Raw genomic sequence first — 57,671 nt, forward strand, 5'->3', positions numbered from 1 at the left:
TGCGGACAGCGTCGCCGCGACGGTGCCCAGCGTGCACAGCAACGGGACGCCCACTGCGCCCGCGATGACCCGCGGCGCCACCAGGTCCGCATACGGGTCGCCCGCGGACATCTCCAGGGCCTCCACCTGTTCGTTGACGCTCATGGTGGACAGCTCCGCCGCGTGCGCCGCGCCCGCGCGCGAGGCGGTGAGCAGCGCCGAGACGGCCGGGCCCAGCTCGCGGATGAGCAGCTCGAAGTACGCGGGGCCCAGCACCGCCACATTGCCCACGAAGCGCCGCGCCTGGCTGTTGGCGATGGTGACCAGCACCGCGCCGAAGAAGGCCATGCCCGACATGACCAGCCACACGCTGCGCCCGCCCAGCTCGTGGACCTGCGCCAGGGACTCGCGCCAGGGCACGCCGTCCCGCGCCGACGCCCGCACCGTGCGGGCCAGCAGCACCACGGGCGCGCCGAAGAAGCCGAGCACGCTCATCCCATCCACCCCGCGAGCACCGCCGTGAGCACGAAGTCGAGGATGAAGATGGCCGCGCAGCCCTGCACCACCGCGCTCGCCGCCGCCTGTCCCACGGCCTGCGCGCCGCCCCGGGCGGAGAGCCCCACCGTGGTGGACAGCAGCGAGATGGCCAGCCCGAAGGTGCCCGTCTTCACCACGCCGCCCAGGACATCCCACGGGCCCAGCAGTTGGGAGAACGTGCCGAAGAACACACGGAGGGGCAGGCCCAGCGTGAGGAGGGCGGCCACGGACTCGAAGAGGATGGCCACCAGGAAGGTGAAGGTGCTCAGCGCCAGCATGCTCACCTCCATGGCCACCACGCGGGGGGCGACGAGGATGGCGAAGGGGTCGAGCCCGATGCCGCGCAAGCCCTCGATTTGACCGCCCACCTGCATCAGCGCCAGCTCCGCCGCGTTCCGCGCGCCAATGCGGGCCGACATGATGAGCCCGAGCAGCAGCGGGCCGAACTCCCACAGGACGCCGTAACCCGCGGCCCAGCCGAGGAACGCCCGCGCGCCGAGACGCTGGACATAGATGCCCGACTGCAACACCACGATGATGCCCGCCAGCGCGGCCGTGGCCAGCGCCAGGGGCAGCGAGCCATAGCCGAACTGAACCAGCGCGCGGCCCAGCTCGCGGCGCTCCAGCTTCGGCAGCGCCAGGAATGTGCGGCCCACGACGAGCGCCAGCGCGCCCGTTCCTCGCACAGCGCCCAGGCCCTTGCGGCCCAGTGCCGTCAGCAGCGTCATGCGGGCACCTCGTCCGGTGCGTCCTCCAGCTCGGGGGCGGGTGGGCCGTCATGCACCAGGCGTCCGCCGCGAAAGAACAGCCACCGGGGCAGGGGCAGGTCGGCGGGGGCCTCCGTCGCCACGACGAGCAGCGTGCCGCCCTTGGAGACGTCCAGCAGCACCCGCGCCACCTGCCGCGCGGTGCCCGGGTCCAACCCCGCGAAAGGGTCATCCGCGAGCACCACGGACGGCCGCGCCGCCAGGGCCCGTGCGATGCCCGCGCGCTTCTTCATGCCGCCCGACAGCCGCTCGGGCAGCGTGCCCGCCGCGTCCGCCAGTCCCACCGCGCGCAGCACCTCCACGGCGCGGGCCCGGGCTTCATCCTCGGCGACGTGCCGGCGGGTGAGGGGAAGCATCACGTTCTCCAGCACCGTCATCGAGTCGAACAGGGCGTCCGTCTGGAACACCATGCCAAACGCGGCCTGACGCTCCCGGCGTTGCGCGGGGGAGAGCGCCGCCGCGTCCTGCGCATCCCACCGCACCGCGCCCGCCGTGGGCCGCACGAGCCCGGCCAGGGCCTTCACCCACGTCGTCTTCCCCGCGCCCGAGCGGCCTAGCACCAGCGCCTGGGTGCCCTCGGGCAGCGCGCACGTCACCTCGGACAGCACCTGCCGCGCTCCGTACCGCACCGTGAGGCCGTCCGTGCGCAGGTTCATGGTGTCTGTCCGAGGCCTCGTTTCGCCTCAGGGCTGCCAGCGCAAGAGCACGCCGGTGGAACCCGCGGCCCAGATGTCCGTCGGGCCGGTGGCGCCCAGCGTGTGCGTCGTGTGGCTCGGGGGGGCGCTCGAGCTCCACGTCTCTCCGTTGAAGAAGTGGATGGCGTTGCTGCCCGAGCTCACGGCGTAGATCGCCTTGCTGCCGAAGGCCACCATCGCGCGGATGTCCGCGGTGGCCATGGATTCCAAGGTGAGTCGCGGCTTCACGGTCCAGGTCGTCCCGTTCAACTCCATCAGCAGGCCGGTGTCGCCCGCGGCGACGACGCGCGTCGCGGAGAGCGCCCGGATGCTACGCAGGAAGCCCCCCGAGGGGAGGGTCCCCAGGTTTTCATGGGTCCACGTGCTCCCCCCATCCGCGGGGCCGCGCCAGACCACCGGACGGCTGGAGCCACCCACCACCTCGGTCCCCGCGGCGAACAGCGTCCCCGGCGTCGTGCCGTCAATGGCGCGCAGGTTGCTGACGACCTGCTGAAGGAGCACGGGGGCCGCCTGCGTCGGCGCACCCTCCACGTGGGTCCACCGGATGATGCGGCCCTCGCTGTCCACCGCGTAGAGCGTCACGGTGTTGCCGTTCTCGAAGCCCACGATGCCGTTGATCTGCGCGGCTCCCGGGCCGGCGACGTCGACGCACGGTGCGGTGTCGGTGGCCCGGCGGGTGGTGAAGGTGCCCGCGCTCGAGCCCAGGAACACGCGGCCGTCGTTCGTGGTCCACGCGGACCTCCAAATGCCAGGGCAACCCGTCACCAGCGTCACGGTGTTCCCGTCGACGTGGGCGAGCCGACTGGCGTCACCCGCGAGCCAACCCCTGTTCCCACTGTACGGCGCCACCGCGCGCCACTGCGTGTCGTTGGGAGAGTCGCTGTTGGACGTCCAGGCCGCCGGATCGCAGGACGCGATGTGCTCATCCACCTGGCCATCACAGTCGTTGTCCATCCGGTCGCACACCTCGGTGGCGCCGTTGAACACGTAGCGCGAGCTCTCGTCGCAATCCGTCCGCTCCGTCACCGCGTTCTCGCCCGGCGGATTCGCGCACCACAGGCCCACGGAGGTGCCGGCCCGTCCGTCACCGTCCTCGTCGATGAACCACTCCACGGGCTGCTCGGCGCTGCTGCACACCGCCGCCAACTGGTCCGGGGTGCACTGCCTGGTGCCGCCGCAGTTCTGCGCCGTCATGCACGCGGTGCCCACGTCGAACGGCGCGTTGTCCACCTGGCCGTCGCAGTTGTCATCCCTGTTATCGCACCGGAGCTCGAGGGGCTGGGGGAACACGTTCGGGTCCCGGTCGTTGCAGTCTCCGGACTCCAGGACGTAACCCTCGGGCGGGATGCAGGAGAGGCTGGGCAGGGCGAACGGGTCGCCAAAGCCGTCTCCGTCCACGTCGCGGTAGTACGTCGCGCCGCCCGGGGCGTCCGCCTCGCCATTGACGCAGTTGTTGTCCACGCCGTCGCAGAGCTCCGTCGCGCCAGGATGGATGTCGGGGTTGGTGTCGTCGCAGTCCGAGCCCGGGTACTGCCCCTCGGCGGAGACGTAGCCGTCATCGTCCAGGTCGTCGGCGCGCAGGGCCAGCATGACGTCCGTGGTGCCCACCTCCGGCACCTGGGCCGTCACTTCTTGCAGCGCGACCAGCGGGCCATTGCAGGAGCGCTCATGAGCGGAGGCGACCAACCGGAGGTTCCGGCTCCAGCCCTCGCGGCCGATGATGGCCACCGTCCGGATGTCGCTGCGGGCGTTGGGATCCACCCGGACGTCGGTGGATTCGGTGCGGGTCGGGTCGGCCACGTCGGTGATGGACAGCGTGAGGCAGGCCGGACGAAACGTCGCATACGAGACGAGTGCGCGGATCGCACCCGCTTGAGGTGGAGTCTCCTCCTTCTTGCAGCCGGAAACGGAGGCCATCACCACAAGAACCCACGCCATCAGGAATAAACGCATCGGCCGAGCATTCCCGGGCGCTTGGTGGCGCCCGCAATCTTTCTACAGTGAGCTACGGAACCCAGGAGAATCCGACGCCACCCATAGTCCGTCGCGGCGGCCAGCGTCCAGACGCCGAATCGTCATAGCCCCTTCTCTCCACCTCCGTTTATATGGCGCGCCGAACCGCCCCCCGAGGCCGAAGCCACCCTCGCCCGTACATGCCCAGACCCTGTTGTCACGCCCTCACCGTGCCCCTCTGCGCCTGGCTCGCGCTGTCCGCGTCCGAGGCCCGGAGCCAGCAGCCCGAGGTCCCCGGCGCCACCTCCGAGGCCACCCCCGCCGGCCCGCAACCCCCGCCTCCTTTGCCTGGAGGCGCCCAGCCCGGGACGGGCGGTCCGCTGACGCTGGAACAAGCGGTCTCCCTTGCCGCGAAGCGCAACGAGGTGGCCCTGGCCGCCGAGCAGCAATCCGAGGCCGCCAAGGCCCGGGTGGCTCGGGCCCGGGCCTTCTTCTTTCCTGAGCTGACGGGCACGGGGACCTACACGCGGCGCCTCAACGAGGTGACGCGCGTTGTTGGCGGCCAGACAGTGGTCATCCAGCGCAACAACGCGTTCAACGCCAACTTCGTCGCCAGCATGCCGCTGTTCGACGCCCGGGGCATCTTCCTCTATCGCGCGGCGCGTCGCGACGAAGACGCGGCGAAGTGGGAGGCCGTGGAGGCCCGCCGGCAGATCGGCTTCGAGGCCGCCAACGCCTTCCTCTCCACCCTGGCCCAGGAGCAGGTCTACCGCGCCGCCGAGCAGCGGTTGGCCTTCGCCCGGCAGTCGCTCGCGGATGCGTCCGCTCGCGCCAAGGCCGGCCTGGCGAGCAGCAATGACGTGACGCGCGCGGAGCTGGAAGCGGCCAGCGCCGAGGTGCAGATGTCGAACGCGCGCAACGCCGCGCAGACGACCCGCCTGGAGCTGGGCTTCCTGCTCGTCTCCCCGGTGGAGAACGCCCTGGCGCCGCCGGACACGCTGCTGACGGATGCCAGCCGGACGGCGGACTCGCATGACGCGCTGGCGGCGGGCGCGGTGGACCGGCGGCCGGACATCCTAGCGGCCCGGCTGCGCGTGGACGCGCTGGACGAGAGCGCACAGGAGCCCCTGGCCCGCCTGCTGCCCACCTTGGGAGCGAACGCGAACTACCGGCTCACCAACGAAGCGGGCCTCGCGGGCCGCACGGGCGACGGCTTCCTGGGCGTCAACCTCATCTGGAACTTCTTCGACGGCGGCGAGCGCTACGCCGAGCGCCGTGAGCGCGTGGCGCTGCGGAAGGCCGCCGAGCTCCAGGTCCAGGCCACCACGCGCCGCGTGGACGTGGACATCGAGCAGGCGAGGGTGGCACTGGAGAACGCGCAGGCCGCCCTGGCGCAGAGCGACCTGGCGGTCCGCACCGCGCGGCAGAACGCGGAGGAGCAGGGGATTCTGTACCGTCAGGGTTTGTCCACGGCACTGACGGTGGCGGATGCCTCGCTGCGGCAGTTCGAGGCGGAGGTGGCGTATGCCCAGAGCCGATTCGCGCTGGGCGTGGCGCTGCTGGGACTGCGTGCGGCTGTCGGACTCGACCCATTGGGGAATGAACCGTGAAGGCAATGCGACGTGCAGGGACGTTGGGACTGGCCGTGGCCGCGCTGGCCTTGGGGGCCGGCTGCAAGAAGGACTCGCAGAGCGCTCCGGCCGGCGCGGCGAAGGGCGGTCCCGCGCGGGGCCCCACCCAGTTCCCCGTCGAGGTGTCGCCCGTCGAGGCCCAGGACGTGGAGTACGTCGTTGACGCGGTGGGCTCCGTGGAGGCCTTCGAGCGGGTGCAGATCACCGCGCGCGTCCCCGGCGCCGTGGAGCGTGTGCTGTTCACGGAAGGCCAGTCGGTGAAGAAGGGGGACGTGCTCGCGGAGATCGAGCCGGCCCGGTACGCCATCGCCGTGCGCTCCGCCGAGGCCACCCTGGCGCGCGCCCGGGCCACGTTGGTGGAGGCGGAAGCCGGCTCCAAGCGCCGCACCGCCGTCAACGAGGCCAGCCCGGGCTTGCTGCCCGCCGAGCAACTGGAGACCTTCGAGGCCCGCGCGCGCACCGCGCAGGCGGACGTGGCCTCCGCGAAGGCGCTGCTCGACCAGGCGCAGCTCAACCAGCGGGATGCCTACGTGCGCGCGCCCATGGACGGCGTGCTCCAGACGCGCACGGTGCAGACGGGGCAGTACGTGCAGCCGGGCATCGTGCTGGCCACGCTGCTGCGGCGCGAGCCGTTGCTCCTGCGCTTCACCGTCCCCGCGTCGGACGTGGGGCGCATCCAGCCGGGGATGCCGGCGCGCTTCTCCGTGCGCGCGGTGGGCGGCGCGTTCACCGCGAAGATCACCCACGTCGCCGCCGCCGCGGACGACGCCAGCCGCATGGTGCCGGTGACGGCCGAGGTGACGGGCGAGGCCGCCGAGAAGCTGCGCCCCGGCGCGTTCGCCACGGTGGCGGTGCCGGTGGAGACGCGCGGCGGCAGCCCCGTGATTCCGCAGACGGCGGTGCGCGCCAGCGAGCGAGGCTTCCTGGCCTACGTGGTGGAGGGCGACAAGGCCCGCGAGCGCGTGTTGGAGCTGGGCCTTCGCACGGGAGACGGCCGGGTGGAGGTCCGCGAAGGCTTGAAGCCCGGCGAGACGCTGGTGGTGCGCGGCGGCGAGGCCCTGCGCGATGGCGTGAGCGTGCGCGTGGCCCAGGGTCCCAAGCCCACCGTCACGGGTGAGCCCCGCGCGGCTCCGGAGACGGCCAACGGCGGTGGAGGCGCTGGCAGATGAACATCACCGAGGCGTGCATCAAGAAGCCGGTGCTGGCGTGGATGATCATGGCGGCCACCATCGTCTTCGGACTGGTGGCGGCGCAGCGCATTGGCATCAGCCAGTTCCCGGACGTCGACTTCCCCACCATCAACATCTCCGTGACATGGGAAGGCGCCAACCCGGAGGCGGTGGAGAGCGACGTCCTCGAGTTCATCGAGGAGGCGGTGACGCAGGTGGAGGGCGTCACGGCCATCAACTCCACCGCGCGCCAGGGTGGCGGCAACATCACCGTCGAGCTCGACCTGTCGCGCAACGTGGACCTGGCGCTCCAGGACGTGCAGACCAAGGTGAGCCAGGTGCAGCGCCGGCTCCCGCTGGACATCGATCCGCCCATCATCTCCAAGTCGAACCCGGAGGACCAACCCATCCTCTGGGTGGGCGTGTCCGGGCCCTTCAGCCAGCAGGTGGTGAGTGACTACGCCCGCTACCGCGTGAAGGAGAAGCTGCAGACGATTCCCGGCGTGGGCGAGGTGCAGCTCGGCGGCCTCCTGGAGCGCAACGTCCGCATCTGGGTGGACGCTCAGAAGCTGGACGCGCTGGGGCTCACCGTCGCGGATGTGTCCGCCGCGCTCCAGCGCGAGCACGTGGAGCTGCCCGCGGGCCGCATCGAGACGCAGGGCCGCGAGGTCAACGTCCGCGTCATGGGCGAGGCGCTGGACCTGGAGACGCTGCGGCGCATCATCATCCGCGAGCAGAACGGCTTCCCCATCTACCTGAACGACGTGGCCCTGGTGGAGGACGGCTTCGAGGACGTGCGACGCATGGCGCGCATCAACGGCGAGCCGGCGCAGGGCCTGGGCATCAAGAAGCAGCGCGGCGCCAACGCCGTGGCCGTGGCGCAGGGCATCCGCGCCGAACTCGACAAGATGCAGAAGGACCTGCCGGAGGGGATGCAGCTTGGCATCAACTTCGACTCGACGCAGTTCATCGAGGAGAGCGTCCACGAGATTGAGTTCGAGCTGATGCTCGCGTGCATCCTCACCGCCTTCGTGTGCTGGGTGTTCCTGGGCTCGCTGTCCAGCACCATGAACGTGGTGCTCGCCATCCCCATGTCGCTGCTGGGCACGGTGGCGGTCATCTACTTCCTGGGCTTCACGCTCAACACCTTCACGCTGCTGGGGCTGGCGCTGGCGGTGGGCATCGTCGTGGACGACGCCATCATGGTGCTGGAGAACATCTTCCGGCACTCGGAGGAAGGGAAGGACCGCGTGCGCGCCGCGCGCGAGGGCACCGCGGAGATCACCTTCGCCGCGCTGGCGGCCACCTTCGCCGTGGTGGCCATCTTCCTGCCCGTCGTCTTCATGAGTGGCGTCATCGGCAAGTACTTCCTCCAGTTCGGCGTGACGCTGTGCGTGGCGGTGCTGCTGTCCTACGTGGAGGCCATCACCCTGGCGCCCGCGCGGTGCGCACAGTTGTTGAAGACGTCGCGCGAGGGCCGCAGCCGCATTGGCGTGTGGGTGGACCGGGCGTTCGAGAAGCTGGAGCGCGTCTACGCGCGCACCCTGGCCTGGGGCCTGAAGCGGCCCTGGTGGGTCTTGGCCGTGTCGGTGGCGCTGACGGCCTCCAGCGTGTTCGTCTTCCGGGCGTTGCCGGGGGAGTTCGTGCCATCGCAGGACCAGAGCCGCCTGCTGGTGCGGATGCAGACGGCGGTGGGCAGCAACATCGACGAGACGAACCGGCTGTTCCTGCGCGCCGAGGAGTTCGCCAGCAGCCGGCCGGAGGTGACGCGCGTCTTCTCCGTCGTCGGTGGTTTCGGCAGCGGCGCGGTCAACACCGGCATCATGTTCGTCAGCTTGAAGCCGCCCGACGAGCGCATGCCGCAAGCGGAGTTCCAGCAGATCCTCCGCAAGGAGTTCAACAGCTACCCGGGCCTGCGCGCGGTGGTGCAGGACCAGTCGCAAAGCGGCTTCACGGCGCAGCGCGGCTTCCCGGTGGAGTTCAGCGTGCGCGGCTCCGACTGGGAGCAGTTGGTGGAAGCCAGTCAGGACATGCGCGAGCGGCTCCAGGCCAGCGGCAAGGTGGTGGACGTGGACACGGACTACCAGCTCGGCATGCCGGAGCTGCGCATCACCCCGGACCGGGGCCGCGCGGCGGACCTGGGCGTGCCCATCCAGGCCGTGGCCACCACCATCAACGCGCTGGTGGGCGGCGTGCGCGTGGGCAAGTACAGCACCGGGGGGCGGCGCATCGACGTGCGCATGCGCCTCTTGAAGGACCAGCGCTCGCGGCCCGAGGACCTGTCGACGTTGAAGGTCCGCACGGCCAGCGGCGCCCTGGTGCCCCTGTCGTCGCTGGTGACGCAGGAGGAGCGGCCCGCGCTCCAGGCCATCACCCGCAGGGACCGGGAGCGCGCCATCAGCGTGTTCGCGAACGTGGCGCCGAGCTCGAATCAGGAAGAGGCGCTGGCCACGGTGGAGCGTCTGGCGAAGGAGCTGCCCGGCGGCGTGCGCGTGGTGGCGGGCGGCGCCAGCGTGGCCTTCCGTGACTCGATGAGTAGCCTGTTCTTCGCGCTCTTCCTCGGGATTGGCGTGGCGTACATGGTGCTGGGCGCGCAGTTCAATTCGTTCCTGCACCCGGTGACGGTGCTCACGATTCTGCCGCTGTCGGTGGCGGGGGCCGCGTTCGCGCTCTTCGCCACGGGCACCACGCTGAACATCTTCAGCATGATTGGTCTGCTGCTGCTGATGGGCATCGTGAAGAAGAACTCCATCATCCTGGTGGACTACGCGTTGCAAGAACGGGAGCGCGGCGCGGACGCGATGCAGGCCATGCTGCGCGCGGGGCCGGTGCGGTTGCGGCCCATCCTCATGACGTCCACGGCGACGATGATGGCGGCGGTGCCGGCGGCGCTGGCGCTGGGCGCGGGCTCGGAGACGCGCGCGCCCATGTCCATCGCGGTGCTCGGTGGGCTGTCGGTGTCCACGGTGCTCAGCTTGCTCGTGGTGCCCGCGTTCTACGTGGTCGCGGACCGCATCAAGGAGCGGCTGGGGGCGCGCTTCGGGAAGAAGGACGACCCGACCCAAGAGCCGCCGCAGCACCCGGGACACGGGGATGCGCCCCGGCCCGCGGCGCACGGGTGAGCGGGGCGGGGGCTCCTCCTGCCCACGCAGGAGGACGCCCGCGGCGACGACGCCGCGCTGGAGTTTGGCGCCGCGCTCCTTATTGCTCCGGCAGCCAGAACCAGCGCCCATTGGAGCGCAGCGCGCCAGTCAGAAATTCAGAGAAGGAGCGCGCGATTTGGCGGCAGTAGTCCGGGTCCGGGAACCCCTCGCGGTATCCATCGCGAATGGGGTACCGGCCAGCCTCTTGGTGGCTTACATCGAGGAGGATGTAATTGCTGTCCCTCACTTCACACGCCACGTACCAGGACGCGGGACCGGTCTTATCGGTGTCGTCCTGGCTCATGACCACCCGCGCGCGCTGAATCCGCGACAGGGGGAGAAACGAGAATGCCGGGTCCCTGAACACGGGGGTTCGGGAGTCGAAGAGGTTGGCGCCATCGCAATGGAGGTAGAAAGCGCGAAGGTCCGAATCCAGCGTCCATCCGACCCGCTTCTCGAACGCTTCGATTTGCGCGGGCGTCGCAGGAGGGTTCGGATGGTGAAGGCGCGAAACCTCGGCAAGTAGTTCGGCCATCAGCATGGGCTGCGCTCACTCTCCATAGGGGTAGTCAGGTCCTATCTGAGTCCATGGAGGGTTGTTCGCATAGCATTGGTTGTAGAGCCCGTTCAGCGTGTCGTGAATGTCCTTGGGGAAGGGAATGATGTTCTCCCAGTCTGTTGGGTTGCCACCGTGCTTCAGGTCGCGGATATGGTGGCCCGGATAGGCCGTTCCGTTCCTGTCGGTCGGCCACGCTCCGAATCGTGCCGCCCACTGTTGGCGGAACCCGTCACGGATGTTGTCCCATTGGCTGCGCGCCGACTGATTCGCACTGACGCTGAGGGTTGCGTAGTTGCAGCAACAGTGGGTCATCCCATAGCGGCTGCCCGTGTCGATAACGGCCCCCTGGTAATCCATTTTCACGTCCGCGAGCCACATGCAGCCCTGCAAAGCATGGCCGGTCCCTGCGCACTTCTCGCGGCAGTAGTTCATGAGTTGGCGGCTGCACTGCCACGGCCCATAGAAGATGACCGTTCGGAACTGCCCGCCACCGGGCACATTGACGACGGGGCCCATCCACTTCCGGGTGGGTACGTCAGGTCGCGTGATGAGGCCCTCGGCACAGGCGGTGAAGAGGAGTGCGCCCACGGCTGCGGGGACGCGAACCAGGAGTGTTTTGGATTTCAGGCTGGGCATGGGTCCTTGGAGGGGCCGGGCGGTAGTGACGCGCGGTTGGAGGAAGTGGACGGGCAGAAGTACCCCCACGAGCGTGCCCATGGAGGTGCTTCGCGACGCGCCCTGGCAATCAGTGCCACGCCTGGACGTACGTCACCCGAAACTCGGGTGGTTCGCGCTGCGAGCACCTGTTCCGAGGTACATCACATTCTTCGCGCCGGGCTCGCCTCCCGGTCCTTGGGGTTGAGCGCCATGTTCCAACGTTCCCCGCGTCGCCGTAGCACGCAGACCCACAACTCCTTTTTCGGAGCCCTGGGGGCGTGTGTCCTCGGAGCCTCGCTCCTGACAGGTGGCTGTGCCACGTCGAAGCAAGTTCCCACGGAGGTTCCTGCCTCCTCCGCTCCGGCTCCCTACGGCGTGGACGCCACACACTCGGTGGGATTCACGCGGCTGACCTTCGAGGACCCGGCGCGTCAGCGCACGTTGAAGACGGTGCTCTGGTATCCCAGCGCGCAGGGCACGCCGATGGTGGAGCACGTGGCCTCTCCCATCTTCGTCCCGTTCCATGCCGCGAAGGACGCACCCGCTGCCAGCACTCAGGCGCGCTGGCCCTTGGTCGTGCTGTCACACGGCAACGGTGGCGAGGCCATCAACATGTCGTGGTTCGGCGCGCACCTGGCGGCCCATGGCTTCATGGTCGTGTCGGTGAACCACCCGGGGAACTCGTACGGCGACACGAGCCCGGAGGGCTACGTGCGGGGCTGGGAGCGGCCTCGGGACTTCACGGCGCTCCTGGACGGCTTGCTGGCGCACCCGAGTTGGGGGCCTCGCGTGGATGTGGAGCGCATCGGTTCCGCGGGCCATTCCATGGGCGGCTACACGGCGCTGGCCCTCGTCGGAGCGCGGTTGAACCTGAAGTTCCTCGCGGACGTCTGCACGTCGCCGGCCACCCGGGCGCACCTGGGATGCGAGGAGCTGCGCGACGTGGACTACAGCCGCATCGACTTCGCGGAGGCGCGCGCGTCGTACCAGGACTCGCGAGTCCGCGCGGCCTTCGCCATGGCGCCGGGGATGGCCGGCACCTATGAGGCCCGCGACGTGGCGGACATCACCGCGCCGGTCGCCCTGGTGCTCGCGAAAGGGGACGAGCTGATGCCTCACGAGGAGAACGGCGTCCACCTCGCGAAGCTGCTGCCCGCCGCGAAGACGGTGGTCCTGGAGGACGCGGCTCACTTCACGTTCCTGCCCCAGTGCGCGGAGCTGGGGTTCAAGGTGGCGCCCATGCTGTGCCGGGACGCGAAGCCTGGAACGAGGGCGGACTCGCAGACGCGGACGAACGCCGAGGCCGTGGCGTTCTTCCGGCGGGCCTTGGACGTTCAGGCCCGGTGACGTCTTCCCGGTGCGGCACGGCGCCGACGAGGGCGGCGCCAGGAGCGCGGTCTCGCGTGCTGGGCTTCATGCGTTGGTGAACGTCCTCCGGGCGTGGTTCCATGCGCGCCGCGTCCCGGGTCCACTTGAGCGGCACCGAGACACGGGGCGCGGAAACCAGAGTCCATGCCCGTCACCTTCAACCACACCATCATCGCGGCGAAGAACCGCCAGGCGTCCGCACAGTTCTACCTGGACCTCCTCGAAGCCAACGAAGCGCCCTCCTGGGGCCCTTTCACCAACATCCAGCTCGACGCAGGCGTCCTGCTCCAATTCGCAGAGCCGCCCTTCGACATCCAGATGCAGCACTACGCCTTCCTCGTCGACGACGAGCGCTTCGACCGGGCGCTCGCTCGACTTCAGGAGCGCGGCATCACGTACTGGGCCGACCCGCATCGGCAGCGCCCTGGGGATATCAACCATGACCATGGAGGCCGGGGCCTCTATGTGATGGACCCCGCGGGGCACGGCCTCGAGCTGATCACGCGACCGTATCTGTGACAGGCGGAGGCCACCCTCCGTTGCCCCGTCCCAGGACCCTCCGGGCCGCTTCCACGTGGCCCGGAGGGACGAGCACGTCGAGCGGATGATATGGGCCAAAGATGTGGAACAAGCCCCGGACGCTGGCGCCACGTGCCATCGCCGGAATGTCCGCGGCGGTGAGTGCGCCGAGTGCCGGCTCCACGTCCAACACGCTGTGCAGTGGCCACGCCGGCGTCCAGGTGCGGTGCCGGAGGCCACGCGCCTCGTGCGAAACGTCCAAGACCCAAGCCACCGCGAGCACGAGGCCAGGCAGTGTCATCAGTGGCAGGTCGAGTTCCTTGGGAATGAGCAGTGTCGGGAGGACCACCACGAGCCCGAAGAGCACGCTCCAGGCCGTGGCAGTGGGGAGCATCGCCTTGGCTCGCACGGTCATGTGGGTTCGAACCTGTGAGGAGCAACCACCGTTCGGATCGGCGTACGCCGCCCAGCGAGAACCCACGACCCCCGGCCAGAAGAAGCACGCGGACAATACCCCCGTGGCGACGGCGAGCAGCGCGACGGCGCAGGCGGGTTGAAGCCACAGGGAGTCACTCCGCCCGAACAGGAGGGTCAGTGGGAGAAGGCCAATGAACCCGGTCGCGAGATACGCGGGGATGAGGCCACCCGTGGGAATCCGCGGCGCCACGGGAGCGTCATCGTGGGAGAAGAGTTCGCACGCGGTGCCAGTCATCATCCAGGTCACGCACACGAGTACGGCGCCCAGCACCAGGACCAGCGGCACCACCGTGCCGAGCGGAATCCCGGTTCGGGCCCAGGGCAGGCTCCACCGCATCAAGGCCTCGACGACCTCGGGAACGGCGAGGCCGAGCAGGACGGCCGCGTAGCCACTGCCCAATCCATACCGATCGACGGCGACGGTGAGCGCGTGCAGGAAGAAGGGTGCGGCGGCCAGCACGAACCAGACTTCGAGGAACGGAAAGGACCCGGGAGTCACCGGAGCCGGGTCTTCGCCGAAGTCCAGGAAGAGGGGACCATCACTCACGAACGCCACCCCGAGCGCCGCGAACACGGCGAACACCCCTCCGAGGACCCGCGCCAACGTGCGCAGGCCTCCTCGTTCGATGGGACCGCTCCTGCGGAGGATTCGCCAGGAGGGAACCAGCGCGGTAACCACCTCAACCACCACGAACGAACACAGAAACGGGACCAGCCCGAGCTTGAACAGGTTCAGCCCCTCGGGCTCGGGGAAGTGGACCGCGTCCCCCCAGAGCGCGTGAAAGAGGCCGGGCAGCGTCACCCCATGGCCGAGCACGGGTATCAGGAACACCGCCAGGGTCACTCCCAGCCGGAACGGAACCTGCGATAGCAGGGGCCTCTTGTCATCCATGGGCCGCCCGGCAGTGCAAGGCAGGTGCCTTGCGCCCATGTGCGCGCTCGACGCTGGGGCCAGGCGCTCCGCCGGGCACTTGGCCCGGGGGATGTGGCCCGAGGTACACGGCGTCCCTGGGTGAAGCGCACGGGGGGCGTGGGCACCATGACACAGGCGGTGGTTCCACACGGCCGCGCTGGCATCCTCAGGAGGCAACCCCATGGCGGAGTACACCGAACCCCCCATCAACAACGCCACGCCGGTGAAGGAGCGCGACGAGCCCTTGGACTTGCAGGGCTTCCTGGACGAGCTGGGCAACAGCCGCGAGTTCCAGGTGAACGGCGTGGAAGCCCGGCAGGGCGCGGAGGCGGTGTTCTGCACGCTCGCGCGCCGCCTGTCCGACGGCGAGGACGTGAAGCTGTTCCGCATCCTGGGCAAGGATGGCATCGGCGCCATCCTGGGCACCTGCGCCATCCACCGGGGCCCGTCCCACGCCCGGCGCATGGACCGCGCGGAGTTCATCACCGACGTGGCGGACCACCTGCGCATCCCCGGCGACCAGGCGCTGCGTGTGCTGACCACCGTCTTCACGGCGGTCCGGGACCGGCTCCCCGAGGACGAGGTGGCGGCCGTGGCCTCGCAGCTCCCCGCGGACCTCGCGGACCTGTTCCGCAGGCCCGTCTAGGCCGCGCCTACTTGCGCTTGGGCTTCTTGAGGAAGCGGCTCAAGCGCACCTTGCCAATGCCGCGCCCACCGAAGAGGTACCAGGTGATGGCCGCGCCAAAGAACGCCGCCGCCACGGCGATGCCAATGGCCCCGAGCACCGGCACGTTGCCGTACATCCACGGCTTGGGCGCGAAGGAGATGAACGCGCCCACGATGAACCCACACGCGCACAGGCCCATGAAGGCAATCACGGCGGCGCTGCGCAGGTTCTCATTCAGCTTGTCGAACTGGTCGGCGCGCACCGTGACGGTGAACTTGCCGGACTCCATGTCCAGGAGGATCTGCGAAAGCTGCGTGGGCAGGTCCTGCGCCATGGACTGGAAGCGCAGCAGCGTGCGCATCAGCCCGCCCTGGAGCTGCGTGGGATCGTAGCGCCCGGCGAGCAGCTCCTTCGCGTAGGGCAGGGCGACCTCAATGATGTTCATCTCCGGGTACAGGCTGCGCAGCATGCCCTCCGTGGACACGGAGGCGCGGCTGAGCAGCGCGTACTCCTTGGGGATGCGGATGCGGTACTTCACGGCCAGATCCAACAAGTCGCGCAGCAGCGAGCGCGTGTCCACCTGGCCCAGCGTGGTGGCCAGGTGCTGGCCGAGCAGCGCCTCGATGTCGTTGCGGAATCCCACCAGGTTGGCGCGCGCGTCCGGCACGCCCACGCGGTAGAGGATGCGCGCCACGGACTCGCTGTCCTTCAGCGCCACCGCGAGGCATAGCATGACCAGCGTCTCCTGCATGGGCCGCGACAGCCGGCCCACCACGCCGAAGTCCAGCAGCGCCAGCCGGTGGTCCTCCATCAGCAGGAGGTTGCCGGGGTGCGGGTCTCCGTGGAACAGCCCGTCCTCGAAGAGCTGGCGGAAGGACGCATCCAGGATGTTCTGGGCAATCGCCTTGCGCTCGGACTCGTTCAGCTCTGCGGGGTTGAGCTTCACGCCGCGGATGAACTCCAGCGTCAGCACCGTGCGGCTGGACAGGCTGGAGTAGACGCGCGGAATCTTGAGGTACGGCCGCTCGCGGTGGTTCTCCAGGAAGGCCCGGATGTTGGTGGCCTCGTTGATGAAGTCGAGCTCCTCGTGGATGGCGCGGTCGAACTCGTCCACGATGCCGGTGGGCGTGTACACGCCCGTCTCCTCGACCACGGCTTCCAGCAGCCGCGCCAGGCTGCGCAGCACGCCCAGGTCGGAGTCGATGCGCTCGGCGATGCCGGGGCGCTGCACCTTCACCACCACCTCTTCGCCCTCCAGCGTCACCGCGCGGTGCACCTGCGCGATGGACGCGGCGGCCAGCGGCGTGGGGTCGATGGTGGCGAACAGGCTCTCCACGCTGGCGCCCAGCGACTCTCGAATCTGCGCGTGGACGTCCTCCAGCGCGATGGGCTCCACGTGGTCCTGGAGCATGGCCAGCTCGTCGATGTACTCGGCGGGCAGCAGGTCCGCGCGGGTGGACAGCACCTGGCCCAGCTTGACGAAGGTGGGGCCCAGGTCGTTGAGCAGCATCCGGAAGCGCCGGGCCGTGGAGGCGCGCTGGGCTTCCGGAGAGACTTCCACCTTCTCCTTGCGGCCGACGATGCGCCACAGCCCCGCGCGCTCCGCCAGCTCGCCAAAGCCGTGGCGCGCCGCGATGACGGTGATTTGCCGCACGCGGTTGAGGTCCTGGAGAATCACGGGCGTTCCTGGCCGCTACGTTACGCTGTGACGGCCGGCTTGGCCACGACGCTCGAGCGTCCGCGACTCACCCGCGAGCAAAATGTCCGCTGGGCGAGGGAAGGGCGCGCCCCGTGCTGGGAGGACGCCCCCGTGGCCGCTTTGAAGCGGGGACTTCAGGGCACGGCCTGGTGGGTCTGAAAGATGCTCCCGTAGTTGTAGAGGTTGTTGTCGTACGGGGTGATGGCGTCATCGGCCTTCTTGGTACACGCCGCGGCGGTGGGGTCGAAGGCCTGGTACTTGCCCTTGTCGTCCTTGAACTCCACCCACGCGTGGTCACCCCGGCCCGTCTTTCCGAAGACGACGCGCGCGTCCACGCCGGCCTTCTCGAAGCGCTGCTCGGCCTCGATGGCCATGTCCACGCAGACGCCCGCCCGCGTCTTGTCGAAGGTGCCGGCGTTCTTCATGGCGGCGTCCCACGACTTGCCGCCCGTGTAGTCATAGGTCCACTCGGTGGCCTGCTTCGCGATGTCCTGGGCCACTGCATCCGCGCTCTTGCCCGACGGAGGGCCCTTCTCTCCCTGCGCCTGGGCGGGGGCTGGCGCCGATTGCTCCTTGGCGGGCGGCGGCGTGGGCCGCGGCTTCTGGCCCTGGGTCTTGGACGGCTCGAAGCTGTCGGTGCGCCAGTTCTGCTGGAAGCGCGACTCGGCGGGCTTCGGGCATGCGCCCTTGGTGCCCTCGGTCTTCGCGCCCTCGCCCTTCAGGAGGGCCTCCTTCGTCAAGCCCATCTTCTTCAACAGGTCGGCGAACTCCTGGGGCTGCTTCGCGGAGTCCACCGTCTTCACCGTCGTGCCATCCGGGTTGACGACCTTCACCACGACATTCTGTGACGCCTGCGCGGCATCGGGAGCGCGCTTCGCGCAAGCGCTGCTGGAGGACGTGCGCGACAGGGAGGAGATCGCCATGGGATTGGTCCTTGAAGGAAGCGTGGGATGCCTGGCCCATGAGCATGGCGTGTGCCAGCGCGGAGGTGGTCGGGCGTGAGTGCCAACCACCTGGATTGACAAGGACTCCGGGCCCGCCGTCCTGGGCGGAGGCCCGCGCGGCTGATGACCATCGTTGGCGACGTGGTGTCCGGCGTCATCACCCCGCCCGCGGTCCCCGGCGTCACACCGGGACGGCCGGCCTGGCCATGAAGCGCAAGAGCCCGTAACCCACCACCGCGGACAAGAGCGAGCCCACCAGGATGCCCAGCTTGGCCTCCGTCAGCAGCTCCGGCTGCCCGGGGAAGGCCAGGCCGGCGACGAAGAGCGCCACCGTGAATCCGATGCCCGCGACCACCGCCACGCCATGAAGCTGCGGCAGGCGCGCGCCGCCGGGCCGCTCCGCCGCGCCCAGCTTCACCGCGCCCCAGGTGAAGACGAAGATGCCCACCTGCTTGCCCACGAAGAGGCCCGCGATGATGCCCAGGGGCAGCGGGCGCAGCAAATCCCCCAAGCCCATGCCCGCCAGCGAGATGCCCGAGTTGGCCAGGGCGAAGAGCGGCACGATGCCGTACGCCACCGGGACATGCCACAGGTGGACGAAGCGGTTGAGCGGCGGCTCCAGCTCCTCCAGGCGCTCCTCGATGTAGAGAATCTGCGCGCCGCGGGCCGCCTCGTCCACGGGCGTCTGGAGCGTCCGGTCCACGTAGCGGCCCAGCTCCTCCAGCACCTGCCGGCCGGGGCGTGGGGGCCGCGCGGGGATGAACATGCCCAGCACCACGCCGGCCAGCGTGGCGTGGATGCCGCCGTGGTGCATGGCATACCAGAGCGCCACGCCCGCCAGCGCATAGGCCACACCGCTGCGCACCTGGAAGTGATTGAGGCACGCCAGCACGGCGAGCACCCCCACGGCGGCGAGCAGCCCGCTCGCATGGAGACCCGCGCCATAGAAGAGCGCGATGACCAGGATGCCGCCGATGTCGTCGAAGATGGCCAACGCGGTGAGGAACACCACGAGCCCATGGCCCACCCGCGCCTTGACCAGCGTGAGGCAGCCAATGGCGAAGGCGATGTCGGTGGCCATGGGGATGGCCCAGCCGGCCTGGGCGGGCGTGCCGTAATTGAAGGCGGAGTAGACCAGGGCGGGGACCAGCATGCCGCCCATCGCGGCGATGAGCGGCAGCACCGCGCGGGAGAAGGTGCGCAGCTCGCCCGAGCTCAGCTCGCGTTTGATCTCCATGCCGACGACGAAGAAGAACAACGTCATCAGCCCGTCGTTGATGAACTCGCGGAAGGTGAAGTGGCCCTGGGTGCCCGCCACCCCCACCACCATCCGGGCGTCGAAGAGCGCGGCGTAGGCGGCGGCCCACGGCGAGTTCGCCCACGCGAGCGCGGCCACGGCGCACAACGCCAGCAGGATGCCGCTGGCCGCCTCCAGGCGGAAGAAGGCCTGGAAGGGCGCCACGGCCACGCGGAAGAGCGCGGGGATGGGAGGCCGCGGCCGGGCCTCTGAAGTCGGGGGCGTCTGCGGCATGCGCCGCGCACGATGCACCGCGAGGATGAGGGCCGCATCCGTTTTCAGCGGCGGGTCGAACGGAATGTCGGCCGTGGGTGGTAAGGGAACTTGGCGGGTAGGAAACCGGTTCGTTGATCCGGGGGTGGGGCCATGAGAGAAGGGCAGGCAATGGCCGTGACGCAGCAGGCGAAGGCAGGCAAGACCGCAGCGGTGGAACTCCCCGGGGACATGACGCCGGAGGTGGGGACGGTGAGCGAGGGTGCGGGCACCCGCGAGATCGCCTCCCTGACCCCCATGATGCGCCAGTACCTGGAGGTGAAGGCGCTCAACCCGGACGCGCTGCTGTTCTTCCGGCTGGGTGACTTCTACGAGATGTTCTACGAGGACGCGATCAAGGCCTCGGAGATCCTCCAGATCACCCTCACCGCGCGGGCCAAGGGCGCGGACAAGGTGCCCATGTGCGGCGTCCCGTACCACGCGGCGCGGCGCTACATCGGCCGGCTCGTGTCGGAGGGCCTCAAGGTCGCCATCTGCGAGCAGGTGGAGGAGGCGGGCAACGGGCCGGGCATCGTCCGCCGTGAAGTCACGCGCATCATCACGCCGGGCATGGTGCTGGATGAAGAAGTGCTGGAGCCGCAGGCCAGCAACTTCCTGGCGGCCGTGTGCTGGAATGACAAGGGTTGGGGCGCGGCGCTGCTGGAGGCGTCCACCGGCGAGTTCATGGCCCTGGAGGCCCCTGGCATCGCGGAGCTGGCGGAGGCGCTGTCGCGCGTGGAGCCGCGCGAGCTGCTGGTCGCGGATGGCAAGCGGGACGCGCCCGAGGTGACGCAGCTCTGCGCCCGGCTGGCGCGCACGCCGGCGATTGCGGAGGGTGAGGGCGCCTCCTTCGAACCCACGCGGGCCGCGGCCTACCTGCGGAGTCACTTCGCGGTGCAGTCGCTGTCCGCCTTCGGGCTGGATGACGCGCCGCTGGCGGCGGGCGCGGCGGGCGCGGCGCTGCGCTACCTGAAGGACACGCAGAAGACGCCGGCGGCGCACGTGGACCGGCTGAGCCGGCAGGAGCGCGGCGGCCACCTGCTGATGGACGAGTCCTCGCGGGCGAACCTGGAGGTGCTGCGTTCGCTGCGGGACGGTGGGCGCAAGGGTTCGCTGCTCGGCGTGCTGGACAAGACGGTGACCAGCCTGGGCGCGCGCAAGCTGGCGCGGTGGCTGGCGTCGCCGCTGGGCTCGCTCCCGGAGATCCACGCGCGGCTGGACGCGGTGGAGGAGCTGTCCGGGCGCAGCGTGTGGCGCGAGGAGCTGGCCAGCATCCTCAAGGAAGTGGGCGACCTGGAGCGGCTGTGTGGCCGGCTGTCGCTGGGCGCTGGCAACGCGAGGGATTTGCGGGCGCTGGGTGTGTCGCTGGCGCAGTTGCCTCGGGTCGCGGCGGTGTTGGGGCGGTGTGAGTCCGCGCTGCTCAAGTCGCTGACGGGGCCGCTGTCCGCGCTGCCGGAGCTGGCGGAGCTGCTGTCTCGCGCCGTGGCGGACGAGCCGCCGGTGACGCTGAAGGACGGCGGCATGATTCGCGCCGGCTACAACGCGGAGCTGGACAAGCTGGTGGCGCTGTCCACGCACGGCAAGGACCTGCTGCTCCAGATTGAACAGCGAGAGAAGGAGCGCACGGGCATCTCCTCGCTGAAGGTCCGCTACAACAAGGTCTTCGGCTACTACCTGGAAGTGACGAAGTCGAACCTGGACCGGGTGCCCAAGGATTACATCCGCAAGCAGACCACGGTGAACTCGGAGCGCTTCGTCACGCCGGAGTTGAAGGAGTACGAGGAGCAGGTGCTCACGGCCGAGGAGCGGCGGTGCACGCTGGAGCTCCAGCTCTTCGAGGAGCTGCGGGCGAAGGTGGTGGCGGCGGCGCCGCGCATCCGGTCCGCCGCGGAGGCGGTGGCCGCGGGAGACTCGCTGCTGTCGTTCGCGCGCTGCGCGGCGGAGTACGGCTACACGCGGCCCGAGGTGGACGCCTCGGAGGCGCTGAGCATCACCGCCGGGCGGCACCCCGTGGTGGAGCGCATGCTGGGGGCGGGGGATTCGTTCGTTCCCAACGACGTGCGCCTGGACCCGGCGGAGGACGCGCAGCTCCTGGTGATTACCGGGCCGAACATGGCCGGCAAGAGCACGGTGATGCGGCAGGTGGCGCTGACGGCGCTGATGGCGCAGGCGGGCTCGTTCGTTCCGGCGAAGGCGGCGCGCATTGGCCTGTGCGACCGCATCTTCACGCGCGTGGGCGCGGCGGACAACCTGGCGCGCGGTCAGTCCACGTTCATGGTGGAGATGACGGAGACCAGCCACATCCTCCATCACGCCACGAACAAGAGCCTCATCATCCTGGATGAGATTGGCCGTGGCACGTCCACGTTCGACGGTCTCTCCATCGCCTGGGCGGTGGCGGAGCACCTGCACGACACGGTGGGCGCGCGGGCGCTGTTCGCCACGCACTACCACGAGCTGGTGGACCTGGCCCGTGAGCGGACGCGGGTGAAGAACCTGTGCATCGCCGTGAAGGAGCAGAACGGCAAGGTCATCTTCCTGCGCAAGCTGGTGCCGGGTGGGGCCAGCCGCTCGTACGGCATCGAGGTCGCGAAGCTCGCAGGCCTGCCACCGGAGGTCGTCGGACGCGCCCGGGAACTGCTGCAGAACCTGGAGTCCGGTGAGTTGGATGACGCGGGCCGGCCTCGGGTCGCCGTCCGGCAGCCGCAGGGCGGACGGCGCGCGGCCTCGGCTTCCTCGGGCCAGCTCGGCCTGTTTGGCGCGGAGCCCGTGGCCGCTCCCGCCGGACCGTCTCCGGCGCAGCAGAAGGCGCTGGATGCGCTGAAAGGCGCGACCATCGACCGGATGACGCCGCTGGACGCGCTCAACCTGCTGGCGAAGATTCAGCGCGAGCTGGAGTAGGGCGGCGGGCCAGGAGCCCTGTGGGCCCCTGAGTGGGCTCCGGACTCCAGGTCGAAGCTCGCCTCGCTGGGCAGACGCTCGCCCTCGGTCGCGCGAGCTGGAGTAGGGCGGCCGGGCAGGAGTCCTGTGGGGCCCCTCGGTGGGCCCCGGACTCCAGGTCGAAGCTCGCCTCGCTGGGCAGACGCTCGCCCTCGGTCGCGCGAGCTGGCGTCGGGCGGTTGGGCCGGAGTCCCTCGGGGCTCCGGTTGCTTCGCGCCCGATGCCTAGAGGTACATGCGCACCGGATGGACGCGGTGGGCCGCTTCCAACGCGGCCCTGGGACCCGAGCCTCCGTGGACCACCGCCTCGATGCGGTTGTTCGTGGGGCCATGCGGGCTCGCCGGGACGCAGACGGCGTGGGCTTCCTCCAGCGCCATGGCAGGACGGGCCTGCTGAATGAGATAGGGGATGGGCGGCACGTAGCCGACATCTTCCTGGAAGGCGTATCGCGTCAGGGCATGCTCCACGCGCGTGTATGCGCAGGAGTTGCCGGAGCGGGAGGGCCTCGACGCCGCGGCCTGCGTTTCCTGGGCGGGAGGCACGCTGCTGGGCAGGGACCGGCGCTGCCGGATGAGCCGACTCGACGCGACGGCGTCACAGCCGAACTCCAAGGCGCTGAAGGTGAAGCCCTTCAGGGCGGTGGGTGCCTTCGGGTCCACCTCCTGCTCCGAGGGCACCTCCTGGGTCTCTATGAACTCCGACTCGGGGACCAGCCGCGTCGTGCATTCCAGCGGTTGACCGTCCTGCTTCGTCATGAAGACCACCTGTACGTCACTGACGTACCGGGCGCCGGAGGCCTCGGCCCGGTCGAGCAGGGCCAGCACCAGCTCGGTTCCATCCTGCCCCTGTTCGAAGGGCATGGAGATGGACCAGGCCTCCATGGCGGCGCGCTGCGCCAGGTCCGCCGGAGCCAGCTCCACCGGCTCGACGCGCCGCGCGCTGTGTGTGCATCCCACGAAGACCGACAGAGACACCGCGAGGAGTGCGTATCGCATCGGATGACCTCCCAGAATCGTTGTCACGCATAACGTGGCACCGTGGGAGGCATATTGCCTGGGGGCGCGCCTCCGCCGCGCGCGAACCCGGGGCTCCAGGAATGACCGGGTCCTGAAGCCCCGCAAGCGCGAGCACGTCCCCCTGCTTCAGGGGACGTCTTCGTGCTGAATTACCGACAGGTGATGCTGCTGAAGAGCGGGTAGCAGCCATTCCGACTGCCGCTGGAGCGGGGAATCCAGGTGGTGGTGCCGAAGACGTGGTCGAGGTACGCGGACTCGTCCTCACCACAGACTCCCGTAAAGGCAACCATCACGCGATAGCCCCGCGCTTCGCAATAGGCGAAGCCATTCGCGGCGGTGAGCCAGATCTCCCTTTCGTAGCCTTGGTAGTTCGCGGTGACATTGTAGAACGTCGCGTCAGCCTGGGCGACTCCCGCGGTTCCCAGCAGCGCGAGCAGCGCGGTGGACTTCGCCATCTTGCGGACAAGCGTCTTCATGGTGCCATCTCCCTGGTCGGTTTCCCGGAAGTCCGGGACCGCCAAGCTAAGTCAGACGCCATGGATAGCGATTGCGGGTGGGTGACAAGCGAGTCACATCCGCGTGGCTGTGATTGTCTGGAATTGTGCCGTGTCACGGATGGCGCGCACCACCCTGGGCTCAGTCAATGGCGCGCCACGCCGCCTCGTCGAGGTCGGGGAACTCAATCCGGCATGGGGTGGCGCCGAGTCCGTCGATGCGGACGAGGCCCTCCTTGCCGAGGACGCCCTCGAACGTCCGCCCATCATCCAGGACCACCCGGTAGCGCTCGCCGACGTAAGGAGCGTCATCCTCGCCGACCAGCTCGAGCTCAATCCAGTGCTGGCCTGCCTCCGGAGGTGGTGGCGTGTCCCTCCTGCACGGCGTCACGGTGCCGCCGACCTCGGCGTCGCCGAAGCGCTTGGCGACGGAGGCCGTCTCCGCGAGCTCACCCGTGGGCGCGCGCTGCTGCGCCGCTTCGAAGAGATAGTCACCCTTGGACAGGGTCGCGTGGCGCTGCTGGGCGGACAGGATGTCACCCGCCCAGGGTTGCGCGGGGTCCCGGTCGAAGTCAGGGCCGAACTGGCGCATGACGCCGATGAACTTGAACACCTCACGCTCGTTCACGACGCCATGGGTTCGCGCGCGGTCGACACCGTCGCTCACCAGCGAACTCAGGTCCGCTTCACCCAAAGGGTCCTTCGCGGGGGCCGAATCGGCGAGTCCCTGAAGGGCGCGTTGCTCGAACACCCGCCTCTCGCCCGTGCCGAGCGTTGTCTGCTGCTCCGCCCGAATCTTCAGGCCGCCAGGCGTCGCGGGTCTACGTGGGGTCGACATCGCCGCGCCTCATCCCTGCAAGCGGTAGGACTTGCCGCACGTCTTGCATTTGAAATCGCTCACGTCGCGGGATGGCGCCGCGTCGCGGACGGAGTCCCACGCCAGTCGTACGTGTCCGAAGGGATGACTGCGATCCGGGTCGCCCTGTGCCCCCTTGTGGCGGGAGCGGGTGCTGGTGTTGTAGCGCCAGACCCAGCCGCGTGCCTCGTACTTGTAGATGGCAAGCGGGTGGGCATGGCCGCAGTAGCCGGCGGAGACGGTCTGCTTGGCATAGCCGTGAGAGAAGCCGTCGGCGTCAATGCCATAGGAATAGGCAATCTGCCCCCCACTGCCATTGGCTCGAAGAAACCGCGAGCCGAAGGCGTGGTAGGCATCATGGCGCAGGGCCGGCGTGCGCGCGGATTCAATCACGGTGCGCACCGCCTCCACCGTCGAGCCCACCAGATAGGCCGCGGCCCGCTCGGCGGCGAGCTTGGCCGCGGCGTGGGCGATGGCGTCGAGGACGAGCCCGGGCGCGGCCCAGTAGGACGCGGACACCGCCCCTTGCACCTGGCCCGCGAGCGCCACGAACTGCCCCGCGCCGACCGTCAACGCGGTGCCGGCCGCGTTGCTGGCCTTGGCGACGCGGTGCCGGTTGCTGCGTCCGTTCGCCGAGGCCTGGATCGCCGCTGTCGCCGCCGTCGCGAGGTCGTTGAGGACGTTCTCGTCGGCGTTGTCGAGGTCCATGCGCTGCTTGAAGTCCTTGGCCTTCCCCGGCGCGAGCCCGTGCTTGTAGGAGGCCCACAACTCCCCAAGCGCGGAGGCGGCCTCCGCGCCGGCGTTGTCGGGCGTGAGGAGCTGTTGGCCTGTTCCGACCAAGGCGTTCGCGAGGTGGTCGACGTGGGGAATGAGGTCTCCGTCGAGCGCGCCCGCGGAGATGTTGGTGAGCTGCGCGTCGGTCAGCGCCGGGCCCACCCGACGCCCGCGAATGGCCCGGGCCGCGACTTCGACCACGGACTCGATGGGGGAGGTCCCCGTCTTCGTCGAGACGCTCTGGGTGGTGCTGGCGAGGCAGGCCGCGAGCCCGACGATGGTGGCATCCGGGTAGCGCCAGGCCGCGATGGTGACCGCCGCCGCGACGGCGGCGAACTTGCCGGGACTGGCCGTGACTTCGTTGGGGTGCGCGCGGTTCAGCGCGTACACGGCGGTCGCCGCGGCCCGTGCGACCCGTGAGATGTTGACCCGCAGCTCTCGGCGGCGATTCGACTTGCGTCGCCGTTGGAGGGAGAGCGCGGCCTCGGTGACGGCGGAGACCACGCTGTTGGTCAGCCCGCCCGCGGCGTTGACCCGTCGGGTCCTGAAGCGGAGCACGGCCTGGGCCGCACGCGAGCCGGGCGCGAAGGGGATGCTGCGCCCCTGCAAGTGGGTGGTGCATTCGTAGATGGCACCGTGATGCATCGCGGTCATCGCGACCACCCGCGGCCGCTTCGGCTGCTGCATGGACGGTACGTATTGGTACTCCGCGTCACCGTTGAGCAGGATGAAGCGTTCATCGGTGTGATGCGGCGCATGCCCCGTGTTGAGCTGCGGTGGAGGCGCGCCAGGCGCCGCCGCGGCACGCACGCCAAGCCAGGTCCACGCGCCCGGCTCGATGGTCCCGTCACGAGTCAGCGCCCCACAGGCCGCTCGGACCCGGCCCGGGTAGCTGTGCAGCGCGGGCGCGGCCGCGGCGACCGTCGCACTCGCGAGTTCCTGAGCCACGGTGTTGGCCCACCCCGCGTTGTGGAGGCGCAGGGTGGGGAAGGTGTTGTGGCCATTGAGCCAACCGGCCGCGGTCACGGCGTTCTCCGCGTGGACCACCACGCGCTCCGCGGCGCGCACGGCCGCCAGGACGCACTCCGCCACCGGCAGGTGGGGCTGCCGCCCGGCGGCGGTCTGCGACGCCGCGAGCACCGTCGCCACCGGCAACGCCACGCGCTGCACAGCGGGGCGATGGAGCAACCCGATGTTGGCATTGACCGACCCGGTGACCAGGCCATGCGCGGCTCTCGCGCGGACGAGGAACGGCGAGAGCGCGGAAGACGCGACGCCATTGACGGCCGCGACACCCACCGCGGGCGCCGGATGCTGCGGGCTCTGTCGCACGCATATGAACGCCGCCATGCCGGAGCCGTTGGGATCGGTTTGCGCTCCGGAGCAGCGTTCGACGTAGCCCCACGGAAAGACCTGGTGCTGGACCTGGTTCGAGTAGGGCACGGTATGAAGCCGCCCGCCGGCCTGCTTGATGCGTTTCTGGAGCTTGGTGGCGAACGTGCTGTGGCCCTGTTCGGGGACGAGCCATTCCGCGGACAGGCAGCGCGTCACGTGCTTGCTGAGGTTGATGTGATCCTGGTCCCAATGCGACAGGATGATGAGCGGATCATCGCAAAAGCACGGTTTCGTCGGGGGCGTGGGGAACTTGCCCTTCTCCGTGCTGTAGCCGAAGTCGTAATAGGCGACGATCTTGCCGCCGCCATCCACGATGGCGTTGAGGTTGCCCTGGCCCACGTCGAAAACAATCACATAGGGTGACTGCGACCGTTGCCCGCAGTTGCCACACCGCTGTCCCTGGACGTTGGGCTGCCCGCACGACCAGCAGTCGGCGCGCTGCATGGGATTGGGACCTGCGTGACCGCTCCAGCCCGCCATGTCAATCGCCTCGAGTGAAGTGCAGCGCCTGCAGCACGGCTTGGGATCGGAACAGGCCCCGGAACTGGAAGTGGCCCTGCACGGGAGGCGGCGGGGGCCTCGCGGCGAGGTGTGAGATGGAAATCAACCTGTAGGCTCTGGGATCGTCCAGCTCGTCGGTTTGGGGATCCGCGATGGAGAGCATGCCTGTCTCGGGGGTCGGCGAGACAGGGTTCCGGTAGCGGCTGAGCGTGAGCCCGTACCAGTAGCCTTCCTGGATGGCTCCCGGCTGGCCCTGCGGGGGCGCTCGATCCGGGTCGACACGTCGCTGGAGTCGAGTTGTATGTGATAGAGCGCGAGCGGAGCAGGGTTGTTGTTCGAGCCCGCGATGTTGCGGTAATGCTCGTAGAAGTGGCGCAGCACCACGCGCTGCGCCACGGAATTCTCCCAGGCCGTCCAGTAGTCCCGGTTGCCAATGATCTGCTCGAGTCGAGCGAGCCGATAGTTGCCGGGCATCTGGTTCTCGACGACGTCGTTGAACCACCGCGTGTCGGTGCATTCGAAGTCGAGCAGCCACGGCCCCTTCTCGTCGCCTTCGAGCGAGGTCAGGAAGCCGTAATAGTAGACCTGTTGCATGAACACGCTGGGCGCGCGGCGAACCGTGCCCGAACGGCGCACCATGCCTCGGGGGACACTCAGTCCCGGGCTGAAGAGCGGGGGAGGCTCGTCAAGGAGCGGACGGCGGCTGGTACGGACGTTTCGTGCCATGTCGTGTCGGCGCCTAGGAGCCCGCCGCCTCCCGCAGCTTCGCCCGGGTCGGAGCGTCGAGGCTCCCACTGGGGTCGAGCTGATGTTCTCTCTGGAAGTCAGCGATGGCGGCGTGAAGGTCGCCCCCGGGCGACAGCAGCCCGAGATTGGCGAGCCGCGCCGCGATGCCTTCGCCGCTGTCGATGGGTGGCAGGTGACCGATATCGAGTTCGTAGTAGTCGATGGTCTGCTCGGTCTCCGGATGCAGGAACGCCAGTCGGGCGCGCACTTCCTGCGGGGGAATCCAGACCTCCAGATAGCCATCGTCGTCGAGCGCGCCGTCCTGCACCTTGCCCGCGAGGTCGAGCTTGTACACGAGCCCGGCGCGTGGCTGCTGGTCCGCATCCAGGAACCGGAGCCTCAGCTTTTCGGGCACGCCGCGTCGCCGGAAGCGATGTCTGCGATCGACGGGAGCGTCTGCTGACTTGGCGCGCGGTGGCGGCACCATGACGCGGTCTCCCGGCAGGAGCATGTTGGGATCCTCGCGCTCGCGCCGGAGCTCCTCGTTCTCTGGCAGGTCCCACAGCGTCTCCCAGAAGAAGCCATGGGCATGCGCGATGGAGGCCAGGCACTCACCGGCCTCGACGATGTGGTTCCCCTTGCCCACCGGTGCAACCGTCAACTTGGGATCGCGAGCCACGCCGACGTGCGCGGCATCCTGGTTGAATCCAGTTCGAACGGTCTCAGTCATTGGGAAAAATGGGGGGAAGCCCCGCTTGACAAGCTCTCGCTACAGGTGGCCACTTTTAAGAGCTTTGTGTGCCACCCGAGGGCAGCCACTCCGCAATCATTGTGGTTCACCAACAACGTGTGCCGAAACGCTTGAGCTCGAGGCCCGTGCCACCTGGCAAGAAACCAAGAGCCTTCTATTCGTCAAGTTGCAGCTCCGAGGCGTCCCTTTCGGGACACGACTTCCACCCCGAGATGAAATTAGCAAAGCCAGTGAATGTGATCAAGCCAACGGAGCGCGCCGCCGACGTGGGGAGCGCACCAGGTTGATGTGACACGGGATTGCACCGGACTTGATACGTCGTGAATCACAGCCCCGGGCACCACCCGTGGGTGGTGGCTCACGGGCTCCGGAACTCGCGCGCGCCCTTCCGTGAAGTCCGGAATGCAGCGGCGGCGCACGCATGCGGTAGGCTGCGGCCTCCTATGCAGCTCGCGATTCCGCATGCCCCCCGGAAGGTGAAACTGAGGCAGGTCCCCGGCGCCGTGGGGCGCCTGATTCGGGGCGCGTTGCTGGGCCTGCTGGCCGTGGCCGTCCTGGGCGCTGGCGCCGGGTGGGCCGGGCGCTACTTCGTGGAGGAGCAGGGCTTCGCGTCCCGAGCGGAGGAGGTGGAAGGTGTCGTCGTCGCGTCCCGGCTGCCGCCCGAGGACGAGCGGGACGGCGGGGAGGGGCGGCTCGAGGTCCTCTACACGTTCAGCGAGATGGAGCACTCGGTCTCCAATGTTCGGACCTTCGCGGAGTACGCCGAGGGCCTGGGACGGGGCGCCCGGGTGATGCTGCTGGTGGACCCCGCCTCGCCGGGCCGGCCTCGCGAGGCCCGCTTCGCCCGCTCCCAGGCGCTGCGCGTCGGACTGATGCCCTGGGGCATTGGCCTGGGCGTCCTCGTGGCCCTCGGGGGCTTCGCCTGGGAGGTGCGGCGGCTGTGGCGCTCGGAGGTGGAGCCCCTGCGGCTCGGGGCGCTGGTGTGGCTGACGCCAGATGGACCGCTGCCGGAGTCCCGGGGCGAGGTGGCGTTCCCCGCGCACTATTTCCGGCAAGACGTGAAACACGCGGTCCGGGCCCGGGTCCGTCCGGGCCGTGCGCCGGTTCGCCACGGGGAGAAGGTGCTGGCGGCCGTCGTTCCCAGTCAGCCCGGGTGGGCACGCGTCATCGACCAGGACCTCGCGAGTGTCTTGGGGTGGCTCCGCTAAGACGGCTGGTGGGGGCCGAAAATTTGCGGGGGGGGTGGGGCTGTGTGACACACGCCTGTAGCTCGCACCTACCCGGAGGAAACCCCATGCACTCGCGCCTCGTCACTGTGCTGCCCGTGCTGCTGCTGCTCGTTCCGAGCGCGGTAGGGGCCGCCAAGCGGGACGAGGCGGAAGAGGCCTACCAGGGTGCCCGCAAGGTCTACTACTCGCTCAAGGACGACGCCGCCCGGCGCAAGCTGCGCCACCACTGGCTGAACGTGGCCGCGCGCTTCGAGGGCGTGGCGGCGCGCTTCCCGAAGTCCGACCGCGCGCCGGACGCGCTCTACACCGCCGCCGAGCTGCTCCAGGAGCTGAGCCGCATCTCCTTCGTGGAGGACGACCTCAAGGCGTCCATCGCGGACTACACCAAGCTCATCGAGGGCTATCCGAAGCACCGCCTGTCGGATGACGGGGCCCTCGCGCTCGCGAAGATTCACGTTCACCGGCTGGACCAGCCGGAGGCCGCGCGCCGCGTCCTCACCGAGACGCTCGCCGTCAACGGGAAGGGTGACCGGGCCCGCGAGATGAAGGAACTGCTGGCCTCGCTGCCGGCTCCGCCGAAGCCGGCCCCCGCGCCGCGCAAGGCCGCTCCCGCCGTGGCGAAGGCGCCCGCGCAGAGCAGTGGCTCCGGCAAGTCCGCATCACAGGATGCGGCGCCGGCGAAGGCGGACAAGGCCTCCGAGGCCAGCACCGCCGTTGCGGCGAACGACAAGGACTCCTCCGGAAAGGGCGCTGGGGCGGGCAAGGCCACGTCGCCGGCCGATGACAACAAGGCCGCCGCCTCGAACGACTCGGCCACCGCGTCGAACGACACCCGCGGTACCTCGTCCGGCAGTGCCACCGCGTCGAACGACACCCGCGGTGCGTCGTCCGGCAGTGCCACCGCGTCGAACGACACCCGCGGTACCTCGTCCGGTAGCGCCACCACCTCGAACGACACCCGCAGCACCGCGTCCGGCAAGGCCACCACCTCGAACGGTGCTCGCACCGCGTCCGGCAAGGCCGACACCACGCTCGCTTCCAACGACACGGCCAACAGCGCCCCCGCGCAGGACGGCGAGGACGCCGCCGAGGTCCAGGCCTCCGCGCCCGCCGAGCGCCCCGCGTCCTCGCTGGTCGCGGCCATCGAGAAGATTGCCCGGGAGCCCGCGCCCAAGGTCGCCGAGAAGGCGGCGGGCACGGACACGCGTGAGAAGAGCCTGGACGCCGCGGTGGCCGCGGCCATGGCCTCCAAGGCGACCGCGCCTCAGCCGAAGCCGGCCGAGCCGCCGCGCCCCATCACCCGGCCCGTGGATGACCAGGTGGCCCAGGCGCGGCTGAAGGCGGTCGCCAAGCACTCGCGCCGCATGGAGCTGACGCTGGCCGAACAGCTCGGGCTCAAGGTCCGTCGCGTCATCATCGACCCGGGCCACGGCGGCCACGACACGGGCGCCATTGGCAAGGGCGGCACGCGCGAGAAGGACGTGGCGCTGGCCATCTCCATCAAGCTCGCGGACGAGCTGCGCGAGAAGGGCCTGGAGGTCATCCTCACCCGCGACGACGACAAGTTCATCCGGCTGGAGGACCGCGCGAAGTTCGCCAACGCCGAGCACGGTGACCTGTTCATCTCCGTCCACTGCAACGCCGCGGAGAAGCGGACGATGCGCGGCATCGAGACGTACACGCTCAACACCTCGGCGGACCGCTACTCCATCCGTCTGGCGGCGCGGGAGAACGCGTCGTCGGAGAAGGGCATCAGCGACCTCCAGTTCATCCTGGCGGACCTGGCGACCAAGGCGAACACCGAGGAGTCCTCGCGGCTCGCCAGCCACGTGCAGCGCAGCCTCGTGTCGGACCTGTCCAGCAAGTACAAGAACATCCGCGACCGGGGCAGCAAGGAAGCGCTGTTCTATGTGTTGCTGGGTGTGAAGATGCCGGCCATCCTGGTGGAGACGGCGTTCCTCTCAAACCCAGACGAAGAGTCCCGCCTCAAGTCCAATGCCTACCAGACCGAGGTCGCCAAGGCGATTGCCCATGGCGTGGAGGAGTTCCTCGGAGACCGCCGCCGGGTCGCGAAAGTGGACTGAGCGCGCCCCGCGCGTGCGCGTCCGCGGGTGCCGCAAGACGGCACTTGCTGGGCGGTTCAGTTCCGTTCGGCGATGACGTCCCGGTGTCACCCGGAGGACGCCGCCGGACACACTCACGACAGACCTTCCTGGCGTGGGAACTTTTCTTCCCACCCTGGGCAGACGCATTCCTCGGCCTGGGCACATCCCGTCACCATCCGCCACGGTGCGGGGCGCCGCCGCGCCTGTCCGTCCCTCCCTGAAGGGCTCCCTTCAAGGACATGTGTGCGTTTCGCCTTAAAAACAAACAAGCAGTCAAATTCAGGGTTCGCATGGAAACGCATGCCAGCCATTGGTGTGACATGCGCTGAAGGGAGGGGTGGGCGGGACCGCTGAAGGTTCGGCCAACGGGTTGCAATGCCCCGCCGCAGCCGGAATCAACCGGCTGCTCGTTGGAGCATTGTCAATGAACGCAATCAAGACTGCCGTTGCTGCCGTCACCGCCGCTGCTTCCCTCGCCGCCTTCTCGCCCGCCGAGGCCGCCACCGCCACCGCCAACCTGAACGTCACCGCCAACGTCGGTGGCTCTTGCAGCATCGGCGCCGGCACGGGCGGCGGCACGCTGAACTTCGGTACGTACGATCCCATCATCGTGAACTCCGCGCTGGGCATCGACCTGTTCGGCACGGGCACGCTGAGCGTGCAGTGCACCCTGCTCGGCACGGCGGTCATCACCCTGGGCCAGGGCCTGCACGCGGGCGCGGGCTCGACGGACGCGGCGCCGCTGCGCCGGATGCGCAACACGGCGTCGGCGGACTACCTCGCCTACAACCTGTACCAGGACGTGACCCGCCTCATCGTGTGGGGCAACACCGCGGGCACGGGCCTCCCGTTCCTCGGCACGGGTCTTCCCGTCCCCGTGCTGGTCTACGGCACGGTTCCGCGCGGCCAGAACGTTCCCTCTGGCACGTACAACGACACCGTCGTCGCCACCATCACGTTCTGATTCGCGAGGCGATGACCCATGCGTAACCGTCTTCTTTCCTGGACGGGCGGCCTGATGTTCGCGGCTGCCTTGGAATGGACCTCCATGGGGCGTGCGAGCGCGGCTGAGCTCGACGTCAGCCCGGTCCGGCTCGAGTTGGATTCTGGCGCTCGTGGCGTGGTGATGAACGTGAGGAACAAGGGTAACGAGACCACACGCTTCCAAGCCTCTGTCTATTCCTGGGTCCAGGATGAAGAAGGCCGCATGTCGCTCGCGCCGACTCAGGACCTGTTCTTCTTCCCGTCCATGTTGACGTTGGAGCCCGGGGAGTCCCGCCCCATTCGGGTGGGCAGCTCCTCGGCTCCACAGGATACGGAGCGCTCCTTCCGCATCGTCGTGGAGGAGCTTCCGCCGCTGCAACCCTCGACCCAGGCGACTGGGTTGAACGTCCTGACCCGGGTGTCGATCCCCGTCTTCCTCGCGCCGAAGAAGAAGACGCTCCACGGTCAGATTGATGAAGCAGTCTTGCGCGAGTCCAAGTTCCACGTCCGGGTGAAGAACCCGGGCACGGTGAACTTCTTCATCCGGAACCTCCGGGTGCGCGGGCTCGACGCCAAAGGCAAGCGGCTGGTCGAACAAGAGGAGCCCGGCTGGTACGTGCTGGCGGGCGACTCGCAGGTGTACGCCATGGAGGTCGCTGGCAAGGCCTGCCGCAAGGTTCGCACGCTGGAGGTGGAGATGGAGACCGACCAGGGCGTGCTCCGTCAGACGTCCCCCGTGAATTCTTCCGCGCCCTGCGCTCGCTGAAACAAAACCTGTCATGGCCCCCACCAGACGAGTAGTGACCCGTGCGCCCGCGCGCGCGGTGTTGGCCTTGTCGCTGTCGCTGGGACCCCTCCCAGCGGCGGCGCAGGAGTCGGCGGGAAACCCCTCCGCGCCGCCCATGCCCATCGTCGCGGACTTCACCCTCAACGGTGTTCCCCGTGGCGCCACCTTTCCCATGCTCCGGGACGGAGACGTGCTGCTCCCGGCGGACTCGCTCGAGGCCTATGGGGTGGACCTGGTGGCGCTGGGAGGTCGCCAGGAAGTCTTCGAGGGAAAGACATACATCTCCGCCCGCTCCCTGGAGCCCCGCGGGCGTTGTGACATGGACGAGCGGACCGTCAGCCTCGTGTGCGAACTGCCGGCCTCCGTCTTCTCCGCGACCCGCATCAACCTGGGCCCACAAGTGCCCGGGGACTATCAGGTGCGCGGCAGCCCCAGCGGCTTCGTCAACTACGCCGCGCACGCCCGCAACACCGCGCTGACCTTCTTCGGTGAGGCGGGGGCGTCCGTGGGCCGGGGATTGTTGACGACGCAGGCGCGGTGGCGGCCCGGCACGGTGCCCCTGCGCGGCCTTTCGCAGCTCTCCCTGGACTTCCCCAAGCACATGGTGCGCGCCATCGCCGGCGAGGCCACGGCGTTTGGCGGGGTGCTGGGCGGCGGCGCGGTGGTGGCGGGCTTCCACCTGGTGCGCTCGTTCGAGCTGAATCCCTACTTCATCCGCAATCCCATGCAGGACTACGCGGGTGACGTGGACACGCCTTCCACGTTGGAGGTCTACGTCAACAACCACCTGGTGCGGCGCACCGAGCTGCCACCGGGCCCGTTCCGCCTGGAGAACCTCACGGTGCCTCGGGGCGAGGGCAACACGCGCTACGTCATCCGGGACGCCTTCGGCCGCACCCGCGAGGTGAATGATTCGTACTACCTCAGCGGCCAGCAGCTCTCCCCGGGCGTGGCGGACTTCCGCTTCTCCGCGGGCGTCGAGCGAGAGTCGCTCCACCTCCACAACTTCGACTACGGCCGTCCGATGTTGCTGGGAAATGCCCGCCTGGGCCTCACGTCCTGGCTGACGCCGGGGGTCCGCCTGGAGATGGCCCCCAACATGGTCAGCACCGGCGCCTTGCAGCTCATCCAGCTTCCCTTCGGTGAGCTGGAGCTGTCGCAGGCCATCAGCCGCAGCGAGAGCCGCACGGGCCTGGCGGCGGGCATCGTCTACTCATTGCAGCGCCGCTGGGTGGGTGGCTCGTTGTTTGGCCGGGGCATGAACGAGTCGTACACCCACACCAGCCTCAAGCTGGATGACGACCACCCCATCGTGGAGACGGGCGGCTCGCTCTTCGTCGCGCTGGGGCAGGACGTCAACGTGGGGGGGCAGGCCATGTTGTCGCGCTACCAGCAGGCGGGGTGGACGACGTGGCTGGGGGCCACCACCTCGGCGCGCCTGACGGACCGGACGACGCTGTCCTTCGCCGCGAACCGCAGCAAGTCCATGAGTGGCGACTCCGCGGTGGAGGGCATGGTGTACCTGAACGCCATCTTCGATGCCCGGACCACGGCCACGTTGGGCCACTCCCAGGGCCTGCGCGGGGAGGGCACCACGTCGGCGGACCTCGCGCGCTCGGTGCCCATGGAAGGGGGCCTGGGCTACCAGGTGCAGGGCCAGGTGGGGCGGGCGGACCGGGCCATGGGGCGGGCCGACTACGACAGCAACGTGGGACGTGTGTCGGCCGGCGCGGAGTGGTTCGAAGGGCGCGTCTCCGGCATGGGCGAGGTCGCCGGCGGCCTGGTCTTCATTGGCGGACGCGTGCGTCCCACCCGCGCGGTGGACCAGGGCTTCGCGCTGGTGCGCGTGAAGGGGGTTCAAGGCGTGGGCGTGCGGTTGAACCACCACGAAATCGGCCAGACGGACGCGGACGGTGAGCTGGTGGTGACGCGGCTGCAGTCCTACAACGCCAACCACCTCTCGCTGGCGGACAACCAGGTGCCCTTGGACGTCTACATCCCGTCCACGGAGCAGACGGTGGCCACGTACCAGCGCGGCGGCGTCGTGCTCGACTTCAAGACGCAGACGGTGCGCGCGTACCGGGGCAAGGTGACCATCGACTCGCAGGAGGACACGCGCTGGTTGTCCTATGGCGAGATTCGCGTGGAGAAGGATGGAGAGAAGTGGGCTTCGCCCATTGGATGGAATGGTGAGTTCGAATTGGTGGGGCTGCCCGAAGGCCGCCTTCCGGCGACAGTCGTCTACCCCAAGGGCCGCTGCGCGACCTCGCTGGAGGTCCCGTCCCTCGAGGGCAAGGTCATCGACCTGGGAACCGTGAGGTGCGTCCATGATGCGAAATAGCGCGACGCGAGCGGCGGCGCTCGCGGTGGTGGGGGCCTGTGGCTTGCTCCCGGGGCTGGCGGGCGCGGTCTGCCAGATTCGCACCACGCAGGCGGTGGCCTTCGGGACCTATCTCTCCACGGATGTGCTTCCCCGGGACTCGGTGGGGAACATCATCTTCCGGTGCGAGGGGCAGATCACCCCCATCTACATCGACATCAGCACCGGTGGCGGCGGCGCCTTCGCGGCGCGCAGCATGGCGGGGCCGGGGTCGCCCCGGCTGCGGTACAACCTCTACCGGGACGCGACGCGGCTGCTCGTCTGGGGCAACGGTTCGTCGGGGACGGTGCGCTACGGGCCGTTCCTCCCCGTCTTCGGAGAGGACACGACCATCCCCATCTACGGCCGCATCTTCTCGCAGCAGTCGGTGCCCGCGGGGGCCTACTCCGACACGCTGGTGATGACGGTGACCTTCTGAAGGCCACCGCCACCCACCGCGCGGCTACTTCAGCACCACCAGCAGGTCGCCCCCCTGGACGGCGGCCTTGAGCGCCGGGATGACCTCCTCCACGGTGCCCGTCCTGGGCGCGCGCACCACCGTCTCCATCTTCATCGCCTCCAGGGTGACGAGCGGTGCGCCCGTCTCCACCGCGTCGCCCACCTTGACGTGCACGGTGATGACGGTGCCCGGCATGCTGGCGGCCACGTGGTTCGGGTTGGCGCGGTCCGCCTGACGGCGCGCCTCCACGGTGGTGGCCCGGCCGCGGTCCCTCACCTGGACGGTGCGGTTGTGGCCGTTGAGGGCGAAGTAGACGGTGCGCACGCCTTCCTCGTCCGGCTCGCCCACCGCGGACAGGCTGATGACCAACGTCTTGCCGGGCTCCAGCTCCACCCAGATCTCCTGGCCCACCTCCATGCCGTAGAAGTAGTTGGGCGTGTCGAGGATGGAGACGTCCTCGTAGCGGGCGAGGTCCTCCAGGTAGCCCGACATGACGCGCGGGTAGAGCGCGCTGGAGATGGCGTCCACGCGGGTGAGGGCATGGCCTGTCTTGTTGGACAGCTCGCGCTGGAGCGCGTCCAGGTCCAGCGGAGGCATGCTGGCGGAAGGGCGGCCCTCCACGCGCGGCAGGCCCTTGAGCACGGCGGCGCGCAGGTCCTCGGGGAAGCCGTTGGGCGGCTGGCCCAGCTCGCCGCGGAAGTAGCCCACCACGCTGGTGGGGAAGTCCAGGCGCGGCGCCTGTTCAATCAACTTCTGGCGGGTGAGCGCCGCAGCCTCCGCCAGCGTGGTGGCCCGCACCAGGAGGTCGTTCTTGAGCAGGAAGATGGCGAAGTCACCCACCATCTTCGAGGACGGCGTCACCTTGGGAATGTCTCCCACCAGCACGTTGACCAGCGCGAAGGCGTCCTTCACGTCGTTCCAGCGCCCCAGCAGTCCCATCTCCGCCACCTGCGGGCGGAGGTTGGAGTACTGACCGCCGGGAATCTCGTGGTAGTACACCTCGCTGGTCGTGCTCTTGAGGCCGCTCTCGAAGGGGGCGTAGTACTCGCGCACGTCCTCCCAGTAGTTCGCCAGCGGCTGGAGCCTCGCGTTGGCCAGGCCCGTCTCGCGGGGGTGACCGCGCAGGGCGCTCACCAGCGCGTTGAAGCTGGGCTGGCTCGTCAGGCCGGCCATGCTGCCCAGCGCCACGTCCACCACGTGCACGCCGTGCTCGATGGCCTCCAGGTAGGCGGCGACGCCATTGCCGGACGTGTCGTGCATGTGCAGGTGGATGGGCAGCCGCGTCACCTCGCGCAGCCGCTGCACCAGCATGGCGGCGGCGCGGGGACGCAGCAGGCCCGCCATGTCCTTGATGCACAGGAAGTGCGCGCCGGAGTCTTCAATGCGCCGCGCCAGGTCCGCGTAGTAGTCCAGCGTGTACCGGGTGCGCTTGGGGTTGGCGACGTCGCCCGTGTAGCAGATGGCCACCTCCGCCACCTTGCCCGTCGTCAGCACGCGGCGGATGGAGACCTCCATGCTGCCCAAATCGTTGAGGCTGTCGAAGATGCGGAACACATCCACGCCGGCCTCGGCCGCCTCGTCGATGAAGGCCTCCACCACGTTGTCCGGGTAGCTGGTGTAGCCCACCGCGTTCGCGCCGCGCAGGAGCATCTGCTGGAGCAGGTTGGGCGCGGCGGCCTTGAGCGCGCGCAGGCGGGCCCACGGGTCTTCATTGAGGAAGCGGTACGCGGTGTCGAAGGTGGCGCCGCCCCAGCTCTCCAGGCTGAACAGCTCCGAGGCGAGGTGCGCGGTGGCGGGCGCCACGCGGAGGATGTCGCGGGTGCGCATGCGCGTGGCCAGGTGGGACTGGTGCGCGTCCCGCATGGTGGTGTCCGTCAGCAGCACGCGCTTCTGGGCCAGCACCCAGTCCGCCAGCCCGCGCGGGCCCTTCTCCGCCAGAATCTGCGCGGTGCCCCGGGGCACGGGCCCGGGCGGCGTCACCGGCAGTCGGGGCTCCAGGAACTGCGTGGGCTTGAGCCGCTGCGGCTTCTTGATGGTGGGGTGGCCGTTGACGGTGACGTCGCCCAGGTACTGGAGCAGCTTGGTGGCGCGGTCGCGGCGGGGCTCCAGGTGGAACAGCTCCGGCGTCTCGTCGATGAAGCGCGTGTACGTCTCACCCTGCTGGAAGGCGGGGTGGGACAGGACGTTCTCCAGGAAGGGCAGGTTCGTCTTCACGCCGCGGATGCGGAACTCGCGCAGCGCGCGCTGGCCCTTCATCACCGCGCCCTGGAACGTGGGCGCGTAGGCGATGACCTTCACCAGCATGGAGTCGTAGTAGGGCGAGATGACGGCGTTCGTGTAGCCGTTGGAGCCATCCAGCCGGATGCCGAAGCCGGTGGCCGCGCGCCAGGCGGTGATGATGCCCGCGTCTGGCATGAACTGATTGGCCGGGTCCTCGGTGGTGACGCGGAGCTGCACCGCGTAGCCGCGGGGCACCACGTCCTCCTGGCGGGAGATGCCCACCTCGGGCGCGTCCAGCCGGGAGCCTTCCGCGATGCGAATCTGGCTCTGCACCAGGTCCACGCCCGTCACCTGCTCGGTGACGGTGTGCTCCACCTGGAGCCGGGCGTTGCACTCGATGAAGTAGAAGGCGTCGTTCGCCACCAGGAACTCGGCGGTGCCCGCGCTGGTGTAGCCGGCCTTCCGGGCCAGCCGCACCGCCGCCTCGCAGATGGCCTCCTTCACCGCCGGCGCCAGGTTGGGGGCGGGGGCGATCTCGATGACCTTCTGGTGGCGCCGCTGCACGGAGCAGTCGCGCTCGTGCAGGTGGACGATGTTGCCGTGCAGGTCGCCCAGCAACTGCACCTCGATGTGCCGCACCCGCTCCAGGAAGCGCTCCAGGAACACCGCCGCCGAGCCGAAGGCGCTCTTCGCCTCCGAGCGCGCGGAGGCCAGCGCGTCCTCCAGGTCCTTGGCCTCGCGCACCACGCGCATGCCGCGCCCGCCGCCGCCGTGGGCCGCCTTCACCAGGATGGGGCCGCCATGCTTCGTGAAGAAGTCGCGGGCCTGGGCCAGGACGTGGGCGTCGTCGCCCTCCAGCGTCACGCCGGGGACGACGGGGACCCCCACGGCTTCGGCCAGGTGCTTCGCGGCGACCTTGTCGCCCATGGTGCGGACCACGTCCGAGCGCGGCCCGATGAAGCGGATGCCGCGCCGCTCACAGGCCTCGGCGAAGGCGGCGTTCTCCGACAGGAAGCCGTAGCCGGGGTGGATGGCGTCCACGCCGGCCTTCTGGGCCACGTCGAGGATTTCGTCGATGCCCAGGTACGCTTCCACGGGCCGCTTGCCCCGGCCCACGAGGTACGCCTCGTCGGCCTTGTGGCGGTGCTCGTGGGTGCGGTCCTCGTCGCTGTAGATGGCGACGGTGCGGATGCCCAGTTCGTTGCAGGCGCGGAAGACGCGGATGGCAATCTCACCGCGGTTGGCGCAAAGGACCTTCTGGATGGGACGGTGCGTCATCTGTTCCATGATCGCGCTGTAGGCCTCCCACGGGCCCTGGGGCAATGGCCCGCGGGAGGAACGTCCACTTCAGTGCGCGGCGCGGCGTGCGCGGCGCACGGGGCGTCAGGTGCTGGACTGCGAGGTCTGCGGGGCCGTCTCCGGGCCGGTGGCCGTCTCCTCGAAATCCAGGTCGCGGTGGAACGTCTCCTCCAGGCGGGTGAGGGCGATGAGCGCCAGGCCGAAGCAGACGCTGCCGACGACGATGGCCGCGGTGGCCACGGACATCTCGCCCTTGAGGTAGGCGAAGCCGCTGGCCGCGAGCGCCGCCGAGCCGCGCACGAAGTTGGGGACGGTGGTGGCCACGGTGCCGCGGATGTTGGTGCCGAACTGCTCGGCGGCCATGGTGACGAGCACGGCCCAGTAGCCCACGGTGATGCCAATGAGGAAGCTGAGGACGTACACCATGGTGCTGGTGAGCCCCGGCGTCAGGCCGTAGACGAGCATCAGCGAGAAGCCCGCGATGAGGTTGATGGCCACGGCGCGCTTGCGGCTCTTGAGCCACTGGCTGAAGACGCCGGCCAGCAGGTCGCCCAGCGTCAGGCCAATGGAGCCGTAGAGGATGGCGTTGCCGGCCGTCACCGTGCCCTGGACGTTGAGGCCGGCGGTGAGCTCGGGCGCGAAGGTGAAGAGGATGCCCGTGGTGAAGTAGATGGGCACGCCAATCAGGATGCAGCAGATGTATTTGAGGAACCGGCCGCCGGTGAGCAGCAGCAGCGGGTTGGCGCGTGACGGGTCCGTCTTCTTCTGGAACAGCTCCGACTCGGACACCTTGAAGCGCGCGAAGAGCAGCGCGATGCCCATGAAGCCGCCGGTGAGGTAGGCCGTCTTCCAGTACAGGTGCTGACCGACGAAGGCCGCGGCGACGATGCCGAGCATGCCCAGCGTGGCGACGATGGTGGTGCCCAGGCCGCGCTTCTCCTTGGGCAGGGACTCCGCGACCAGGGTGATGGCCGCGCCCAGCTCGCCCGCCAGGCCCACGCCGCCCAGGAACCGGAAGACGGCGTAGCTGGTGACGTCCCAGGCGAAGGCGTTGGCCAGATTCGCGAACGAGTAGAGCAGGATGGAGCCGAACATCACCGAGAGACGCCCGCGCTTGTCGGCGAGCACGCCCCACAGCAGGCCGCCCACCATCATGCCCACCATCTGCGCGTTGTAGATGAGCAGGCCGCTCTGGAGGATTTCGGCCGGGTCCGTGATGCCAATGTCCTTCAGCGAGGCGACACGCACCACGCCGAACAGCGTGATGTCGAAGAGGTCGACGAAGTAGCCGAGCCCGGCCACCAGCACGGTCAGGTTGAGGACCGAGCGGAGCTCTCTCAGGAATTTCATGCGCTGATTAACGGCGTTTGTCGCGCGCGGAGCAAGCGCCCCTTGCGCCTTGTCCGCATGACGCAGTGCATGAACCTGAATTCACCTTCATACGGTGGCCTGGGCCAGCGCCTGCTCGAGCTGGGTGATGCCGTAGGGCTTGGGCAGCAGGATGGCGCCCGCGAGCGCGCTGGTGTCGTCCTTGTCCAGGTTGTTGCCGTGCCCCGACGCGATGATGACGCGCAGCGAGGGGGCGTCCTGGAGCGCCTGGCGGGCCAGCTCGATGCCGGACTGGCCAGGCAGGCTCACGTCGGTGAAGAGCAGGTCGTACGTGCGCGAGGCCAGCAGGGGCGTGGCCTGCTCCGCGCTGGTGACGGCCGTCACGGTATGGCCCAAGGTCTCCAGCAGCTCGCACGCGGGCAACAGGATGTTCTCGTCGTCCTCCACGAGGAGGATTCGCAGTGACACCCGCTCCACGGCGGGTGTCGACACCGGCGGTGGCGTCAGGCGGGGCGGGTTCATGGCCTCGCGTTCGGTGATGCGCTGCTGCCGCGCGGCGAGCAACTGGCGGATCTTCCGCGCCAGGTCCTCGCGCCGGTAGGGCTTGCTCAGCAGTTGAACGCCGGGGTCCAACCGGCCGCCATGGACGATGGCGTTCTCCGTGTAGCCGGAGGTGAAGAGCACCTCCAGGTCCGGGGAGAGCGCCTTGGCCTGCCGCGCCAGCTCGGGGCTTCGCACCGGGCCGGGCATCACCACGTCGGTGAAGAGCAGGTCAATGGGGATGCCGCTCTGGATGACGGCGAGCGCGCTCTGGCCGTCGGACGCCTTGAGCACGCGGTAGCCCAGCTCCGTGAGCATCTCCACGGCGGTGGCGCGCACCTCCGCGTCGTCCTCGACCACGAGCAGCGTCTCGGAGCCGCCCTCGACGGGTTCGTTGATGACCTCGGCGCGGGGCATCTCCACCTGGAGCGAGCGGGGGAGGTAGATCTTGATGGTCGTCCCGTGGCCGACCTCGCTGTAGATCTTCACGTGGCCGCCGGTCTGCTTGACGAAGCCATACACCATGCTCAGGCCCAGGCCCGTGCCCCGGCCCTCGGGCTTGGTGGTGAAGAACGGTTCGAAGGCCCGCTCCAGCACTTCTGCCGACATGCCGCAGCCGGTGTCGGAGATGGCCAGCAACACATACTGGCCGGCGGTCACGTCCGCGTGGAGCTGGCTGTAGTGGTCATCCAGCATGGCGTTGCCGGCCTCGAGCGTCAGCTTGCCCTGGCCCTCCATGGCGTCGCGCGCGTTGATGGCCAGGTTGAGGATGACGTTCTCGAGCTGGTTCGGGTCGACGAAGGTGTTCCAGAGCCCGCCGCCGATGATGGTCTCCAGCTCCACGTCCTCGCCGAGCGCTCGGCGGAGCAGGTCGTCCATGCCACGCACCAGCCGCCCCAGGCTGATGACCGTCGGGTTGAGCGGCTGTCGCCGGGCGAACGCGAGGAGCTGCGAGGAGAGCCGTGCCCCGCGCTCCACCGCGCCAATGGCGGTGGTCAACCGGCGCTGGGCCTGGGTGTTGTCCCCCACGTCGCGCAGCAGGAGCTGGAGGTTGCCGCCAATGACCTGGAGCAGGTTGTTGAAGTCGTGCGCCACGCCGCCGGTGAGCTTGCCCACCGCTTCCATCTTCTGCGCCTGTCGCAGCGCCGCTTCCGTCTGCCGCCGCTCGGTCTCGCTCTCCTCGAGCGCGCGGGTCCGTTCGCGGACGAGGTCCTCCAGGTGGTCCTTGTACTGGCGCAGCTCGTCCTGGGCGCGCTTCTGCTCGGTGATGTCGTGGCCCTGGACGAAGATGCCGGTGATGGCGCCGTCCGGCTCGATGATGGGTTGATACACGAGGTCGACGTGGCTCTCCGCGAGCGTGTCGTCCGGCGTCCGCTGCAGGAACACCCGCATGCCGCGGCCCACGAAGGCCTCACCGGTGGTGAAGACGCGGTCGAGCAGCTCGAAGTAGCCCTGGCCGTCCACCTCCGGCAGGGCGTCCCGGATGGCCTTGCCCAGGATGGGGCGGTGGCCGACGAGCTGCTGGTAGGCCGTGTTGGCCAGCTCGAAGACGTGCTCCTTGCCGCGCAGGAAGCACATGAAGCTGGGCGCCTGTTCGAACAGGCGGCGGAGGTGGCGCCGCTCCAGGTCCAGGCTCCGGTTGGCCTCCTGCACCTGCTGGGCCCGCTGGAACACGCCGGCTTCCATCTGCGCGGGCTGCGACGCGCCGGGCTCGGGCGCCGTCGTCCCGGTGGCCGCGCGGACGGCCTCCTGGAGCCGCTGCAGTTCGGTGACGTCGACGGTGTGCTGGAGGATGTAGGCCACGTCGCCCTTGGCATCCAAGAGGGGGATGTGGGTGGCGCTCCAGTACCGGTGCTCGGTGACGACGCCCGCGTCGGTGTTCCGGGGGACCCGGTAGGGAATCAGCGCGAGGATGTCCGGGCTCCGCTGCGCCAGCACCCGGAGGAAGGACTCGCGGAGTTGCAGCGTGTTGGCGTTGTCGGGGTTCTCCGGGTCGTTCGGGAACACCTCGAAGACGTATCGCCCCAGGAGCGAGTCCAACGTACTGGCGGTGATGCGGAGGTACGCATCGTTGGCCGCGACGTACCGCAGGTCGCGGTCGAGCAGCATGTACGGGTTGGGGGAGGCGTCGAAGAGCGTCTTGAAGTCGATGGTGTTGTTCATCGTGCGGCGAAGCTCCTCACCTCGGTGCGCGGGTCACGCAGGCGGGCAGGCAGGCCGGGCTACCCTTGACGGGTCTACCGGCTGTTCGCCATTGGCTCGGACGCGCGGCCAGTACGGCTGTCGCACAGGCGACATATCCCACCGCAGGGCAGGACAGCGTCAACCTGCGACACCTGTCGCGATGTTCCAAGCGCTAGAAATGAAGTGTCGTGCCTACATGAACGAACCTTCAGTCATTTTTTGCTGAGGTTTTGGCCAGGCGGTCGGCAGGTCGCTTGCCAGGCAGATGGGCGAGCATGTGCGCCGGAGGTGTCATGCCTACATGAACACGTCATCAGTGGTTTTTGGGGCCCCCATGGCTTCGTCTTGGGACCCGAAACGGTCGCCTGGACCCTCCCATGCCTACATGAAATCATTTTCAGTGATTTCAGGCGCCGCAATGACAGGACTCTGCCTTTGATATGTGAAATCAATGACTGACAGGCAAAGGCAGACGTTTGTATGTGTTTTATTGTCTGTCTTTGCGCCGCGGACACGCGAGGCCCCCGTGTCGCTGGGGCCTCGGATCACGACGGCGAACTACGCGCCAGCGCGCTGACGGTTCAGCCGGTCGTAGTGGCGGTACCCGAGCTTGTCGAGCGCGCTCGCGGGCGCCAGCCCGATGTCCACCAGCGTCTTGATGTCATACGTCCCCGCGAGCACGGGCGGGGCGTAGTTCCGGATGGCCTCGGGGCCGCGGAACTTCTCCAGCGGGAACAGCACCGTGTTGGTGTGCACGTGCATGAAGTGCGCGGCCGACTGACGCTGCCATCCCGACACGCCCGGGGCGGTGATGACGTGGGGGGTGGCGAGGAAGGTGCCGCCCGTGAGGATTTCGAGCTGCTGGCCCACCTGCGCGACGATGCATCCCGCGGGCGCGGTCCCACGGACCTGGAGGCCGTTGGGCGCCTCGGGCGTCGCGCGCGTGCGCAGGTACAGGCCGCTCTTGTTGTCGGGGCCCGGCGCCGCGCCGCCGTTGGGGTCCAGGAAGCGTCCCCCGGGGAGCAGGGTGAGCAGGTTGAAGTCCGTGTGCTCCTCGCCCCAGACGATGGAGGTGTTCACCTGCGCATCGGTGAGGGGCAGGTACTGGAGCGCGCGGGTGACGTGGGCGCCGCGCTCGCACAGCTCGGAGAAGAGGTTGCCCGGCAGACCCAGCGCGATGGCGGAGCCCCGGAGCAGCTTCAGGCCGGCTTCGTGGAGCGAGCGGCCCAGCGTCATCAGGCCGTCCTCGAAGTAGGCCGGCGCGTTCTGGGGCCACACGTTCTCCGGGTACAGCTCCGGGAACTCGAGCGCGGACTGCGGGTCATTGGGGTAGGGCGCGGCGAAGTAGCACTCCTTGAAGTCCGGCTGGCCGTTGCCGGCGACCGCGACCTCGGTGTTCGGAGGCGTCCAACCCCGCTGGTACCAGATGTCGGCACGGCCGTAGGGCTTCTTCTCCTCGGCGGGCTTCGCGATGAACGCGCCAAAGGCGTCGTAGAACCGGTTCAGCGCCTGGGTGTCGACGCCGTGGTTCTTCACGTACACGAGACCAAAAACGCCAAAGGCCTCGCGGATCGCCGCGGCAGCGCGCTCGACGCGAGCGGAGTCATCCGACGCGAGGTCGGCGAGGTCGACAGTGGGGATGTTGAGCGAAGAGGTCTCGGCCATGGTGGGCCCTGGTGTACCGCTCCCCGGGAATAAATGGGAGGCCCTGATGTGCTTGGGGGCCCCTTCCGGGCGCTCCGGGACGAGGCAAAACGGGGATCCCGGGTGCCGTTCACACCCAGCGCAAAATCTGCGCTTCCCCCTGCGCGCCCCGGGGAGGGGAGTTATCGTCCGCCGCCCGACGCCACGAGGTCCCCCCGTGAAGAAGCTGGTCTCCGCCTGGTTCCGCATCCCCTTCTGGCAGCGCGTCCTGGGGGCTTTCGTGCTCGGCGCCGTGGCGGGCTGGCTCGTGGGCGAGCCGGCGGGCCCTTGGTTCCAGCCGCTGGGGACGCTCTACGTCAACCTCATCAAGATGATCGCCACGCCGCTGGTGTTCTTCGCGGTGATGAACGCGGTGGCGGCGCTCCACGGGCAGAAGAGCGTGGCGGCGCTGGGCGGAAAGACATTCCTCTGGTTCGCCATCACCGCCGCGCTGGCCGTGGGGGTGGGGCTGGCTGTCGCGACGTTCCTGCAGCCCGGCGTGGGCGTGGGGCAGCTCGTGGCCATGGAGTCCTTCAAGCCGAAGGACGTGCCCGGCCCCATCCAGGTGCTGCTGGATGTGGTCCCCACCAACCCGTTCGCCGCGCTGGCGGGTGGGAAGATCCTCCAGGTCATCTTCTTCGCCGCGCTGCTGGGCTTCGCGCTGGTGAAGCTGGGCGAGAAGACGGCCCGGTTGCGCGAGCTGGTCCGCGAGGCCAGTGACGCGATGATTCAAGTCACGCGCTTCGTGCTGGAGCTCACGCCGCTGGGGACCTTCGGGCTCATCGCGGCGCTGGTGGGGACCTATGGCTTCGAGCGCCTGCTGCCCTTGGGCAAGCTCGTGTTCGCGCTGTACCTGGCGTGCGCGCTGCACATCGTCTTCGTCTACGGCGGGCTGCTGCTGACGCACGGACTCAACCCGCTGCGCTTCTTCCGAGGCGCAGCGCCGGGCATGCAGGTGGCGTTCGTCAGCGCGTCCAGCTTCGCGTCCATGCCGGTGGCCATCCGCGCGGTGACGCACAACCTGGGCGTCAACAAGGACTACGCGTCCTTCGCGGTGCCGCTGGGCGCGAGCATCAAGATGGACGGCTGTGGTGCCATCTATCCGGCCATCGCGTCGCTCTTCGTGGCGCAGTACTTCGGCTTGGAGCTGTCCGCGTCGCAGTACTTCATCATCCTGTTGGCGTCGGTGCTGGGCAGCTTCGGCACCGCGGGCGTGCCCGGGACGGCGGTGGTGATGGCCACGGTGGTGCTCAGCTCCGCGGGGTTGCCGCTGGAGGGCCTGGGCTACCTGCTGGCCATCGACCGCATCCTCGACATGATGCGCACCATGACGAACGTCACGGGGCAGATGCTGGTGCCGGTGCTGGTGGCGCGCGAGGAGGGGCTGCTCGATATCGCCGTGTACGACCGGGCCTCCACCAACGTCGCCTTGGACGAGGACGTGGCCAAGGCTGAATAGTCCGGCTGCGCCTCCAGGGCATTCGCCTGTGGAGTCGCGGACGTGGGTGCCGCGGGGCTTGGAGTAACGGACGCTCCGCGAGCCGCGTGCTTCCCCCGGGAGATGTCCCTCCGCTAGGTGCGGGCCGCGAGCCTGCCTGGGCGGTGTATGGGCCTCTTTCCTCCAGCGACCGATGGAATCCTGCGCGCCGTGCTCGGCCTGATGGCCGTGCTGCCGGTGGCGCTGCCCGTCGCGCTGTTGCTGCTGGCACGGAACCCCCTGGGCACCGGCGCCTTCGAGCCCGTGCCGCAACCCGTCCCGTTCGACCATCGGCACCACGTCGCGGACGAAGGCATCGGCTGTCGCTACTGCCATGAAGGCGCCTGGAAAGGGCCGTTCGCCGGCATTCCGCCCACCAGCCGGTGCATGGGCTGCCATGCGCAAATCTGGAACGAGAGCGAGCCCCTGTCGCTGGTGCGCCAAAGCTACTTCGAGGACCGGCCCATTCCCTGGAACCGCGTCCACCGGCTGCCGAACTACGTGTTCTTCAACCACGCCATCCATGTGCACAAGGGCGTGGGGTGCGTGAGCTGTCACGGCCGCGTGGACCAGATGGCGCGGGTGGAGCAGGTGGCGCCGCTCACCATGGGCTGGTGCCTGGAGTGCCACCGCGACCCCGTGCCGCACCTGCGCCCGCCGGAGCGCGTGGCGGACATGACGTGGCGTCCTCCGGGGGCGGCCCGCGACACGGGGCTCCTGGTGATGCGGACCCTGGATGTCTCTCCCCGGACCGAGTGCTCGACATGCCACCGCTGACGGACCGATATCCGCTCCCCGTGCTCGGAGGCCCCGCGCCGTGGCGGAGCCTGGAGGGGAGGGCGATGGAGGAGGGGCCACCGGAGGAGTTCCCTCCCGAGGCGGACGCGCCGCCCAAGGGGCTGTCTCGGCGCGTGCTGCTGGAGTTGGCCGCGTTCGGCACCGCGGCGTCCGGGCTCGCGGGCTGCTTCCGCTCACCGCCGGAGAAGGTGCTGCCCTACTCGAGGCCGCCCCCTGAATTCACGCCGGGCGTTCCGCTCCATTTCGCCACGGGCTTCACGTGGGAAGGCCATGTGCGCGGCGTGCTGGCGCGCAGCCAGGAGGGGCGGCCCACCCTGGTGTCGGGCAACCCTTCCCATCCGGAGAGTCTGGGCGCCGCGGGTGCGCATGAGCAGGCCTCGCTGCTGGGGCTCTACGACCCGCACCGCGCGCGCGCCGTGCGTCACCGGGGCGCGCCCACGTCGCTGGCCCGCGTCTTCGAGATGCTTCGCCGTCGCGCGGCCCGGACGGACGCGGGCGCGGGACTGCGGTTGCTGGTGGAGCCCAGCGCGTCACCGCTGTGGGCGCGGACGTATGCGCGCATCCTCGAACGTTTCCCGAAGGCCCGGGTGGTGCCCTTCACGTCGACGGACACGGGGCATGCGGACGCGGGCGCCCGGCTGGCCCTGGGGCGTGAACTGCGCGCGGTGCCGGACTGGGGCGCCGCGCGGGCCGTCGTGTCGTTGGACGATGACTTCCTGTCCACGTCGACGGGCGGGCTCCGGGCGTCACGCGAGTTCATCGCCGCGCGCATGCCGCCCGACCTCAACCGGCTCTGGGTGGTGGAGAGCCGGCTGAGCCTCACGGGGGCGTTCGCGGACGAGCGGCTCCGGGCACGGCCGTCCCGGGTGCCGCTTGTCGCACGCGGGCTCGCGGCGGAGCTCGGGCGGCTGCTGAACCGAGGGGACCTCGCGGCGCTCGCGGAGGGCTCCGCGGCCTTGGACGCCACGGAGCAGCGCTGGGTGGCGGGCGCCGCGCGGGATTTGATGGAGCAGGGGGCCCGCTCATGGGTTTCGGTGGGGGAAGCGCAGCCCCCCGCCGTGCACGCCCTGGCGCACCTGCTCAACGCGACGTTGGGCGACGGGACGGTGCGGTGCGTGGAGCAGGTCCTCGCGCCAGCGCCGGACTGGGGGGCCTTGTCCGAGCTGGTGACGGACATCCGGGCGGGTGGGGTGGACACGCTGCTCATCACCGCCTGGAACCCCGTGTTCCGCGCGCCCACGGACGTGCCGTTGGGGGACGCGCTGCAGCAGATCGAGGACGCGGTGTATTGCGCGCTTCACGACGATGAGACCGCCGCGAGGGTGTCCTGGTCCGTCCCCACGACGCACCCCTACGAGGCCTGGGAGGATGGACGTGCGGTGGACGGCACCGCCACGGTCCTGCAACCGCTCATCGCGCCCCTGCTGGAGAGCGCCGTCCCGCCGCTGGAGCTGGTGGCGGCCTTCACCGGCGCGTTGTCCACCACGCCCTACGAGCGCCTGCGGGCCCTGTGGCGTGAGCAGGCGCGGCCCCCGGAGCGATTCGAAGATGCGTGGGAGCGCTGGCTCGCGGAGGGCGTCATCGCGGATACGCGGCTGCCCGAGCAGCGAGGCGCAGTGGATGCCCCCGCGGTGCTCGCGGCGGTGCGGCGATTGCCTCCGCCTGGAGACGGGCTGGAGCTGCACTTCGTCCCGGACACCAAGGTCCACGACGGCCGCTTTGGGGCGAACCCCTGGCTCCAGGAGCTGCCGGACCCGGTGACGCAGCTCACCTGGGACAACGCGGTGGGGGTGAGCCCGGTGACCGCGGCCCGGCTGTCGCTGACCCGGGGCTCGCGGGTCCGGCTGGAGCTGCGGGGGCGCTCCGTGGAAGCGCCGGTGCTGGTGGCGCCCGGGCAGGCGGATGACACGCTCACGGTGCCGCTGGGATACGGCCAGCGCCTGGGCAGTCCCGTGGCCCGAGGCGTGGGCTTCGACGCGCAGGTGCTGCGCTTCCAGGATGCGCCGTGGTTCGCGCCGGGGGTGCGGCTCTCGCGCCTGGAGGGGCACCACGACTTCGCGCTGACGCAGGAACACTGGCGGATGGAGGGCCGGCCGGTGGCGCTCCAGACGACGGCCTCCCGCTTCGCCGCGCGGGAAGACACCGGGCTCGAAGCGCTCCAGGCGCCCCAAGCGCATCTCTATCCCCCCACGCCCGTCCCGACCGAGGCCCACCATCGTTGGGGCATGGCCATCGACCTGCACCGCTGCACGGGTTGCAGTGCGTGTGTCGTCGCGTGCCAGGCGGAGAACAACATCCCCGCGGTGGGGAAGGACCAGGTGCGACGCGGCCGGGAGATGCACTGGCTTCGCATCGACCGCTACTTCCAGGGCGACGCGAGCGACCCTTCCGTCATCACCCAGCCGCTGATGTGCGTGCACTGCGAGTACGCGCCTTGCGAGTACGTGTGCCCCGTGGCCGCGACCGTCCACTCGGACGAGGGCCTCAACCAGATGGTCTACAACCGCTGCGTCGGCACGCGGTACTGCTCCAACAACTGTCCCTACAAGGTCCGCCGCTTCAACTACCTGGAATACAACCGGGGCGGCCCGCTGGACCGGATGTACCGCAACCCGCAGGTGACGGTGCGCTCGCGCGGGGTGATGGAGAAGTGCACGTACTGCGTGCAGCGCATCGAGGGGGCCCGCATCACCGCGCGGGTGGAGGGCCGCCACATCCGCCAGGGTGAGGTGCGCACCGCCTGTCAGCAGGCGTGTCCCACGGGCGCCATCGTCTTCGGTGACCTCGACCGGCCGGAGGACCCCGTCAGCCAACTGCATCGGGATCCTCGCCACTACGCGCTGTTGAACCACCTGGGGACGCAGCCGCGCACCGTGCACCTCATCCGCCTGAAGAATCCGTGGGAGGTCGCCGGATGAGCGAGCCCTTGCCACTGGCCCCCGTGCCCGAGGACCCGCTGGTCGTCCACCCGCTGCTCGAGGAGCGGCGCACGGATGCCCGGCTGGGTGAAGCGTTGCTGCGCCCCGTGCTCACGACGCCGGGGCCGGGGTGGTGGGCGCTGGTGGGGCTGTGCGCGGCGCTCACGGTGCTGTTGATCGTGGCCATCACCGTCACGCTGGTGACGGGCGTGGGCACCTGGGGCAACAACATCCCCGTCGCGTGGGCGTTCGGCATCATCAACTTCGTCTGGTGGATTGGTATCGGCCACGCCGGCACGCTCATCTCCGCCATCCTGCTGCTGTTCGGGATGAAGTGGCGCAGCTCCGTCAACCGCATGGCGGAGGCGATGACCCTGTTCGCCCTGACGTGCGCGGCGCTGTTCCCGCTGCTGCACCTGGGGCGCCCCTGGAAGTTCTACTACCTGTTCCCGTACCCCAGCTCGCTGCGGATGTGGCCGCAGTTCCGCTCACCGCTCACGTGGGACGTGGTGGCCGTCACCACCTACCTCACCGTGTCGGTGTTGTTCTGGTACCTGGGGATGCTCCCGGACCTGGCCACCGCGCGCGACACCGCGCGGCAGTCCTGGCGTCGCCGCGTCTGGGGGCTGCTGTCCCTGGGATGGCGGGGGAGTGCCCGGCACTGGCGGCACTGGCGCACGGGCTACCTGCTGCTCGCGGGACTGGCCACGCCGCTGGTCGTGTCGGTGCACACCATCGTCTCGTTCGACTTCGCGGTGTCGCAGCTCCCCGGTTGGCACAGCACCGTCTTCCCGCCGTACTTCGTGGCGGGCGCCATTTTCTCCGGGCTGGCCATGGTGCTCTCGCTGTTGGTTCCCGCCCGGCGCGCGCTCCAACTGCACGCGGTGGTGACGGACGCGCACCTGGATGCCCTGGCGCGCCTGCTGCTCGTGTCCGGCCTGTTCGTCGCCTACGGCTATGTCCAGGAGCACTTCTTCGGCTGGTACAGCGGAGACCCCTACGAGATGCACGCGATGTCCATCCTGCGCACCGGTCCCTATGCACCGGCGTTCTGGCTCGTCTTCACCTGCAACGTCCTGGTGCCGCAGCTCTTCTGGTCCGCGCGGCTGCGCACCATGCCCGTCGTGCTGTGGTGCGCGGCGCTGCTCGTCAACGTGGGCATGTGGATGGAGCGCTTCATCATCATCGTGTCGCCGCTCAGCGAGGACTTCCTCCCCTCGAGCTGGCGGCACTACGCGCCCACCTGGGTGGACCTGAGCCTGCTGTCCGGGACGCTGGGGCTCTTCGGGCTCGGCTTCCTGCTGTTCCTCCGGTTCCTGCCGCCCGTGCCCATCAGCGAGGTGAAGGCGCTCCAACATGAGCTGGCGGCCTCCGAGGCCTTCGCCCGCGCCGTCTCCGCGCGGGAAGGCGGTGGGCGATGAGCCGGTGGGTCCTGGGCGAGTTCGGCGCTCCCGACCGGTTGGTCGCGGCGGCGCGTGCGCTGCGCACCCGGGGTTTCCGCCGCATGGACGCGCACAGCCCGTTTCCCGTGGAGGAGGTGGACGCGGTGTTGGACCTGCCTCCGTCGAGACTGCCGCTGATCGCGCTCATCGCCGGCGTGGGCGGCGCGGTGGGCGCGTATGTCGTGCAGTGGTTCACCCAGGCCGTGGACTGGCCGCTGAACGTGGGCGGGCGGCCCCTGCACAGCGGTCCGGCGTTCATCCCCATCACCTTCGAGTCCGGCGTCCTGGCCGCCGCGAGCGCCATCTTCATGGGCGTCATCGGCGCGTGTGGCCTGCCCCGGGTGACGCACCCCTTCCTGCGTCTGGAGGCTTTCCGCAGCGCCAGCATCGACGGGTTCTGGATCGCGATCGAAGTGGAAGAGGCGCGTCGGGACGAAGTGGAAGGCGCGCTGCGCGAGCTGGGCGCGAACGTGGTGCTCGCGGTGGAGGAGGTGCCATGAGGCGAGGAGGGCACGGCGCCGCGGGAGCGCTCCTGGTGGTCTCCGGCTGCGTCGACCTGGACCCCATGCGGGTGCAGGCGCGAGACGGGGCGTTCGTCGCCAATCCCTACTTCGCGGACGCGCGCTCCATGCGTCCTCGGGTGCCTGGGACGGTGGTCCGGGAGTGGTACTTCCAGGAGGCGGCCTTCGCGCCCCGGGGCTCGCCGGACGGTGGCTGGGTGGACGTGGACCGGCTGCCGGTGCCGTTCACGCGCGACGTCCTGCTGGAAGGGCGCGCCCACTTCGAGACCTGGTGCGCGCCGTGCCACGGGCTGCTGGGAGACGGGCAGAGCATCGTCGGGCAGAACATGCGGGAGCGTCCGCCGCCGACGCTCTATGGCGAGGCGCACATGCATCCGATGCACGCCGAGGGCGGGGCACCTCCGGACGCGGGGGCGGCCGTGCTCCCGGTGTCGCCCGGCTGGGACGCGCTGCCGCATCCGCCTGGGTTCTATTACTCGGTCATCACCGGGGGCTACGGGTTGATGCCGTCCTACGCGGACGCGCTCACGCCCGAAGCCCGCTGGAAGGTCGTGGCCTGGCTGCGAGTCCTGGCGTACAGCCAGCGCGCTCCACTGTCCGCCGCGCCCGATGACGTGCGCGCGGCGCTCCAGCAGACAGCACCGGGAGGCACGCCATGACGGCCACGGTGTTGACGCGCTTCACGCGGGGACGTCGCGGCGTCGTGGGCGCGGCCGGGGTGGGCGCGGGTGGGCTCGTCGCCACGTTGTTGGGCGGATTCCTGTCGCCTCGCGAGGCGGCCCACGGCTACCTGTTCGCGTTCGCCTGGTGGTGGTCGCTCTGCCTGGGCGCGCTCCTCATCCTGGCGACCTTCCACGCGTCCCGAGCCCGCTGGCCCACGGTGCTGCGCCGGCCACTGGAGGTCATGGCCGCGTGCTGTCCGGTGTTCGCGCTGCTCTTCATCCCCGTGGTCGTGGCGATGCCGCACCTGTTCCCCTGGGTGGCCATTCCGCAGGGGCTGGACGCGCACGCCCTCCACCTGCTGGAACACAAGAGCACCTACCTGAACGTGCCCTTCTTCGTGGTGCGAGCCATCTTCTACTTCGCCGTCTGGGGCGCGGTGGGGGGGCTGCTTTATCGCTGGTCCGTGCGCCAGGACGCGGAGCCGGCCATCACCGAGCAGGCCGTGCGCATCACGGCGCGCCAGCGCCGTCTGTCCGCCGGCGCGTTGCCCCTGCTGGTGCTGTGCCTGTCCTTCGCCAGCCTGGACTGGCTGATGTCACTGGAGCCGTGGTGGCAGTCCACCGTCTATGCCCTGTACGTGGGCTGCGGCGCGGTGGTGGGCGCGCTGGCCACCGTGGCGATTGCGGCGGCGGCGGCGCGGGGCGGCGGCGAGTTCGGCGCGCTGATGGGCCCGCCGCACTTCCTCCGGTTGGGAACGCTGTTGCTCGCCTTCGTCTGCCTGTGGGCCTACTGCGGCTTCTCGCAGTTCCTGCTCGCGTGGATTGCCTCCTTGCCAGAGGAGGTGACGTGGTACCGCGCCCGGCTCGATGGCGGCTGGCGGGCGGTGGCCGTGTTGATCGCGGTGGGGCACTTCGGCGTCCCGTTCTTCCTGTTGCTGCTCCGCCGCGTGAAGCAGCGCCCGGTCGCGCTCGCCACGGTCAGCGCATGGCTGCTGCTCATGCACGCGGTGGACGTGTACTGGCTGATCTTCCCCGCGCTCCATCCCCGCGAAGGCTCCTTCCACTGGACGAGCGTCACGGCCCTGGCGGGCGTCGGTGGGGTGACCGTGGCTGCGTGGTTGTGGCTGGTGCGCGGTGGCTTCACCGTCCCGGTGCGTGACCCGTTCCTGCCGCACTCCCTGCGGGTGCCAGGCGCATGAGCCCGGGATTCACACCGCCTCCGCCGGAGCAGCGGAGCCTTCCGGGCCGGCGCATCGTCGCGGTGGGCGGCGCGTGGCTGATGCTCGTGGGGGCGGCGCTGCTGGTGGTTCGTTGGAGCGAACGCCGGTTCGAGTCCTCGGAGCGGGCGGCGTTTCCTCCGGGCCTGGGGCGCGCCGAAGTGGCGGACGTGAATCAGAAACCCTTCGCGTTGGACGACAGCGCGCCCAGGCTGCGCGAGGCCCAGCAAGCGCGGCTGCGCGGCTATGGCTGGGTGGACCGGGACGCGGGTGTCATCCATGTCCCCGTCGAGCGCGCCATGGAGCAGGTCCTCGCGGATGAAGGAGGGCGGCGGCCATGAGCGACCTGCTGCGGCGCATCCTCTTCCTTCCCGAAGCGGCGTCGTCCCTGGCGCCGCGCGTGGACCGGCTGCACTTCTTCATCATCATCACCACGTTCATCGTCGGGGCGGGCATCGGACTGACCGGACTCACCTTCCTGGTGCGTTACCGGCGTGGGCGCGTCGATGGGCCCGCGCCCGCGATGTCGGCCCCGCGGTGGATGGAGGCGGCGTTCGCCGGAGTCCCGCTGTCCTTCTTCCTGCTCTGGGGCGCGCTGGGCTTCGAGGACTACGTGTGGGCCCGCACGCCCCCTCGCGAGGCGATGGACGTCTACGTCACTGGCAAGCAGTGGATGTGGAAGTTCGCCTATCCGGACGGGCCCGGCATGGTGGGCGTGCTGCATGTCCCCACCGGGACGCCGGTGCGCCTGCTGCTCACGTCGCGAGACGTCATCCACTCCTTCTACGTGCCCGCCTTCCGCGTGAAGATGGACGCACTTCCCGGCCGCTACACGGAGGTGTGGTTCGAGGCCGTGCGGCCCGGGCGCTACCGGGTGCTGTGCGCGGAGTACTGCGGCCTGGACCACTCGCGCATGCGCGCCGAGGTGGTGGTGCTGGAGCCCGAGGCCTTCGAGACCTGGCGCGCCCGGCAGCTCTCGGAGCCCACGTGGGTGACCTCCGAGGGCGCGGCGGAGGAGGAGGTGTTGGGACCGCTCGCGCGCGAGGGGCGTGTCGTGGCCGCGCGGCAAGGGTGCCTCCAATGCCACACGCTCGACGGCACGCCGCACATCGGCCCCACGTGGCTGGGGCTCTATGGGCGCGAGGAGCCGCTGGCCTCCGGCGGCAGCGTGCGCGCGGACGTGGCGTACCTCACCGAGTCCATGATGGACCCGTTGGCGAAGGTGGTCGCCGGCTACGCGCCGGTGATGCCGTCCTACCATGGCCGGCTGAGCGCAGCGGACGTGGGCGCGCTCATCGAGTTCATCAAGTCCCTCCATCCGGAACGTCCGGAGCCCCCGCCGGTCCAGGAGCCTGACTATGGCCCCCTCCCACGATGAGGGCGCCCCGCTGGGGCCCAGCTACCTGGACGCGGAGCGTGGACTCTGGTCCTGGCTCACCACGCACGACCACAAGCGCATCGGGGTGATGTTCCTGGCCGTGCTGCTGCTGATGTTCCTGCTCGGCGGCGTGTTCGCCCTGGCCCTCCGAGTGGAGCTGCTCACGCCCGGCGAGACGGTGATGGGACGGCTGGCCTACAACCGCGCCTTCACCGTGCACGGCGTCGTCATGGTGTGGCTGTTCCTCATCCCGTCCATCCCCGCGTCCTTCGGCAACTTCCTGTTGCCGTTGATGCTGGGGGCCCGGGACGTGGCCTTCCCCCGGCTCAACCTGGCCAGCTTCTACCTCTACGTGTTGGGCGCGGTGATGACGCTGTGGGGCATCTTCCAGGGGGGCGTGGACACGGGGTGGACGTTCTACACGCCCTACAGCACGGCCACGGGCCGGGATTTGCTGCCCGTGCTCGTGGGCGTCTTCGTGGTGGGCTTCTCCACCATCCTCACGGGCATCAACTTCATCACCACCGTGCACACGATGCGGGCCCCTGGCATCACCTGGATGAAGGTGCCGCTCTTCGTGTGGGCGCTGTACGGCACGTCCATCATCCAGGTGCTGGCCACGCCCGTGCTGGGCATGGTGCTGGTGTTGGTGGCGTTGGAGCGCGTGGCGGGCGCGGGCTTGTTCGACCCGGCCAGGGGCGGCGACCCGCTGCTCTACCAGCACCTCTTCTGGTTCTACAGCCACCCGGCCGTCTACATCATGGTCCTCCCGGGCATGGGCGTCATCAGCGAGACGGTGTGCGCCTTCAGCCGCAAGCGTCCCTTCAGCTACCGGGTGATTGTCTGGAGCACGGTGGGCATCGCGTTCGTGGGGTTCCTCACCTGGGGACACCACATGTTCGTCTCCGGCCAGTCCACCTTCGGCGCGGGCGCGTTCAGCCTGCTGTCCATGCTGGTGGCCATCTTCACCGCGATGAAGATCTTCACCTGGCTGGGGACGCTGTACCGGGGCAGCTTGTGGGTGTCGACGCCGTTCGCCTACGTGCTCGGCTTCATCTTCCTGCTCTTCTTCGGAGGCATGAGCGGCGTCGCCGTGGCCGTCACCTCCGCGGACCTGCACTGGCACGACACCTACTTCGTGGTGGCGCACTTCCACTTCATCATGGTGGGCGCGTCATTGATGGCCTTCCTCGCGGCGCTGCACTACTGGTTCCCGAAGATGTGGGGGCGCCGCTACCCGGAGGGCATGGGCATTGGCACCGCGGTGCTCATCATCTTCGGATTCATCGCCACGTTCCTGCCTCAGTTCCTCCTAGGCAACCAAGGCATGCCGCGCAGGTACGCGGACTATCCCGAATCGTTCCAGCCGCTCCACGTGGCATCCACGGCGGGAGCGTCCT

At 69.4% G+C, this 57,671-nt stretch carries 43 protein-coding genes (2 of these 43 cut by a window edge); 23 read left to right on the forward strand and 20 right to left on the reverse strand.

Annotated features, from left to right (window positions below; translation table 11 throughout):
• The 4 genes in view from A176_RS14450 to A176_RS14465 are tightly spaced (at most 27 nt apart) and all read right to left on the reverse strand, a layout consistent with a single transcriptional unit that may run on beyond the window.
• Positions 1–474, reverse strand: partial view of an MlaE family ABC transporter permease gene (locus tag A176_RS14450; RefSeq protein WP_021780960.1) — the 5' portion only. The gene continues 270 nt to the left of window position 1, outside the view; 474 of the gene's 744 nt are visible here — the first part of the coding sequence; the start codon lies at positions 472–474; the stop codon falls past the left edge of the window.
• Entirely contained in the window at positions 471–1,244 is a 774-nt protein-coding gene (locus A176_RS14455; RefSeq protein ID WP_002640353.1) for an MlaE family ABC transporter permease, read from the reverse strand. The genes A176_RS14450 and A176_RS14455 overlap by 4 nt, the downstream gene beginning before the upstream one ends.
• Entirely contained in the window at positions 1,241–1,939 is a 699-nt protein-coding gene (locus tag A176_RS14460) for an ABC transporter ATP-binding protein (RefSeq protein WP_002640352.1), read from the reverse strand. The genes A176_RS14455 and A176_RS14460 overlap by 4 nt, the downstream gene beginning before the upstream one ends.
• 27 nt (positions 1,940–1,966) lie before the next feature.
• The gene (locus tag A176_RS14465; RefSeq protein WP_226994315.1) at positions 1,967–3,916 is read right to left on the reverse strand and encodes a putative metal-binding motif-containing protein; all 1,950 of its coding nucleotides are present in this window, start codon (positions 3,914–3,916) and stop codon (positions 1,967–1,969) included.
• A gap of 215 nt (positions 3,917–4,131) precedes the next feature.
• Here A176_RS14465 and A176_RS14470 point away from each other — a divergent pair, with 215 nt between their 5' ends.
• Genes A176_RS14470 through A176_RS14480 form a run of 3 tightly spaced genes read left to right on the forward strand, consistent with a single transcriptional unit; the run spans position 4,132 to position 9,853 of the window.
• Positions 4,132–5,541, forward strand: coding sequence for a TolC family protein (locus A176_RS14470; protein ID WP_044889172.1), 1,410 nt, complete (start codon positions 4,132–4,134; stop codon positions 5,539–5,541).
• A 5-nt stretch (positions 5,542–5,546) separates the two neighbouring features.
• Positions 5,547–6,731, forward strand: coding sequence for an efflux RND transporter periplasmic adaptor subunit (locus tag A176_RS14475; protein WP_044889173.1), 1,185 nt, complete (start codon positions 5,547–5,549; stop codon positions 6,729–6,731).
• On the forward strand, positions 6,728–9,853 hold the full coding sequence (locus A176_RS14480) for an efflux RND transporter permease subunit (protein WP_002640348.1): 3,126 nt from the start codon (positions 6,728–6,730) through the stop codon (positions 9,851–9,853). Before A176_RS14475 ends, A176_RS14480 begins: the two co-directional genes overlap by 4 nt.
• Before the next feature lie 79 nt (positions 9,854–9,932).
• On the opposite strand, the gene A176_RS14485 is transcribed toward A176_RS14480, so the two are convergent.
• A complete protein-coding gene (locus A176_RS14485; RefSeq protein WP_021780961.1) occupies positions 9,933–10,415 on the reverse strand; it encodes an SMI1/KNR4 family protein in 483 nt (160 codons plus the stop codon).
• Between the two features lie 9 nt (positions 10,416–10,424).
• The gene (locus tag A176_RS14490; RefSeq protein WP_226994316.1) at positions 10,425–10,949 is read right to left on the reverse strand and encodes a hypothetical protein; all 525 of its coding nucleotides are present in this window, start codon (positions 10,947–10,949) and stop codon (positions 10,425–10,427) included.
• 516 nt (positions 10,950–11,465) lie between these two features.
• Here A176_RS14490 and A176_RS14495 point away from each other — a divergent pair.
• Positions 11,466–12,437 (forward strand): alpha/beta hydrolase family protein, encoded by a 972-nt coding sequence (locus A176_RS14495; protein WP_226994317.1) that lies wholly within the window; start codon positions 11,466–11,468, stop codon positions 12,435–12,437.
• Positions 12,438–12,602: 165 nt separating this feature from the next.
• Positions 12,603–12,977: a VOC family protein gene (locus A176_RS14500; RefSeq protein ID WP_002640345.1), complete on the forward strand. Its 375-nt coding sequence runs from the start codon at positions 12,603–12,605 to the stop codon at positions 12,975–12,977.
• Here the strand turns inward: A176_RS14500 and A176_RS14505 are convergent.
• Positions 12,958–14,346 (reverse strand): hypothetical protein, encoded by a 1,389-nt coding sequence (locus A176_RS14505; RefSeq protein WP_158513089.1) that lies wholly within the window; start codon positions 14,344–14,346, stop codon positions 12,958–12,960. The two genes, A176_RS14500 and A176_RS14505, sit on opposite strands and share 20 nt — an antisense overlap.
• A 202-nt stretch (positions 14,347–14,548) precedes the next feature.
• Between A176_RS14505 and A176_RS14510 the strand changes: the two genes are divergently transcribed.
• Positions 14,549–15,013 carry a DUF2267 domain-containing protein gene (locus A176_RS14510; RefSeq protein ID WP_002640343.1) on the forward strand — a complete coding sequence of 155 codons (465 nt, stop codon included), beginning with the start codon at positions 14,549–14,551 and terminating at the stop codon, positions 15,011–15,013.
• A 7-nt stretch (positions 15,014–15,020) separates the two neighbouring features.
• On the opposite strand, the gene A176_RS14515 is transcribed toward A176_RS14510, so the two are convergent.
• The 3 genes from A176_RS14515 to nhaA form a co-directional block, all read right to left on the reverse strand.
• On the reverse strand, positions 15,021–16,712 hold the full coding sequence (locus tag A176_RS14515) for an ABC1 kinase family protein (RefSeq protein ID WP_002640342.1): 1,692 nt from the start codon (positions 16,710–16,712) through the stop codon (positions 15,021–15,023).
• Between the two features lie 155 nt (positions 16,713–16,867).
• Positions 16,868–17,656, reverse strand: coding sequence for a transglutaminase-like domain-containing protein (locus A176_RS14520; protein ID WP_044889175.1), 789 nt, complete (start codon positions 17,654–17,656; stop codon positions 16,868–16,870).
• 202 nt (positions 17,657–17,858) lie between these two features.
• The gene (gene nhaA, locus A176_RS14525) at positions 17,859–19,208 is read right to left on the reverse strand and encodes a Na+/H+ antiporter NhaA (RefSeq protein WP_002640339.1); all 1,350 of its coding nucleotides are present in this window, start codon (positions 19,206–19,208) and stop codon (positions 17,859–17,861) included.
• A 210-nt stretch (positions 19,209–19,418) separates the two neighbouring features.
• Between nhaA and mutS the strand changes: the two genes are divergently transcribed.
• Complete coding sequence (gene mutS / locus A176_RS14530) at positions 19,419–22,127, forward strand: DNA mismatch repair protein MutS (protein ID WP_193409864.1); 2,709 nt, start codon at positions 19,419–19,421, stop codon at positions 22,125–22,127.
• 263 nt (positions 22,128–22,390) lie between these two features.
• On the opposite strand, the gene A176_RS14535 is transcribed toward mutS, so the two are convergent.
• From A176_RS14535 to A176_RS14560, 6 genes are all read right to left on the reverse strand, one after another.
• Entirely contained in the window at positions 22,391–23,161 is a 771-nt protein-coding gene (locus tag A176_RS14535; RefSeq protein WP_002640337.1) for a hypothetical protein, read from the reverse strand.
• Positions 23,162–23,331: 170 nt separating this feature from the next.
• Positions 23,332–23,658 (reverse strand): hypothetical protein, encoded by a 327-nt coding sequence (locus tag A176_RS14540; RefSeq protein ID WP_002640336.1) that lies wholly within the window; start codon positions 23,656–23,658, stop codon positions 23,332–23,334.
• A gap of 160 nt (positions 23,659–23,818) precedes the next feature.
• Complete coding sequence (locus A176_RS14545; protein WP_144429543.1) at positions 23,819–24,514, reverse strand: hypothetical protein; 696 nt, start codon at positions 24,512–24,514, stop codon at positions 23,819–23,821.
• A 9-nt stretch (positions 24,515–24,523) separates the two neighbouring features.
• Positions 24,524–27,145, reverse strand: a complete 2,622-nt coding sequence (locus A176_RS14550) for a hypothetical protein (protein WP_049872302.1) — start codon at positions 27,143–27,145, stop codon at positions 24,524–24,526.
• Positions 27,146–27,304: 159 nt separating this feature from the next.
• Positions 27,305–27,841: a hypothetical protein gene (locus A176_RS14555; RefSeq protein ID WP_049872303.1), complete on the reverse strand. Its 537-nt coding sequence runs from the start codon at positions 27,839–27,841 to the stop codon at positions 27,305–27,307.
• A 100-nt stretch (positions 27,842–27,941) separates the two neighbouring features.
• Positions 27,942–28,607, reverse strand: a complete 666-nt coding sequence (locus A176_RS14560) for a peptidoglycan-binding domain-containing protein (protein ID WP_144429544.1) — start codon at positions 28,605–28,607, stop codon at positions 27,942–27,944.
• A 515-nt stretch (positions 28,608–29,122) separates the two neighbouring features.
• On the opposite strand from A176_RS14560, the gene A176_RS14565 reads away from it, so the two are divergent.
• From A176_RS14565 to A176_RS14590, 6 genes are all read left to right on the forward strand, one after another.
• A complete protein-coding gene (locus tag A176_RS14565; protein WP_002640331.1) occupies positions 29,123–29,887 on the forward strand; it encodes a DUF3592 domain-containing protein in 765 nt (254 codons plus the stop codon).
• Between the two features lie 86 nt (positions 29,888–29,973).
• Complete coding sequence (locus A176_RS14570) at positions 29,974–31,992, forward strand: N-acetylmuramoyl-L-alanine amidase (protein WP_002640330.1); 2,019 nt, start codon at positions 29,974–29,976, stop codon at positions 31,990–31,992.
• 445 nt (positions 31,993–32,437) lie between these two features.
• On the forward strand, positions 32,438–32,977 hold the full coding sequence (pru, locus tag A176_RS14575) for a fruiting body development fimbrial-like coat protein PRU (protein ID WP_002640329.1): 540 nt from the start codon (positions 32,438–32,440) through the stop codon (positions 32,975–32,977).
• An 84-nt stretch (positions 32,978–33,061) separates the two neighbouring features.
• Positions 33,062–33,763, forward strand: coding sequence for a fimbrial biogenesis chaperone (locus tag A176_RS14580; protein ID WP_002640328.1), 702 nt, complete (start codon positions 33,062–33,064; stop codon positions 33,761–33,763).
• A gap of 34 nt (positions 33,764–33,797) precedes the next feature.
• Positions 33,798–36,125 (forward strand): fimbria/pilus outer membrane usher protein, encoded by a 2,328-nt coding sequence (locus A176_RS14585; RefSeq protein ID WP_002640327.1) that lies wholly within the window; start codon positions 33,798–33,800, stop codon positions 36,123–36,125.
• Positions 36,112–36,582, forward strand: coding sequence for a Csu type fimbrial protein (locus A176_RS14590; RefSeq protein WP_144429545.1), 471 nt, complete (start codon positions 36,112–36,114; stop codon positions 36,580–36,582). The genes A176_RS14585 and A176_RS14590 overlap by 14 nt, the downstream gene beginning before the upstream one ends.
• Positions 36,583–36,606: 24 nt before the next feature.
• On the opposite strand, the gene A176_RS14595 is transcribed toward A176_RS14590, so the two are convergent.
• From A176_RS14595 to A176_RS14610, 4 genes are all read right to left on the reverse strand, one after another.
• Positions 36,607–40,110, reverse strand: a complete 3,504-nt coding sequence (locus A176_RS14595; RefSeq protein WP_002640325.1) for a pyruvate carboxylase — start codon at positions 40,108–40,110, stop codon at positions 36,607–36,609.
• Positions 40,111–40,206: 96 nt separating this feature from the next.
• Entirely contained in the window at positions 40,207–41,472 is a 1,266-nt protein-coding gene (locus A176_RS14600) for an MFS transporter (RefSeq protein WP_002640324.1), read from the reverse strand.
• An 87-nt stretch (positions 41,473–41,559) separates the two neighbouring features.
• Positions 41,560–44,154, reverse strand: a complete 2,595-nt coding sequence (locus tag A176_RS14605; protein ID WP_002640323.1) for a response regulator — start codon at positions 44,152–44,154, stop codon at positions 41,560–41,562.
• 579 nt (positions 44,155–44,733) lie between these two features.
• Entirely contained in the window at positions 44,734–45,840 is a 1,107-nt protein-coding gene (locus A176_RS14610) for an isopenicillin N synthase family dioxygenase (RefSeq protein ID WP_002640322.1), read from the reverse strand.
• Between the two features lie 196 nt (positions 45,841–46,036).
• Between A176_RS14610 and A176_RS14615 the strand changes: the two genes are divergently transcribed.
• From A176_RS14615 to A176_RS14660, 10 genes are all read left to right on the forward strand, one after another.
• The gene (locus A176_RS14615; RefSeq protein ID WP_002640321.1) at positions 46,037–47,317 is read left to right on the forward strand and encodes a dicarboxylate/amino acid:cation symporter; all 1,281 of its coding nucleotides are present in this window, start codon (positions 46,037–46,039) and stop codon (positions 47,315–47,317) included.
• A gap of 147 nt (positions 47,318–47,464) precedes the next feature.
• Positions 47,465–48,112 carry a cytochrome c3 family protein gene (locus A176_RS14620; RefSeq protein WP_044889179.1) on the forward strand — a complete coding sequence of 216 codons (648 nt, stop codon included), beginning with the start codon at positions 47,465–47,467 and terminating at the stop codon, positions 48,110–48,112.
• Complete coding sequence (locus tag A176_RS14625) at positions 48,100–51,051, forward strand: 4Fe-4S dicluster domain-containing protein (RefSeq protein WP_044889180.1); 2,952 nt, start codon at positions 48,100–48,102, stop codon at positions 51,049–51,051. Before A176_RS14620 ends, A176_RS14625 begins: the two co-directional genes overlap by 13 nt.
• Complete coding sequence (gene nrfD, locus A176_RS14630; protein WP_021780962.1) at positions 51,048–52,472, forward strand: NrfD/PsrC family molybdoenzyme membrane anchor subunit; 1,425 nt, start codon at positions 51,048–51,050, stop codon at positions 52,470–52,472. The genes A176_RS14625 and nrfD overlap by 4 nt, the downstream gene beginning before the upstream one ends.
• Positions 52,469–52,993 (forward strand): DUF3341 domain-containing protein, encoded by a 525-nt coding sequence (locus tag A176_RS14635; RefSeq protein ID WP_002639519.1) that lies wholly within the window; start codon positions 52,469–52,471, stop codon positions 52,991–52,993. The genes nrfD and A176_RS14635 overlap by 4 nt, the downstream gene beginning before the upstream one ends.
• Positions 52,990–53,673 carry a c-type cytochrome gene (locus tag A176_RS14640; RefSeq protein ID WP_021780963.1) on the forward strand — a complete coding sequence of 228 codons (684 nt, stop codon included), beginning with the start codon at positions 52,990–52,992 and terminating at the stop codon, positions 53,671–53,673. The genes A176_RS14635 and A176_RS14640 overlap by 4 nt, the downstream gene beginning before the upstream one ends.
• Entirely contained in the window at positions 53,670–54,875 is a 1,206-nt protein-coding gene (locus tag A176_RS14645; protein ID WP_002639521.1) for a hypothetical protein, read from the forward strand. Before A176_RS14640 ends, A176_RS14645 begins: the two co-directional genes overlap by 4 nt.
• Positions 54,872–55,234 (forward strand): hypothetical protein, encoded by a 363-nt coding sequence (locus tag A176_RS14650; RefSeq protein ID WP_002639522.1) that lies wholly within the window; start codon positions 54,872–54,874, stop codon positions 55,232–55,234. The genes A176_RS14645 and A176_RS14650 overlap by 4 nt, the downstream gene beginning before the upstream one ends.
• A complete protein-coding gene (gene coxB / locus A176_RS14655; protein WP_002639523.1) occupies positions 55,231–56,271 on the forward strand; it encodes a cytochrome c oxidase subunit II in 1,041 nt (346 codons plus the stop codon). The genes A176_RS14650 and coxB overlap by 4 nt, the downstream gene beginning before the upstream one ends.
• On the forward strand, positions 56,252–57,671 hold the 5' portion of the coding sequence (locus A176_RS14660; protein WP_002639524.1) for a cbb3-type cytochrome c oxidase subunit I. The gene runs 218 nt beyond the window's last position; only the first 1,420 of its 1,638 coding nucleotides appear in the window; its start codon is at positions 56,252–56,254; its stop codon lies beyond the right edge, outside the window. The genes coxB and A176_RS14660 overlap by 20 nt, the downstream gene beginning before the upstream one ends.

Source organism: Myxococcus hansupus (assembly GCF_000280925.3).
Classification (GTDB): Bacteria; Myxococcota; Myxococcia; order Myxococcales; family Myxococcaceae; genus Myxococcus; species Myxococcus hansupus.

What these genes read in the sequence shown, in the direction of transcription:
- A176_RS14455 (WP_002640353.1), bottom strand. Translation starts at nt 1,244, where the DNA reads ATGACGCTGCTGACGGCACTGGGCCGCAAGGGCCTGGGCGCTGTGCGA.
- A176_RS14460 (WP_002640352.1), bottom strand. Translation starts at nt 1,939, where the DNA reads ATGAACCTGCGCACGGACGGCCTCACGGTGCGGTACGGAGCGCGGCAG.
- A176_RS14465 (WP_226994315.1), bottom strand. Translation starts at nt 3,916, where the DNA reads ATGGCGTGGGTTCTTGTGGTGATGGCCTCCGTTTCCGGCTGCAAGAAG.
- A176_RS14470 (WP_044889172.1), top strand. Translation starts at nt 4,132, where the DNA reads ATGCCCAGACCCTGTTGTCACGCCCTCACCGTGCCCCTCTGCGCCTGG.
- A176_RS14475 (WP_044889173.1), top strand. Translation starts at nt 5,547, where the DNA reads ATGCGACGTGCAGGGACGTTGGGACTGGCCGTGGCCGCGCTGGCCTTG.
- A176_RS14480 (WP_002640348.1), top strand. Translation starts at nt 6,728, where the DNA reads ATGAACATCACCGAGGCGTGCATCAAGAAGCCGGTGCTGGCGTGGATG.
- A176_RS14485 (WP_021780961.1), bottom strand. Translation starts at nt 10,415, where the DNA reads ATGCTGATGGCCGAACTACTTGCCGAGGTTTCGCGCCTTCACCATCCG.
- A176_RS14490 (WP_226994316.1), bottom strand. Translation starts at nt 10,949, where the DNA reads ATGGGCCCCGTCGTCAATGTGCCCGGTGGCGGGCAGTTCCGAACGGTC.
- A176_RS14500 (WP_002640345.1), top strand. Translation starts at nt 12,603, where the DNA reads ATGCCCGTCACCTTCAACCACACCATCATCGCGGCGAAGAACCGCCAG.
- A176_RS14505 (WP_158513089.1), bottom strand. Translation starts at nt 14,346, where the DNA reads ATGGATGACAAGAGGCCCCTGCTATCGCAGGTTCCGTTCCGGCTGGGA.
- A176_RS14510 (WP_002640343.1), top strand. Translation starts at nt 14,549, where the DNA reads ATGGCGGAGTACACCGAACCCCCCATCAACAACGCCACGCCGGTGAAG.
- A176_RS14520 (WP_044889175.1), bottom strand. Translation starts at nt 17,656, where the DNA reads ATGGCGATCTCCTCCCTGTCGCGCACGTCCTCCAGCAGCGCTTGCGCG.
- nhaA (WP_002640339.1), bottom strand. Translation starts at nt 19,208, where the DNA reads ATGCCGCAGACGCCCCCGACTTCAGAGGCCCGGCCGCGGCCTCCCATC.
- mutS (WP_193409864.1), top strand. Translation starts at nt 19,419, where the DNA reads ATGACGCCGGAGGTGGGGACGGTGAGCGAGGGTGCGGGCACCCGCGAG.
- A176_RS14535 (WP_002640337.1), bottom strand. Translation starts at nt 23,161, where the DNA reads ATGCGATACGCACTCCTCGCGGTGTCTCTGTCGGTCTTCGTGGGATGC.
- A176_RS14540 (WP_002640336.1), bottom strand. Translation starts at nt 23,658, where the DNA reads ATGAAGACGCTTGTCCGCAAGATGGCGAAGTCCACCGCGCTGCTCGCG.
- A176_RS14545 (WP_144429543.1), bottom strand. Translation starts at nt 24,514, where the DNA reads ATGTCGACCCCACGTAGACCCGCGACGCCTGGCGGCCTGAAGATTCGG.
- A176_RS14550 (WP_049872302.1), bottom strand. Translation starts at nt 27,145, where the DNA reads ATGCAGCGCGCCGACTGCTGGTCGTGCGGGCAGCCCAACGTCCAGGGA.
- A176_RS14555 (WP_049872303.1), bottom strand. Translation starts at nt 27,841, where the DNA reads ATGGTGCGCCGTTCGGGCACGGTTCGCCGCGCGCCCAGCGTGTTCATG.
- A176_RS14565 (WP_002640331.1), top strand. Translation starts at nt 29,123, where the DNA reads ATGCAGCTCGCGATTCCGCATGCCCCCCGGAAGGTGAAACTGAGGCAG.
- A176_RS14570 (WP_002640330.1), top strand. Translation starts at nt 29,974, where the DNA reads ATGCACTCGCGCCTCGTCACTGTGCTGCCCGTGCTGCTGCTGCTCGTT.
- pru (WP_002640329.1), top strand. Translation starts at nt 32,438, where the DNA reads ATGAACGCAATCAAGACTGCCGTTGCTGCCGTCACCGCCGCTGCTTCC.
- A176_RS14580 (WP_002640328.1), top strand. Translation starts at nt 33,062, where the DNA reads ATGGGGCGTGCGAGCGCGGCTGAGCTCGACGTCAGCCCGGTCCGGCTC.
- A176_RS14590 (WP_144429545.1), top strand. Translation starts at nt 36,112, where the DNA reads ATGATGCGAAATAGCGCGACGCGAGCGGCGGCGCTCGCGGTGGTGGGG.
- A176_RS14595 (WP_002640325.1), bottom strand. Translation starts at nt 40,110, where the DNA reads ATGGAACAGATGACGCACCGTCCCATCCAGAAGGTCCTTTGCGCCAAC.
- A176_RS14600 (WP_002640324.1), bottom strand. Translation starts at nt 41,472, where the DNA reads ATGAAATTCCTGAGAGAGCTCCGCTCGGTCCTCAACCTGACCGTGCTG.
- A176_RS14605 (WP_002640323.1), bottom strand. Translation starts at nt 44,154, where the DNA reads ATGAACAACACCATCGACTTCAAGACGCTCTTCGACGCCTCCCCCAAC.
- A176_RS14610 (WP_002640322.1), bottom strand. Translation starts at nt 45,840, where the DNA reads ATGGCCGAGACCTCTTCGCTCAACATCCCCACTGTCGACCTCGCCGAC.
- A176_RS14620 (WP_044889179.1), top strand. Translation starts at nt 47,465, where the DNA reads ATGGGCCTCTTTCCTCCAGCGACCGATGGAATCCTGCGCGCCGTGCTC.
- A176_RS14625 (WP_044889180.1), top strand. Translation starts at nt 48,100, where the DNA reads ATGCCACCGCTGACGGACCGATATCCGCTCCCCGTGCTCGGAGGCCCC.
- nrfD (WP_021780962.1), top strand. Translation starts at nt 51,048, where the DNA reads ATGAGCGAGCCCTTGCCACTGGCCCCCGTGCCCGAGGACCCGCTGGTC.
- A176_RS14635 (WP_002639519.1), top strand. Translation starts at nt 52,469, where the DNA reads ATGAGCCGGTGGGTCCTGGGCGAGTTCGGCGCTCCCGACCGGTTGGTC.
- A176_RS14640 (WP_021780963.1), top strand. Translation starts at nt 52,990, where the DNA reads ATGAGGCGAGGAGGGCACGGCGCCGCGGGAGCGCTCCTGGTGGTCTCC.
- A176_RS14645 (WP_002639521.1), top strand. Translation starts at nt 53,670, where the DNA reads ATGACGGCCACGGTGTTGACGCGCTTCACGCGGGGACGTCGCGGCGTC.
- A176_RS14650 (WP_002639522.1), top strand. Translation starts at nt 54,872, where the DNA reads ATGAGCCCGGGATTCACACCGCCTCCGCCGGAGCAGCGGAGCCTTCCG.
- coxB (WP_002639523.1), top strand. Translation starts at nt 55,231, where the DNA reads ATGAGCGACCTGCTGCGGCGCATCCTCTTCCTTCCCGAAGCGGCGTCG.